The organism is Sporosarcina limicola (genome assembly GCF_014873855.1).
GTDB classification, from domain to species: Bacteria; Bacillota; Bacilli; order Bacillales_A; family Planococcaceae; genus Sporosarcina; species Sporosarcina limicola.
Genome location: NZ_JADBEL010000016.1, coordinates 1 through 57,671, shown reverse-complemented (window position 1 = coordinate 57,671; position 57,671 = coordinate 1). Strand labels below are relative to the sequence as shown.

General features: G+C 42.9%; 59 protein-coding genes (1 of these 59 running past the window's edge). 53 read left to right on the top strand and 6 right to left on the bottom strand.

Annotated elements, in window-relative coordinates; translation table 11 throughout:
* Positions 1-1,131 carry the 3' portion of a CTP synthase gene (locus H4683_RS13880; protein WP_192599420.1) on the top strand. The gene continues 468 nt to the left of window position 1, outside the view, so the window shows 1,131 of its 1,599 coding nt (coding positions 469-1,599); the start codon falls outside the window, past its left edge; it ends in the stop codon at positions 1,129-1,131.
* Between the two features lie 437 nt (positions 1,132-1,568).
* Here H4683_RS13880 and H4683_RS13875 read toward each other — a convergent pair whose 3' ends face one another.
* Positions 1,569-2,087 carry a DUF2529 family protein gene (locus H4683_RS13875; RefSeq protein ID WP_225942094.1) on the bottom strand — a complete coding sequence of 173 codons (519 nt, stop codon included), beginning with the start codon at positions 2,085-2,087 and terminating at the stop codon, positions 1,569-1,571.
* A 143-nt stretch (positions 2,088-2,230) separates the two neighbouring features.
* Between H4683_RS13875 and H4683_RS13870 the strand changes: the two genes are divergently transcribed.
* From H4683_RS13870 to H4683_RS13665, 42 genes are all read left to right on the top strand, one after another.
* Positions 2,231-2,590, top strand: a complete 360-nt coding sequence (locus H4683_RS13870; RefSeq protein WP_192599419.1) for a response regulator — start codon at positions 2,231-2,233, stop codon at positions 2,588-2,590.
* Positions 2,591-2,699: 109 nt separating this feature from the next.
* Entirely contained in the window at positions 2,700-3,557 is an 858-nt protein-coding gene (locus H4683_RS13865) for a class II fructose-bisphosphate aldolase (RefSeq protein WP_192599418.1), read from the top strand.
* Positions 3,558-3,633: 76 nt separating this feature from the next.
* Entirely contained in the window at positions 3,634-4,281 is a 648-nt protein-coding gene (fsa, locus tag H4683_RS13860; RefSeq protein ID WP_192599417.1) for a fructose-6-phosphate aldolase, read from the top strand.
* Between the two features lie 19 nt (positions 4,282-4,300).
* Complete coding sequence (locus H4683_RS13855) at positions 4,301-5,578, top strand: UDP-N-acetylglucosamine 1-carboxyvinyltransferase (RefSeq protein WP_192599416.1); 1,278 nt, start codon at positions 4,301-4,303, stop codon at positions 5,576-5,578.
* Positions 5,579-5,731: 153 nt separating this feature from the next.
* On the top strand, positions 5,732-6,697 hold the full coding sequence (gene glpX, locus H4683_RS13850; protein WP_192599415.1) for a class II fructose-bisphosphatase: 966 nt from the start codon (positions 5,732-5,734) through the stop codon (positions 6,695-6,697).
* A 127-nt stretch (positions 6,698-6,824) separates the two neighbouring features.
* Positions 6,825-8,114, top strand: a complete 1,290-nt coding sequence (gene rho / locus H4683_RS13845; protein WP_192599414.1) for a transcription termination factor Rho — start codon at positions 6,825-6,827, stop codon at positions 8,112-8,114.
* 200 nt (positions 8,115-8,314) lie between these two features.
* Positions 8,315-8,536 carry a 50S ribosomal protein L31 gene (gene rpmE / locus H4683_RS13840; protein WP_192599413.1) on the top strand — a complete coding sequence of 74 codons (222 nt, stop codon included), beginning with the start codon at positions 8,315-8,317 and terminating at the stop codon, positions 8,534-8,536.
* A 182-nt stretch (positions 8,537-8,718) separates the two neighbouring features.
* On the top strand, positions 8,719-9,315 hold the full coding sequence (locus H4683_RS13835; protein WP_192599412.1) for a thymidine kinase: 597 nt from the start codon (positions 8,719-8,721) through the stop codon (positions 9,313-9,315).
* Positions 9,316-9,462: 147 nt separating this feature from the next.
* Positions 9,463-10,539 (top strand): peptide chain release factor 1, encoded by a 1,077-nt coding sequence (prfA, locus tag H4683_RS13830; RefSeq protein WP_192599411.1) that lies wholly within the window; start codon positions 9,463-9,465, stop codon positions 10,537-10,539.
* Entirely contained in the window at positions 10,469-11,386 is a 918-nt protein-coding gene (prmC, locus tag H4683_RS13825) for a peptide chain release factor N(5)-glutamine methyltransferase (RefSeq protein ID WP_225942093.1), read from the top strand. The genes prfA and prmC overlap by 71 nt, the downstream gene beginning before the upstream one ends.
* A 44-nt stretch (positions 11,387-11,430) precedes the next feature.
* Positions 11,431-11,991 carry a stage II sporulation protein R gene (locus H4683_RS13820; RefSeq protein WP_192599410.1) on the top strand — a complete coding sequence of 187 codons (561 nt, stop codon included), beginning with the start codon at positions 11,431-11,433 and terminating at the stop codon, positions 11,989-11,991.
* Between the two features lie 60 nt (positions 11,992-12,051).
* A complete protein-coding gene (locus H4683_RS13815; protein ID WP_192599409.1) occupies positions 12,052-13,080 on the top strand; it encodes an L-threonylcarbamoyladenylate synthase in 1,029 nt (342 codons plus the stop codon).
* Between the two features lie 72 nt (positions 13,081-13,152).
* A complete protein-coding gene (locus H4683_RS13810) occupies positions 13,153-13,653 on the top strand; it encodes a manganese efflux pump MntP (protein ID WP_225942098.1) in 501 nt (166 codons plus the stop codon).
* A gap of 58 nt (positions 13,654-13,711) precedes the next feature.
* Positions 13,712-14,158: a low molecular weight protein arginine phosphatase gene (locus H4683_RS13805; RefSeq protein WP_192599407.1), complete on the top strand. Its 447-nt coding sequence runs from the start codon at positions 13,712-13,714 to the stop codon at positions 14,156-14,158.
* Complete coding sequence (locus H4683_RS13800; RefSeq protein WP_192599406.1) at positions 14,155-15,450, top strand: methyl-accepting chemotaxis protein; 1,296 nt, start codon at positions 14,155-14,157, stop codon at positions 15,448-15,450. The genes H4683_RS13805 and H4683_RS13800 overlap by 4 nt, the downstream gene beginning before the upstream one ends.
* Positions 15,451-15,643: 193 nt before the next feature.
* Positions 15,644-16,081 carry a ribose 5-phosphate isomerase B gene (gene rpiB, locus H4683_RS13795; protein WP_192599405.1) on the top strand — a complete coding sequence of 146 codons (438 nt, stop codon included), beginning with the start codon at positions 15,644-15,646 and terminating at the stop codon, positions 16,079-16,081.
* A gap of 20 nt (positions 16,082-16,101) precedes the next feature.
* Positions 16,102-16,650: a TIGR01440 family protein gene (locus tag H4683_RS13790; protein ID WP_192599404.1), complete on the top strand. Its 549-nt coding sequence runs from the start codon at positions 16,102-16,104 to the stop codon at positions 16,648-16,650.
* A 260-nt stretch (positions 16,651-16,910) separates the two neighbouring features.
* Positions 16,911-18,164 carry a serine hydroxymethyltransferase gene (gene glyA / locus H4683_RS13785; protein WP_275403085.1) on the top strand — a complete coding sequence of 418 codons (1,254 nt, stop codon included), beginning with the start codon at positions 16,911-16,913 and terminating at the stop codon, positions 18,162-18,164.
* A 242-nt stretch (positions 18,165-18,406) separates the two neighbouring features.
* Positions 18,407-19,036 carry a uracil phosphoribosyltransferase gene (upp, locus tag H4683_RS13780; protein ID WP_192599403.1) on the top strand — a complete coding sequence of 210 codons (630 nt, stop codon included), beginning with the start codon at positions 18,407-18,409 and terminating at the stop codon, positions 19,034-19,036.
* A 19-nt stretch (positions 19,037-19,055) separates the two neighbouring features.
* Positions 19,056-20,177, top strand: coding sequence for a non-hydrolyzing UDP-N-acetylglucosamine 2-epimerase (gene wecB, locus H4683_RS13775; protein ID WP_192599402.1), 1,122 nt, complete (start codon positions 19,056-19,058; stop codon positions 20,175-20,177).
* Between the two features lie 488 nt (positions 20,178-20,665).
* Entirely contained in the window at positions 20,666-20,905 is a 240-nt protein-coding gene (locus H4683_RS13770) for a hypothetical protein (protein ID WP_192599401.1), read from the top strand.
* Positions 20,906-21,027: 122 nt separating this feature from the next.
* Positions 21,028-21,399 (top strand): ATP synthase subunit I, encoded by a 372-nt coding sequence (locus H4683_RS13765; protein WP_192599400.1) that lies wholly within the window; start codon positions 21,028-21,030, stop codon positions 21,397-21,399.
* A gap of 30 nt (positions 21,400-21,429) precedes the next feature.
* Positions 21,430-22,155: a F0F1 ATP synthase subunit A gene (gene atpB / locus H4683_RS13760; RefSeq protein WP_192599399.1), complete on the top strand. Its 726-nt coding sequence runs from the start codon at positions 21,430-21,432 to the stop codon at positions 22,153-22,155.
* Positions 22,156-22,221: 66 nt separating this feature from the next.
* Positions 22,222-22,446 carry a F0F1 ATP synthase subunit C gene (gene atpE, locus H4683_RS13755; protein WP_192599398.1) on the top strand — a complete coding sequence of 75 codons (225 nt, stop codon included), beginning with the start codon at positions 22,222-22,224 and terminating at the stop codon, positions 22,444-22,446.
* 173 nt (positions 22,447-22,619) lie between these two features.
* Positions 22,620-23,159 carry a F0F1 ATP synthase subunit B gene (gene atpF / locus H4683_RS13750; protein WP_192599397.1) on the top strand — a complete coding sequence of 180 codons (540 nt, stop codon included), beginning with the start codon at positions 22,620-22,622 and terminating at the stop codon, positions 23,157-23,159.
* Positions 23,156-23,695 carry a F0F1 ATP synthase subunit delta gene (locus tag H4683_RS13745; RefSeq protein WP_192599396.1) on the top strand — a complete coding sequence of 180 codons (540 nt, stop codon included), beginning with the start codon at positions 23,156-23,158 and terminating at the stop codon, positions 23,693-23,695. The genes atpF and H4683_RS13745 overlap by 4 nt, the downstream gene beginning before the upstream one ends.
* 25 nt (positions 23,696-23,720) lie before the next feature.
* Positions 23,721-25,229 carry a F0F1 ATP synthase subunit alpha gene (gene atpA, locus H4683_RS13740; protein WP_192599395.1) on the top strand — a complete coding sequence of 503 codons (1,509 nt, stop codon included), beginning with the start codon at positions 23,721-23,723 and terminating at the stop codon, positions 25,227-25,229.
* A gap of 63 nt (positions 25,230-25,292) precedes the next feature.
* Positions 25,293-26,150: an ATP synthase F1 subunit gamma gene (atpG, locus tag H4683_RS13735; protein WP_192599458.1), complete on the top strand. Its 858-nt coding sequence runs from the start codon at positions 25,293-25,295 to the stop codon at positions 26,148-26,150.
* Positions 26,151-26,194: 44 nt separating this feature from the next.
* Positions 26,195-27,610: a F0F1 ATP synthase subunit beta gene (gene atpD / locus H4683_RS13730; protein WP_192599394.1), complete on the top strand. Its 1,416-nt coding sequence runs from the start codon at positions 26,195-26,197 to the stop codon at positions 27,608-27,610.
* Between the two features lie 275 nt (positions 27,611-27,885).
* Positions 27,886-28,290, top strand: coding sequence for a F0F1 ATP synthase subunit epsilon (locus H4683_RS13725; RefSeq protein ID WP_192599393.1), 405 nt, complete (start codon positions 27,886-27,888; stop codon positions 28,288-28,290).
* Positions 28,291-28,434: 144 nt separating this feature from the next.
* Positions 28,435-28,671: a DUF1146 family protein gene (locus H4683_RS13720; RefSeq protein WP_338062472.1), complete on the top strand. Its 237-nt coding sequence runs from the start codon at positions 28,435-28,437 to the stop codon at positions 28,669-28,671.
* 413 nt (positions 28,672-29,084) lie between these two features.
* Positions 29,085-30,383 carry a UDP-N-acetylglucosamine 1-carboxyvinyltransferase gene (gene murA / locus H4683_RS13715; protein WP_192599392.1) on the top strand — a complete coding sequence of 433 codons (1,299 nt, stop codon included), beginning with the start codon at positions 29,085-29,087 and terminating at the stop codon, positions 30,381-30,383.
* Positions 30,384-30,492: 109 nt separating this feature from the next.
* A complete protein-coding gene (spoIID, locus tag H4683_RS13710; RefSeq protein ID WP_192599391.1) occupies positions 30,493-31,467 on the top strand; it encodes a stage II sporulation protein D in 975 nt (324 codons plus the stop codon).
* Positions 31,468-31,477: 10 nt separating this feature from the next.
* On the top strand, positions 31,478-32,140 hold the full coding sequence (locus H4683_RS13705) for a M23 family metallopeptidase (protein ID WP_192599390.1): 663 nt from the start codon (positions 31,478-31,480) through the stop codon (positions 32,138-32,140).
* 232 nt (positions 32,141-32,372) lie between these two features.
* Positions 32,373-32,648 carry a sporulation transcriptional regulator SpoIIID gene (locus H4683_RS13700; protein ID WP_192599456.1) on the top strand — a complete coding sequence of 92 codons (276 nt, stop codon included), beginning with the start codon at positions 32,373-32,375 and terminating at the stop codon, positions 32,646-32,648.
* A 177-nt stretch (positions 32,649-32,825) separates the two neighbouring features.
* Complete coding sequence (mreB, locus tag H4683_RS13695; protein ID WP_192599389.1) at positions 32,826-33,824, top strand: rod shape-determining protein; 999 nt, start codon at positions 32,826-32,828, stop codon at positions 33,822-33,824.
* Positions 33,825-33,856: 32 nt separating this feature from the next.
* Positions 33,857-34,693, top strand: a complete 837-nt coding sequence (locus tag H4683_RS13690; RefSeq protein ID WP_192599388.1) for a flagellar hook-basal body protein — start codon at positions 33,857-33,859, stop codon at positions 34,691-34,693.
* Between the two features lie 30 nt (positions 34,694-34,723).
* Complete coding sequence (locus H4683_RS13685; RefSeq protein WP_192599387.1) at positions 34,724-35,560, top strand: flagellar hook-basal body protein; 837 nt, start codon at positions 34,724-34,726, stop codon at positions 35,558-35,560.
* A 79-nt stretch (positions 35,561-35,639) separates the two neighbouring features.
* Positions 35,640-35,981: a DNA-directed RNA polymerase subunit beta gene (locus H4683_RS13680; protein ID WP_225942091.1), complete on the top strand. Its 342-nt coding sequence runs from the start codon at positions 35,640-35,642 to the stop codon at positions 35,979-35,981.
* Positions 35,982-36,048: 67 nt separating this feature from the next.
* A complete protein-coding gene (fabZ, locus tag H4683_RS13675; RefSeq protein WP_192599386.1) occupies positions 36,049-36,492 on the top strand; it encodes a 3-hydroxyacyl-ACP dehydratase FabZ in 444 nt (147 codons plus the stop codon).
* Positions 36,493-36,587: 95 nt separating this feature from the next.
* Positions 36,588-36,974, top strand: a complete 387-nt coding sequence (locus H4683_RS13670) for a hypothetical protein (RefSeq protein WP_192599385.1) — start codon at positions 36,588-36,590, stop codon at positions 36,972-36,974.
* A gap of 95 nt (positions 36,975-37,069) precedes the next feature.
* Entirely contained in the window at positions 37,070-37,408 is a 339-nt protein-coding gene (locus tag H4683_RS13665; RefSeq protein ID WP_192599384.1) for a hypothetical protein, read from the top strand.
* A gap of 359 nt (positions 37,409-37,767) precedes the next feature.
* On the opposite strand, the gene H4683_RS13660 is transcribed toward H4683_RS13665, so the two are convergent.
* Positions 37,768-38,202: a YwpF family protein gene (locus H4683_RS13660; RefSeq protein ID WP_192599383.1), complete on the bottom strand. Its 435-nt coding sequence runs from the start codon at positions 38,200-38,202 to the stop codon at positions 37,768-37,770.
* Between the two features lie 274 nt (positions 38,203-38,476).
* Here H4683_RS13660 and H4683_RS13655 point away from each other — a divergent pair, with 274 nt between their 5' ends.
* Positions 38,477-38,920: a single-stranded DNA-binding protein gene (locus tag H4683_RS13655; protein ID WP_192599382.1), complete on the top strand. Its 444-nt coding sequence runs from the start codon at positions 38,477-38,479 to the stop codon at positions 38,918-38,920.
* Between the two features lie 461 nt (positions 38,921-39,381).
* Entirely contained in the window at positions 39,382-39,543 is a 162-nt protein-coding gene (locus H4683_RS13650; RefSeq protein WP_192599381.1) for a hypothetical protein, read from the top strand.
* A gap of 79 nt (positions 39,544-39,622) precedes the next feature.
* On the opposite strand, the gene H4683_RS13645 is transcribed toward H4683_RS13650, so the two are convergent.
* The 3 genes from H4683_RS13645 to H4683_RS13635 form a co-directional block, all read right to left on the bottom strand.
* Positions 39,623-42,364, bottom strand: a complete 2,742-nt coding sequence (locus tag H4683_RS13645) for a DEAD/DEAH box helicase (RefSeq protein WP_192599380.1) — start codon at positions 42,362-42,364, stop codon at positions 39,623-39,625.
* Positions 42,361-43,941, bottom strand: coding sequence for a hypothetical protein (locus H4683_RS13640; protein ID WP_192599379.1), 1,581 nt, complete (start codon positions 43,939-43,941; stop codon positions 42,361-42,363). Before H4683_RS13640 ends, H4683_RS13645 begins: the two co-directional genes overlap by 4 nt.
* A gap of 78 nt (positions 43,942-44,019) precedes the next feature.
* Positions 44,020-44,457: a helix-turn-helix domain-containing protein gene (locus H4683_RS13635; protein WP_192599378.1), complete on the bottom strand. Its 438-nt coding sequence runs from the start codon at positions 44,455-44,457 to the stop codon at positions 44,020-44,022.
* Positions 44,458-44,645: 188 nt separating this feature from the next.
* On the opposite strand from H4683_RS13635, the gene H4683_RS13630 reads away from it, so the two are divergent.
* From H4683_RS13630 to H4683_RS13600, 7 genes are all read left to right on the top strand, one after another.
* Entirely contained in the window at positions 44,646-45,008 is a 363-nt protein-coding gene (locus H4683_RS13630; protein WP_192599377.1) for a hypothetical protein, read from the top strand.
* Positions 45,009-45,220: 212 nt separating this feature from the next.
* Positions 45,221-45,673: a transcriptional regulator gene (locus tag H4683_RS13625; protein WP_192599376.1), complete on the top strand. Its 453-nt coding sequence runs from the start codon at positions 45,221-45,223 to the stop codon at positions 45,671-45,673.
* Positions 45,674-46,469: 796 nt separating this feature from the next.
* Positions 46,470-47,165: a hypothetical protein gene (locus H4683_RS13620; RefSeq protein ID WP_192599375.1), complete on the top strand. Its 696-nt coding sequence runs from the start codon at positions 46,470-46,472 to the stop codon at positions 47,163-47,165.
* A complete protein-coding gene (locus H4683_RS13615; protein ID WP_192599374.1) occupies positions 47,158-48,456 on the top strand; it encodes an HlyD family secretion protein in 1,299 nt (432 codons plus the stop codon). Before H4683_RS13620 ends, H4683_RS13615 begins: the two co-directional genes overlap by 8 nt.
* Positions 48,457-48,681: 225 nt before the next feature.
* Entirely contained in the window at positions 48,682-53,739 is a 5,058-nt protein-coding gene (locus tag H4683_RS13610; RefSeq protein WP_192599373.1) for a S8 family serine peptidase, read from the top strand.
* Between the two features lie 201 nt (positions 53,740-53,940).
* Entirely contained in the window at positions 53,941-54,558 is a 618-nt protein-coding gene (locus H4683_RS13605; RefSeq protein WP_192599372.1) for a 3'-5' exonuclease, read from the top strand.
* 99 nt (positions 54,559-54,657) lie between these two features.
* Positions 54,658-55,953: a polysaccharide deacetylase family protein gene (locus H4683_RS13600; RefSeq protein ID WP_192599371.1), complete on the top strand. Its 1,296-nt coding sequence runs from the start codon at positions 54,658-54,660 to the stop codon at positions 55,951-55,953.
* A 19-nt stretch (positions 55,954-55,972) separates the two neighbouring features.
* On the opposite strand, the gene H4683_RS13595 is transcribed toward H4683_RS13600, so the two are convergent.
* Positions 55,973-56,488 (bottom strand): hypothetical protein, encoded by a 516-nt coding sequence (locus H4683_RS13595; RefSeq protein ID WP_192599370.1) that lies wholly within the window; start codon positions 56,486-56,488, stop codon positions 55,973-55,975.
* A 115-nt stretch (positions 56,489-56,603) separates the two neighbouring features.
* Here H4683_RS13595 and H4683_RS13590 point away from each other — a divergent pair, with 115 nt between their 5' ends.
* Positions 56,604-57,569 carry a nuclease-related domain-containing protein gene (locus tag H4683_RS13590; protein WP_192599369.1) on the top strand — a complete coding sequence of 322 codons (966 nt, stop codon included), beginning with the start codon at positions 56,604-56,606 and terminating at the stop codon, positions 57,567-57,569.
* Positions 57,570-57,671 lie beyond the last annotated feature (102 nt).

Sequence of the window (57,671 nt, the reverse complement as noted above, 5' to 3'; positions counted from 1 at the left end):
GCAATCCGTCAGATGAAAACGGATCTTGGGAAAAATGATGTCATGTACATTCATAACACACTCGTTCCTTATCTACAGGCGGCAGGCGAACTTAAAACGAAGCCGACACAACATAGTGTAAAAGAGTTACGAAGTATTGGCATTCAGCCAAATATGATTGTCGTACGTAGTGAATATCCGGTTCCACAAGAAATGAAAGATAAAATCGCGTTATTCTGTAACATCAAACCTGAAGAAGTAATCGAAGCACTCGATGCTGAGACATTATACGAAGTTCCGCTTAGATTGCATGAGCAGCATATGGACAAACTCGTTTGTGACTTCCTTGAAATTGAAACAAAAGAGCCGGATTTGACGGAAATCAAAGAATTGGTATCTCGTGTGAAATCCCTTTCGAAAAAAGTGAAAATCGCACTTGTTGGTAAATACGTTGAGCTACAGGATGCTTACATTTCAGCGGTCGAAGCGCTTCGTCATGCAGGCTATGGCTTTGATGCAGACATTGAAGTGAATTGGATCAACTCGGAAGATGTAACACCGGAAAATGCGGCTGAATTACTTGGGGACGCTGACGGGATCCTTGTACCGGGCGGCTTTGGAGATCGCGGCATCGATGGGAAAATTGAGGCCATCACCTATGCACGCAAGAACAACGTACCATTCTTCGGAATCAGCCTTGGCATGCAGTTGGCCGCAGTCGAATTCGCTCGTAATGTTCTGGGAATTGAAAATGCACATTCAGCAGAGTTCGATGCAGATACGAAAGACAAAATCATTGATAATCACCCTGACAATGATGGCAGTGGCAATCCAGATGAGTTCTTCCGACTTGGCGCGTATCCATGTAAATTAAAAGAAGGAACAAAAGCACGTGCGGCATATGGTGAGGAATTGGTTAATGAACGCCATCGTCATCGCTATGAATTCAACAACGCCTACCGTGAACAATTTGAGGCAGCAGGTTTTATCCTCTCGGGACTAAGCCCAGACGACCAGCTTGTCGAAATCATGGAATTGAAAGACCATCCGTTTTTCATCGGCGTCCAGTTCCATCCGGAATTTGCATCACGCCCGACACGTCCACAACCGCTAATTCGCGAATTTATCAGGGCGGCGCTTGCAGGGAAATGAAGAAAGAAGCACTATATAAGTTGAATTTAAGTTTTACACTTTTGTTGATTCTACATATGCTTGTTTGACGCGTTTGTTTCAACTATTCAAGTATAAATGGGCCGATGATCTTTCGTTCAACTTATATAGATAGTATAAAAGCTGCACAAAAGTGGAATTCTCCATTTCTGTGTAGCTTTTTTCAAAGGATAAGTATAAGTTTTTGAACTCGCCACAATCCATTAAATCGGGAATATTTTACTGTAAAAGCGACCAATTCCACTCCCAAAGCGACCAATCTTCAAATTAAGCGACCAATTCCACTCCCAAAGCGACCAATCTTCAAATCAAACGACCAATCCCGCTCCCAAAGCGACCAATCTTCAAATTAAGCGACCAATTCCGCTCCCAAAACGACCAATCTTCAAATTAAGCGACCAATTCCACTCCCAAAGCACTCAATTTTCATCAGACAGCATTTCATCATACGCCAACTTTACAGCCTCGTACACAAATAAAGCGGCCATTGTGTGTGGTTGTACAATGCGTTCGCCATTATCGCCAGGTAGTAACCCTTTTATAAGGGCAGTCGGGATATAGGTATAGGCAAGGTTAGCAAGTTCATTAGCTTCGTTCGTTTTATCTGCAGAGAGTGCAGCAAACGGGATGAATCGGTCAGCAAGTAATCGCGCTAGTCCGAGTGCACGTGGATCCGTTGAGGAGCGTGTGAGTAGCCAGACACGGTCAGCTTTTTCAACTTCCATATCTTCCATGTAGCGAATGCCCCCACTAAAAGGTTCTATGCTACAAAGTGCTGTAACAGTGACGGCTTCCATTTCATCAAATCCTGCAAAAATGACACGGCCTTCTCCGATGGTCGCTTGTGCTAGAAGACGGGCTGTTTCTTCAATCGACTCTTCATTGTTTGTTGCAATCCGTTGGAAAAGTCCACCGATTTGTGTCGTCAATATTTTCATAATTACCACCTCTAGCCAAGTATAAGAATTAATCATAGGGAAAGCAAAAAGTTATTCATTCGAAAAAAGAAGGAAATAACAATGATTTGTCAAATAAGTATTAGTATACAACTTAGTGAGATATAAGGAAGAAGGGGTGCGTATTGAAAAGTTTGTTAATCGTAGACGATCAAACAGGCATCCGACTTCTTCTTGACGAAGTGTTTCGCCAAGAAGGGTTTAAGACGCGGCTTGCCGCGAATGGAATGGAAGCACTTCAAGCATTAGAAGAAGAAGTCCCGGGCTGTGTACTTCTCGATATGAAGATGCCTGGAATCGACGGAATCGAAGTGTTGAAAAGATTGAAAAGCGGTTGGCCAGAAGTTCCGGTAATCATGATGACTGCTTATGGAGAAATCGAACTGATTGACGATGCGTTGGAAATTGGCGCGGTAAAATATTTTACAAAACCATTCGATATTTATGAGGTCCGTGATGCAGTCATCGCGATGTTTGAAAACTGACAAAGCAGACAGTGGTAAACACTGTCTGTTTTTGATATGATAATAGAGGTAAATAAAAGATAAACGCATACACAAAGTTTTCATTTCGATATCCAAAGGAGGAATTCGCATGGGACTCGTTTCTATGAAAGAAATGATGATTAAAGGAAAAAAAGAAGGCTATGCTATTGGTCAGTTCAATTTGAATAACCTTGAATATATACAAGCGATTTTGCAGGCAGCACAGGAAGAACAATCACCTGTGATTCTTGGCGTTTCAGAAGGCGCGGCACGTTATATGGGCGGTTTCACAACGGTCGTCAATATGGTAAAAGGATTGATGCATGACTACCAGACAACAGTTCCTGTTGCAATTCATCTTGATCATGGTTCAAGTTTCGAAAAATGCAAAGAAGCGATTGACGCAGGCTTTACTTCCGTTATGATTGACGCTTCATCGAAACCACTTGTGGAAAATATTGAAATTACGAAAAAAGTTGTGGCATATGCACATGAACGTGGTATTTCCGTAGAAGCGGAGCTAGGTGTCGTCGGTGGTCAAGAAGATGATATAATTGCTGAAGGCGTTATTTATGCGAACCCTGCGGAATGTAATGAACTTGTCGAAAAGACATCAATTGACTGCCTTGCACCTGCACTGGGATCGGTACATGGTCCTTATAAAGGCGAACCGAACCTCGGCTTCAAAGAGATGGAAGAGATTTCAAGCCAATCTGATTTGCCTCTTGTTCTGCACGGTGGTACAGGGATTCCAACAAAAGATATTCAACGAGCCATTTCACTTGGAACAGCGAAAATTAATGTGAATACAGAAAACCAAATTGAAGGAACAAAAACAGTACGTGAAATACTTGCGGCTGATTCCGAAGTGTATGATCCAAGGAAATTCTTGGCTCCAATGCGTGAAACCATTAAAAAAACGGTCATTGGTAAAATGCGCGAATTCGGTAGCTCGCAAAAAGCATAATTGAGATAGAATAAGGAGAAGCATCTTTTTGATGATGCATTCTCCTTCTTTTCCATTATATAAGGAGGAATAATAAATGAAATTTTTCATTGATACGGCAAACTTCGAAGAAATTAAGGAAGCACATAGCTGGGGAATTTTGTCTGGAGTTACGACAAATCCATCACTCGTCGCAAAGGAAGACGTACCGTTTCATGATAGATTGCGTGAAATTTCTGCGCTTGTCCCTGGTTCTATTAGTGCGGAAGTCATCGCACTCGATGCGGAAGGAATGATCAAGGAAGGACGCGAACTTGCTAAAATTGCTCCAAACATCACGGTGAAATTACCAATGACACCAGAAGGTTTGAAAGCTTGTTCAGTGTTCTCTAAAGAGGGCATCAAAACGAATGTAACACTCATCTTCAGCGCAAACCAAGCACTCCTAGCCGCGCGTGCAGGCGCTACTTACGTATCCCCATTCCTCGGACGACTTGATGATATCGGGCAAGACGGTATGTCACTTATTGGAACAATCGCGGATATTTTCACAATCCATGAACTTAAAACAGAGATTATCGCCGCCTCCATTCGTAGTCCGCAGCATATTACGGATGCGGCACTTCATGGGGCGCATATTGCAACAACACCATTCAACGTGTTGAAACAACTGTTTAACCATCCGTTAACAGACAAAGGAATTGAAGCATTTCTTGCGGATTGGGAAACTAGAAAGAACAAGTGATGTATCAAAGGAGAATAGTATGGATGTTTATAAAATAACAGGTGGAAAACCATTAAAAGGGACAATTAAAGTAAGTGGAGCAAAAAATAGTGCAGTCGCCCTTATCCCGGCTTCTATACTAGCTGATTCTCCCGTAACGATTGAAGGACTTCCAGAAATTTCAGATGTCTTGACTCTTCAGGCGTTACTTGAAGATATCGGGGGTAAAGTCGATTTTAACGCTGGGAAAATGATTATCGATCCGACAGAAATGATTGCTATGCCTCTTCCAAACGGGAATGTTAAGAAACTACGTGCTTCCTACTATATGATGGGTGCAATCCTTGGACGGTTTAAAAACGCAGTTATTGGACTTCCAGGCGGATGCCACCTAGGGCCAAGGCCGATTGATCAACATATAAAAGGTTTTGAGGCGCTTGGTGCAAAAGTGACGAACGAACATGGAGCCATCTATTTGCGAGCGGAAGAACTGCGTGGCGCGAAAATCTACTTAGACGTTGCGAGTGTTGGTGCAACAATCAATATTATGTTGGCGGCGGTACTTGCAAAAGGGAGAACGACAATCGAAAATGCAGCAAAAGAGCCTGAAATCATCGATGTCGCCACGTTGCTATCTAATATGGGTGCTGAAATCAAAGGGGCAGGAACGAATGTCATTCGAATCGAAGGTGTGGATAAATTGCATGGAACAAAGCATACAATTATTCCAGATAGAATCGAAGCGGGTACGTTCATGATTATGGCGGCTGTTGCGGGCGACGGCATTACAATCGATAATGTCATTCCATTCCATGTCGAGGCACTTACGGCGAAACTGCGGGAAATGGGCATCGACATCGTCGAAGGGGAAGAGCAGATCTTCATTCCAAAGTCAAGAAATCTACAAGCTGTCGATGTGAAAACACTTGTCTATCCAGGTTTTCCGACGGATCTTCAGCAACCATTTTCCGTTTTGCTTACACAAGCAACCGGTTCTTCAGTCATTACAGATACGATTTATCCGGCTAGATTCAAACAGATTGACGAACTTCGTAGGATGAATGCTGATGCACGAGTCGAAGGACGTTCTGCAATCCTAGCTGGATCGACACCACTTCAGGCGGCTACAGTGCGTGCATCGGATTTACGTGCAGGGGCAGCACTGGTCATTGCGGGGCTTATTGCTGACGGAGTGACAGAAGTTCAGGAAATCCAACATATTGAGCGGGGCTATAGTTCACTCATCGAAAAACTTCGTGGAATTGGTGCTGATATTCAAAAAGTGACAATTCCGGAAGAGGCTGTAGTCAATGAATAACCAAAAGTATTGGTTATGACTGGGATATAGAGTTCAAAAAGGGTGGAAGTCTGTATATACCTGTACAAGTCCAGACTTTTTGAACAGCCCCTATGATATAATTGTAAAAGTAGCAAATCCTACGGGCTTACTCGTAAAACGGGAGGAACACAAATGGAACGAAGTTTATCAATGGAATTAGTTCGTGTCACAGAGGCGGCAGCTGTATCGGCTTCACGTTGGATGGGACGCGGATTAAAAAATGAAGCGGACGACGCTGCAACAACAGCGATGCGTACCGTATTTGACACAATCCCGATGCAAGGAATTGTTGTAATTGGTGAAGGGGAAATGGACGAGGCACCTATGCTCTACATCGGCGAAGCGCTTGGAACGGGCTATGGCCCGGAAGTGGATGTTGCGGTCGACCCTCTTGAAGGAACGAATATCGTTGCGGCAGGGGGCTGGAATGCACTAGCAGTCATTGCGATCGCAGATAAAGGCAATCTTCTAAATGCACCGGATATGTATATGGACAAAATTGCGGTCGGTCCAGAAGCGGTCGGAAAAATCGATATCGATGCGTCTGTGACAGATAACCTTTATGCTGTCGCCAAAGCTAAAAACAAAGATATCGGAGACGTCGTTGCGACCGTATTGAATAGGGAGCGCCATTCTGCAATCATCGAAGAAATTCGCGCTGCTGGTGCACGTATCAAACTTATAAATGATGGAGACGTGGCGGCAGCCATTAATACTGCATTCGACGAAACAGGCGTCGATATTCTGTTTGGACTTGGTGGAGCACCGGAAGGCGTTATTGCTGCGGTCGGATTGAAATGTCTTGGCGGCGAAATCCAAGGTCGTCTTGTCCCTTCCAATGAAGCGGAAGCCGAGCGATGCAAAAAAATGGGCATCGATGTAAGCAAGGTGCTCTATATGGATGACCTCGTAAAAGGTGACGATGCGATTTTTGCTGCAACTGGCGTAACGGATGGAGAACTACTCCGAGGCGTACAATTCAAAGACGGTTTTAGTGAGACACATTCACTTGTTATGCGTTCAAAGTCGGGAACAATCCGGTTTGTGGAAGGCCGACATAGCATGAAGAAAAAACCTCTGCTCGTTATGCAAGATTGAATGACCTCATCGCCCGGCGGCTGTAAGTCGGGCATCTTCCCTTGCACAGGAACTACTTGTAAACCCTTATCGAATGATGAGAAAACCTCTGTAAAAAACCCATTAACGTAAAGAGTGGTGCCAAGAAATGACGATAATGACATTGTCGGCGCTGGAAAATATGACACTAAAAGAGTTATATGCCCTCGCGAAACAGTACAAAATTGCCTACTATGGAAAACTAACAAAAAGAGAATTAATCTTTGCAATCCTGAAAATAAGGGCCGAACAGGAAGGTTTTTTCTTCTTGGAAGGCGTACTTGAAATCATCCAATCGGAAGGATACGGCTTCCTTCGCCCAATCAATTATTCTCCGAGTTCGGAAGATATCTATATTTCCGCCTCGCAAATCCGTCGCTTCGACCTCCGAAACGGGGACAAAGTGTCAGGCAAAGTTCGGCCTCCCAAAGAGTCGGAACGTTATTATGGACTCCTTCAGGTAGAAGCGGTCAATGGAGAAGATCCAGAAGTCGCACGTGAACGTGTCCACTTCCCAGCGCTCACACCGCTTTATCCAGATCGTCATATCAAGCTTGAAACGATAACAGATCCATCGAAACTATCAGCACGTATTATGGATCTCGTCTCGCCAGTCGGTTTCGGGCAGCGTGGTTTAGTTGTCGCACCCCCAAAAGCAGGGAAAACAATGTTGCTTAAGGAAATTGCGAACGCTATTTCCATTAATCATCCGGAAGCGGAATTGATTGTTCTCCTTATTGATGAAAGACCGGAAGAAGTGACGGATATCGAACGTTCAGTTAAAGCTGACGTTGTTAGTTCGACATTCGATGAAGTACCGGAGAATCATGTCAAAGTGGCTGAACTTGTCTTAGAAAGAGCGATGCGACTTGTGGAACACAAACGGGATGTTATCATCCTTATGGACTCCATCACACGACTTGCCCGTGCTTACAATCTTGTCATTCCACCGAGTGGACGTACACTGTCAGGTGGGATCGACCCGGCTGCATTCCATCGTCCGAAACGGTTCTTTGGTGCGGCACGTAATCTTGAAGAAGGCGGTAGTCTCACGATTCTTGCGACTGCATTGATAGATACGGGTTCCCGGATGGACGAAGTCATTTATGAAGAGTTCAAAGGAACAGGAAACATGGAACTTCATCTTGACAGAAGTCTGGCTGAGCGTCGAATCTTTCCTGCACTTGATATCCGTCGTTCAGGAACACGGAAAGAAGAGTTGCTTATCCCAACTGACCAACTGGATAGATTATGGGCAATCAGGAAAACGTTTTCCAGTGCGCATGATTTTACAGAACGTTTCATGAAAAAACTGGGCCAGACAAAAACGAATGAAGAGTTCTTTAATAAGCTCAATGAGGAAATGAAAGCCCATCGTAATGGCAAGGGATTGTTATAAGGGATTGGGGTTAATTTCGCCAAATAGACAATAAAAATAGTTGCATGGGAAAAGCAAATTTGTTATAATACTTTAAGTATGGTAACTGCCATCTGCTGCATATACGGTTGATAAATACGGACCGTGTAAGGCATCAGTCTTGCAATACCCCTATAATATAACTCTGTTCCAGATGGTCCAGGGCGAGAGGAGAGAGATTGATGAAAGCAGGAATTCATCCAGCTTATAAATTAGCAACTGTTATTTGTTCATGTGGAAACACGTTTGAAACAGGTTCTGTAAAAGGGGACATCCGAATTGAGCTTTGCTCAGAATGTCACCCATTCTACACTGGACGTCAGAAATTTGCTGCAGCGGACGGCCGCGTCGACCGCTTCAACAAAAAATATGGCCTTAAAGAAGAACTTAGCGACCAAGCATAAGGCTTTCGCAATACCCGTCAGGTGCATATGCGCCTAACGGGTATTTCTTTTTGTAATCTGTATAAAATAGCAGTGCACGAAAAAAAGACGTTAATTTCGGTGCGGCTTCGGGTATGATAGAAATTCCAATGAACATAGAGAGAATCTATATATGATCATAATTGGGCGAAAGGGGAATTGGCATGTACGTAACAATGCAAGGCGGCTGGATTGAAGTTATTTGCGGTAGTATGTTTTCAGGGAAATCGGAGGAATTGATACGTCGAATACGCCGGGCCCAATTTGCGAAACAAAAAATCGCAGTATTCAAACCAGAAATCGATGACCGTTATAGTGAAGAGGCGGTCGTTAGCCATAATGGAACAACGATCATCGCCAATCCAATCGCTAGTTCAACTCACATTAAAGAATTCATTTCAGATAACTATGATGTCATCGCAATCGACGAAGCTCAATTTTTTGATGAAGGAATTGTCGATGCAGCAATGGAATTAGCAGACCGGGGATTCCGCGTCATCGTCGCCGGACTTGACCAGGATTTCCGCGGGGAACCATTCGGACCGATGCCTCAGCTAATGGCAGTTGCTGAACATGTCACAAAGCTACAAGCCGTCTGTACAGTATGCGGCTCCCCATCAAGCAGGACGCAACGACTCATCAACGGCACACCAGCAGGCTATAACGATCCAATCATCCTTGTTGGAGCCTCAGAGGCATACGAACCAAGATGCCGCCAGCATCACGAAGTACCAAAAGGCATATCAGCCGTAAAAGAATAAAGTTGAATGGCCCGTCCGAAGAATCTGGACGGGTTTTATCGCGATGACACGTTGTCAACTCGCCATCCGCGGAGAAAAAACTGTATTTAACCAGCCGTATCCCGTACAATGAACGTACAAAACAGTCCTGAAAATGAGGTGTACACTATGTTTGAAAGGCTTCAAGTCGTCGAAGACCGATACGACCATTTAAATGAATTGCTAAGTGACCCTGATGTCGTGAGCGATATTACCAAACTTCGCGACTATTCGAAAGAGCAATCTAACCTACAAGATACGGTTGAAACGTATCGTGAATACAAAAATGGTCGTTTACACTATGACAATGCAAAAGAAATGTTGAACGACCCGCTTGACGATGACATGAAAGAACTCGTGAAAATGGAAATGTCCGAGCTTGAAGAACAAATCGAAACACTGGAAGTACGGCTGAAATTATTGCTCGTACCGAAAGATCCGAACGACAATAAAAACGTTATCATGGAAATTCGAGGTGCGGCAGGAGGTGATGAGGCGGCGTTATTCGCTGGAAGTTTGTTCCGCATGTATAGCCGTTACGCGGAAACGAATAACTGGAAAGTCGAAGTAATGGATTCATCCCCAACCGAACTCGGCGGTTTCAAGGAAATCATTTTCCTTATCAATGGCAAGGGGGCCTACTCCAAGTTGAAATTCGAAAATGGCGCGCATCGTGTGCAACGTGTGCCAGAAACGGAATCAGGCGGACGGACCCATACATCGACCGCGACCGTCGCATGTCTTCCGGAAGCAGAAGAAGTCGAAATCATCATCCATGAAAAAGATATCCGGACCGATACATTCTGTTCATCAGGTCCAGGTGGTCAATCTGTTAATACAACAATGTCTGCCGTTCGTTTGTTCCACTTACCAACAGGTATCACAGTTTCATGTCAGGATGAAAAATCGCAAATCAAAAACAAAGAAAAAGCGATGAAAGTACTAAGGGCCCGTATTTCCGATAAAATCACCCGGGAAGCACAAGCTAAATACGATGAAAAACGGAAATCAGCAGTCGGTACAGGTGATCGTTCTGAACGGATTCGCACATATAATTTTCCGCAAAACCGGGTAACTGACCACCGTATTGGCCTAACCATCCAGAAACTCGACCAGATCATCGAAGGGAAAATGGATGAAGTCATTGACGCACTCATCCTGGAAGAACAAGCCTATCGACTCGAAAGCCTCGATCGCAATGATTGAAAAAATCTATGAAGCTCTCCAGCGGGCTTCTTCTTTATTAGAAGAAAAAGGACTCGAAGCGAATATGGCGCCTATCTTGATGGAATTCATCACAAACAAAAATCGTGCCTCTTTACTCGCCGATTTACGTGAACCGCTTACTGACGAACAACGTAAAGCCTTTTGGAATAAAACGGGCGAACTACTTGAAGGAAAGCCTGTCCAATATGTCATCGGCATCGAATACTTTTACGGATATCCATTCAAGGTTGATGAAAATGTCCTCATTCCTCGTCCAGAAACAGAAGAACTCGTCTATGGTGCAATTGAACGTAGTCGAAACCTTTTTCACAATAAAGCAATTCGAGTGGCAGATATCGGAACAGGTAGTGGTGCTATCGCGGTTTCATTCAAAAAAGAATGGCCTGAAGCAAACGTCACAGCGACGGATATAAGTAAAGATGCGCTCTGTGTTGCGATGCAAAATGCAGAGACTAATGAAGCCGATATCCATTTTCGGCAAGGGGATCTAGCTGCGCCGATTGCGAACGAAAAATGGGACGTCATTCTTTCAAATCCACCGTATATTGCGCATGAAGAAGCGGTACAGATGTCGGCGACTGTTCTTGATCATGAACCACATAGTGCTTTATTCGCAGATGAAGACGGGCTTTTCTTTTATAGAAAACTTGCAGAAACGCTACCACTACTTATGAACAGACCATCACTAATAGGAGTCGAAATCGGTTACCTACAGGGTCAGGCTGTGCATAAACTATTCCAAGAAGCATTTCCTCAGGCGACTGTTGAAACGGTAAAAGATATAAATGGTAAAGACAGAATGATATATTGCAAGATTTATGAATAACTTTCCCCTACTCTGGTAACAATGCAGAGTAGGAGGGGATAGTAATGCTACCAGACTACGAGATAAAGAGGACTAAAACACGATTTGAAAAAGTGGTACCCTATATCGAACTAATTATCATGCTAATTATCATTCAGTCTATTATTATGCTATTCACAGCGGGGCCAGCTCAAGAAGATGCGATTCGTTTTCGACTTCTTGCCCATTCAGATGCCCCTGTCGATCAACAAATCAAAATGGAAATTCAGCGCAAGATTCAGCCTCTCATCGAAAAAGCAGTCAATACATCCCAGTCGAAAAAGGAACTTGGGGATAACTTAGCTGTACTTGAAAGCACAATCCTTGATGTGGCAAGTTCAATGTCGAATGGTAGAACGGTCTCCCTTGAACGAAAGGAAGCCTTATTTCCGCCTAAACGCTCCGGGCTTTTCATTCACCCGCAAGCGACTTACGACGCGTATATTTTGACAATTGGTAGCGGACGTGGAGATAACTGGTGGTGTGCAGTATTCCCGAAAATCTGTTATCCGGATGATGAAGAAGAGGGCAAGGAAGAAAAAGTGACATTCTTCATTTGGGAGTGGATAAAAGGGTTATTTGAATAGGCTTATCCACATTTTTTGTGGATAAATATGAAATTCTGTGTATAAGAAGGGATTTAACCTATGGAAACGCAACTAATTTTAGTGGATAACATTATGGATAACGAAAAAAAATATAAACAGGCTGTGGATATTTTAAAGAATGGTGGTGTCGTCGCTTTTCCTACGGAGACGGTCTATGGCCTCGGTGCACTTGCGACGGATGAACAAGCCGTCCAAAAAATCTTTGAAGCTAAAGGAAGACCGTCTGACAATCCGCTAATCGTACATATTGGCAAGAAAGAGGATGTCACAAAATACGCGACAGGCATAACAGAAGAAGGACAAGAGCTGATTGACGCATTCTGGCCAGGGCCGTTAACACTTGTCTTTGAAAAGATTCCAGGTATCATCGCACCAAATGTTACACCTGGTGTTGAAACGGTTGGTCTTCGCATGCCGAATCATCTCGTTGCTCTCGAACTTCTTCGTGCACTCGACGGACCCCTCGCTGCCCCGAGCGCCAATCGTAGCGGGAAACCAAGTCCCACGGAGGCTTCTCATGTCCACGATGATTTGAAAGGACTCATACCTCTTATTCTAGATTGTGGAAAAACAGGTATCGGGGTGGAATCCACGGTACTTGATATGACTACGAATCCGCCGACCATATTGCGGCCAGGGGGTACGACACGGGAGATGATTGAAAAGATTGTCGGTCCGGTAAATGCGGCAGGTGCGGATATAAGTGAAAAAGCACCCCGATCTCCAGGTATGAAGTATATGCATTATGCGCCAATTGCTCCTCTCTTCGTCATCGAACCCGATGCAGAGGCAATCCGCGAAGCCGTCAGGGTATTCCATTCCGAAGGGAAGCGTGTCGCGATAATCGGTCCGGATAATTTGGATATCATAGATGCGGACTGGTACTTCGCTATTGGACCACGTGATAACAATGAAGTGATGGCGGCCAACCTTTACCGAGCGCTCCGGCAATGTGATCTGACTAAGGCGGACATCATTCTAGCGGTCGAAACAGACTTGACGGGCGTCGGTGTCGCAGTCATGAACCGGTTAATGAAAGCGGCAGACGGCAAGCGTTACACCGACTGAAATGAAAACGAATGACCTCTCCGGGAAACGCATAAGATGGACTGATGCGTTTCTTGGGAGGTTGTTAATTTGATGGAGTTGTTCGCCGCAGGTATTACATCAATTGATGTAATAGTCGTCTATGCATTCATGAATATAAGAAAAGGAAAACTTATTCTGGCACTCTGGACTTCATTTCTCAATATGACATTGCCTTTTCTAGGATTCATCACAGGAGAATTGTCTACCCATTTATTTACTGCATGGAGCGGACTGTTATCAGGGGTGTTACTCGCATTGATAGGTATACATATGTTGCTGCAAGATAGCGATACAAATTCAGCGTCGAAACAGCTACATCCATTCCTCATTGCACTTGCGGTAAGCCTCGACAATTTTTCAGTAAGTGTCTCATTTGGAATGCTCCAGTTGGATAAAACCCTTTTCATCGCAGCCTCAGGATTATTTACCCTCGTACTTTCTTATTCGGCGCTCCTATTTAAAAGTCGGCTTGGCTTAAAAGCTGGAAATACTATTAGACGATTTGCTGGTCTTGCTTTGATAACTATGGGTGTAATGTCATGTTTTCGTTGAATTTCACTATTTCTTTATTCGTAAAACTCAGTTATTCTGTATATGGAAGGTGGAAGCGATGAATATATATTTTGTTTGTACAGGGAATACTTGCAGGAGTCCTATTGCTGAGGCAATCCTGCGCTCAAAAATGCTAGACAATGTAACAGTACGCTCAGCAGGCATTCATGCGCAGAATGGGCGACCGATTTCTTCAAATGCGCAAACACTTATTCAAGAAGTGGACATGCCGCATACACCTATATCTAGAGCCGTTTCAAGCGAGGATTTGGAGTGGGCTGACCTCATTTTAACAATGACAGGAGCGCATAGATCTATTCTCCTCGACATGTACCCCAAGGTGGGAATGAAAACGTTCACGTTGAAAGAATTTGTACGACCAGACTCAAAGGGTGATGTGCTTGATCCTTTCGGTGGGAACCTCAAAACGTATCGCCGGACATTTGATGAGTTACAAGAGCTAATCGAGGTGCTTGAACAGAAATTGGTGGAGGGAAAAGAATGATAGGGAATAGAACCAAGAAATTCGGATTACAAATAAAACTCGTGTTGTTTGTTACGATACTCGCTATTGTCACGTACACGACGAGTGCAGTGATTATTAATATTTTACAGCCACAGTTTTTCCCGAACTTCAATCCAATCTGGTTTGCGGTGATAACGTATACAATGGGGATATTTTGGTCAGGGGTACTGGCGGCAGTATTCGGGATAATATTGGTGAGACCCTTACAAAACTTGGAGCAAGCGGCTATTAAAGTTGCGAATGGGGAAATCGGTGCAGATATTGAGCTTCCGAATTCATCCGATGAAATTCGCTCAGTGGCGGAAGCGTTTCAACATATGGTCCTCAATCTGCGTACAATTGTAGGTCAAATCGAGACCAACTTTGAAAAAACTGCAAGCACAGTCGATAAATTGTCGGCTGAAACAGGGGAAGCTTCGAGACAAGCGGATGCAGTTGCATCAACGATTATGCAGATTTCTTCAGGTGCAGAAGAATCAGCAATCTCCATTCAACAAACAGCGGAAGCAATCGAAGATATCCGATTACTTGCAGTTGAAGTGAGTAAACGGTCTGAAGATTCTTCCCATCGTTCAGAAGAGATGCTTGGGGAACTCGTCCGTACCACAGAGGTATTTCGCACACTTGTTGAAGGCATTCGGAATATGTCGATGCAAAGTGAACTGTCACTCGGTACGATTAGACAGCTTGATAATAATGCACAGAAAATCGGGGAAATCGTTCAATTTGTAGGGAACATTGCAGCTCAGACCAATTTACTCGCACTAAATGCTTCCATTGAGGCAGCGCGTGCGGGTGAACATGGTAAAGGATTCGCCATCGTTGCAGAAGAGGTCCGTATTCTGGCGGATGAAAGTGCGAGGGCAGTACAAGGTATTTCAGGACTCGTTGCGACAATCCAGAAAGATGTATCTAAAGTAGTAAAAGAAATGGAACAACAAGTGAAAACCGCGGCAGTTGAAGCGGAGCGTGCGAATGAGACTAGTGAAAACGTCGAAGCGATGGCGTCCAAGGTGAATGATATGGCAGAATCTGTTGTTGAAATTAAAAAATTTGTCGAACATCAGTTGACGAATATTGAAACAACAGCACAGCAATCACAGGAAGTCGCAGCAATCGCTGAGGAGACTTCTGCAGGCTCTGAAGAAGTTAGGGCGGCAACAGAGGAACAAGTACAATCCATTGACCAGGTGGATGCGATGGCTGTCGAATTGAAGAAGCAATCTGAAGAGCTCTATGATGTGATAAGTCAATTTGATAGAACAAAATAATTCGTGTATTTAAGTTGGAATTACACATACTTGTTTGACACGTTTGTTTAAACTATTCAAGTATAAATGGGCCGGCGATCTTTCGTTCAACTTATGCAATAATAATTTCAGCCCCAATTTAACAGTGGGCTGTGTTTTTTTATCGGGAAAATGGTAGAATGAGTTGTGAGTAAATTATGAAAAGAGGGGCGCAATGAGAATCGCGATTTCTTCAGATCATGGCGGCAATAATCTTCGTCGTGAAATCATTCGGTTATTAGTGGAGATGGAGGTGGAATTTGTTGATTTAGGGCCGGATACAGACGAATCTGTCGATTATCCGGACTATGCGGCGCCTGTAGCAAATGGTGTTGCGTCGGGCAACTTCGACCGTGGTATTCTGATTTGTGGCACAGGAATTGGGATGTCAATCGCTGCGAATAAAGTAAAAGGAATCAGATGTGCACTTGTCCATGATGTTTTCAGCGCGAAAGCAACAAGACAACATAATGATTCGAACATGCTTGCAATGGGTGAACGTGTCATTGGTTTTGGCCACGCAAGAGAAATCGTTGCGACTTGGATAAAAACACCGTTCGAAGGTGGGCGTCACGAGTGCAGAATTGAAAAATTAATGGAACTTGAGGACTGAAAAAGGCAGGTGGAAAAATAGTGGATGCTTTGAATTTATGGAAGCTTCAACTTGAACAACTGTTATCCGAAATGGCCGAACAGGCCATTCCTGTCCCAGGAACGGTGTTCGTCGTCGGCTGTTCGACTTCTGAAATTGTCGGTAAACGAATCGGTACTGCAGGCGTTTTCGAAGTCGGGGAAGCATTATATGGCCCCTTGAAAGCTTTTGCAGAAAAATATAAACTGTATCTCGCATTTCAAGGCTGCGAACATATAAACAGGGCACTGACGATTGAGCGTCATGCAGCACAAAAATTTAATCTGGATCCTGTTTCGGTTATTCCTGCGATCCATGCGGGAGGCTCCATGTCCACATATGCGTACCGGCATATGGAAGAACCAGTCGTCGTAGAATCAATCCGTGCAGATGCTGGTATTGACATCGGACAAACATTGATTGGCATGCATTTGAAACCAGTTGCAGTTCCAATTAGAACGTCGATTCGAACAATAGGTGACGCAGTTGTCACGATTGCTACAACACGACCGAAGTTAATTGGTGGTAAACGGGCGCTTTATAAAGAATAATTAGCTTTTCGACATCAAAAATCGAGTTGTCGAAAATTAATTTAACCTTATTCAGCAGAAGTCTCCCACTTCAATAAGTGGTGAGATTTTGCAAAGTTCGTAGCAAAATCAGTGGGGGTTTCAAACCCCTGCTGAATAAAGTTAAAGCCTTCGGCGAATGCCGCGGATTTTAAAAAGAGTGAATTGAGCAAGCTTAATTCAAAATCCAGGCGCAAATACGCCGAGGCGTATTTGATAAACAGAAAAGGGGAAATGACAACATGGATTTGAACAACGTAAAACGTGAAGATGAAGCAGTATATGGAGCGATTATGGCGGAGAAAAATCGTCAAAATGCGAATATCGAACTTATCGCATCAGAAAACTTCGTTACAGAAGCAGTTATGGAAGCGCAAGGATCTTATTTGACAAACAAATATGCAGAAGGCTATCCTGGTAAACGTTATTATGGTGGATGCGAACACGTAGACGTTGTTGAAGACATCGCACGTGACCGCGTGAAAGAAATTTTCGGTGCCGCTTATGCAAACGTTCAACCGCATTCTGGTGCACAAGCGAACATGGCTGTCTATTTCATGGCTCTCAAACCGGGCGACACAGTTCTCGGCATGAACCTTTCCCACGGTGGACACTTGACACACGGTAGCCCAGTGAACTTCTCTGGCGAATTGTACAACTTCGTTGATTACGGCGTCGGCAAGGAAGACGAAAGAATCGACTACGAAGATGTTCGTCAAAAAGCACTCGAACATAAACCGAAAATGATTGTCGCGGGCGCAAGCGCTTATCCACGCGAAATCGATTTTGCTAAATTCCGCGAAATTGCAGATGAAGTCGGCGCTTATCTATTTGTAGACATGGCACATATCGCAGGGCTTGTTGCAGTTGGCGAACACCCGAATCCAGTTCCACATGCACATTTTGTCACGTCGACAACACATAAAACATTGCGCGGACCACGTGGTGGAATCATCCTTGTCAACGAGGAGTTCGCTGCGGAATTCGGTCGTAAACTTGACAAATCAATCTTCCCAGGAATCCAAGGCGGACCTCTTATGCACGTAATCGCTGCCAAAGCAGTTGCATTCGGCGAAGCATTGAAACCTGAATTCAAAACGTATATCCAACAAGTGAAGAAAAATGCTCACGCACTAGCTGAAGCATTCGTCGCTGAAGGAATCGATATCGTTTCTGGCGGTACGGATAACCACCTTCTCCTTGTAAATCTCCGGTCACTCGGAATTACAGGGAAAATTGCAGAGCATGTATTGGATGAAGTCGGCATCACTGTAAACAAAAACACAATTCCATTCGATACAGAAAGCCCATTCGTCACATCAGGAGTACGCATCGGTACACCAGCTGTCACAACACGTGGCTTCAAAGAAGAGGAAATGAAAGAAATCGCATCAATCATGGCAAAACTTCTTAAAAATCACGAAGATGAAGAAGTGAAAAAAGAAGTACAACAAAGAGTCGCAGCACTAACGGACAAGTATCCTTTATATGCATAACTAAAAAAGATAAGCCACTATCCTCGGATAGTGGCTTATCTTTTTTCAAGCGACCAATCCCACGCGCAAGCGACCAATCCCACGCGCAAGCGACCAATCCCACGCGCAAGCGACCAATCCCACGCACAATTAACAAACTTATCAAATTGCAATAGCAACCGCCAAAGTATAGTTTCAAATATGCCGAAACTCATCCACTTCTGTTATAATAAACAGGACATTCCCAAAAGGAGCGATAGCACATGACAAAAGTACATGTTTTTGATCATCCATTAATCCAACACAAACTGACGTACATACGTGACATCAACACAGGAACAAAAGAATTCAGAGAACTCGTCGATGAAGTGGCAACACTCATGGCATATGAAATCACGCGGGACCTCCCACTGAAAGAAGTGGAAGTTGAAACACCTGTTTGTAAAGCGACATCGAAAATACTTGCCGGAAAGAAACTCGGCATCGTACCAATCCTACGCGCAGGTATTGGTATGGTAGATGGCATCCTCAATCTAATCCCAGCGGCGAAAGTGGGCCATATAGGCCTATATCGTGACCCAGAAACATTATTGCCAATTGAATATTATGTAAAACTCCCTTCTGACGTTTCAGAACGCGACTTCATCCTGGTCGATCCAATGCTTGCTACAGGCGGATCCGCAATTGAAGCTGTCAATTCATTAAAAAAACGAGGAGCTAAAAACATTAAATTTATGTGTTTGATTGCAGCTCCAGAAGGCGTCAAGGCGTTGACAGAAGCACATCCAGATGTGGATGTTTACATCGCAGCACTCGATGAAAAACTCGATGAAAAAGGCTATATTGTCCCAGGACTAGGGGATGCGGGCGACAGACTATTCGGTACAAAATGATGTGGAAGGCGGGAATAATTTGAAGAAAAGATGGAAAGTGATGACAATCTTTGGTACGCGGCCGGAAGCCATTAAAATGGCGCCACTCGTATTGGAATTACAAAAGCATCCGGACGACATCGAATCGATTGTTACGGTGACAGCGCAACATCGCCAAATGCTCGATCAAGTACTTCAAACATTCGACATCACACCCGACTATGATCTTAATATAATGAAAGAGCGCCAGACACTGATAGATGTCGCAACGCGTGGACTTGAAGGACTCGATCGAATTTTGAAAGAAGCCCAACCCGATATCGTGCTCGTACATGGAGATACGTCAACGACATTCATCGGTAGTCTTGCTGCGTTCTACAATCGAATTTCGGTTGGACATGTGGAAGCAGGACTCCGCACTTGGGACAAATATTCTCCATATCCCGAAGAAATGAATCGTCAGTTGACTGGCATTATCGCGGATCTTCATTTCTCACCAACGGAAAAATCGGCTCGCAATCTAATAGATGAAGGGAAACCGGAAAATCGTATTTATATCACAGGAAATACAGCGATTGACGCCCTTCAGACAACAGTACGTGAACACTATTCACATCCCGTTCTCGATAAAGTCGGAACGGACAAACTCGTATTATTGACTGCGCATCGCCGCGAAAACCTAGGCGAGCCGATGCGTAATATGTTCCGTGCCGTCAATCGTCTACTTGCAAAACATGAGGATATTCAAGTGATTTATCCTGTTCACATGAACCCGGCCGTCCGCGAAGTAGCTGACGAACTTCTCGGAGATAACAATCGTGTCCATCTAATCGAACCACTTGAAGTTATCGATTTCCACAACTTTGCGGCCCGCTCCCATATCATTTTAACCGATTCAGGCGGTATCCAAGAAGAAGCACCGTCACTCGGCAAGCCAGTCATCGTCCTACGAAACACTACAGAACGACCAGAAGGAATCGAGGCAGGAACATTAAAACTTGCCGGCACGGATGAAGATACTATCTTCAATTTAACGGATACACTCCTCACCGACAACGAAGAATACAATAGAATGGCGCATGCCTCAAATCCTTACGGAGATGGACATGCTTCCGAACGAATTGTCGAAGCGTTAAAAGGATATCTCTCTTCATTAAAATAAAATTAGAAAAAACGGCCGGTTCATCCCGGTCGTTTTTTCTGCATTTTCATAGTACAGGACTCGGGACATTGTAAATAGTTTTTTGTAGTCTGGAATCATCAATCAATAATCACCTTTGTTGGTATCAAAGTGTTTCCGGGGGAAATAGCATAGAATTTCAGCAAAAAGCTACAATAAACTATTTTAGTTATAGTGAGACTCAAACCCTTTAAAGTATTGACTTTTGGTTTCCTGGTTACCATCCAAATTCGCTTTGTCCCGAGTCCTGTAGTAGGGATCAGGATTCCGGACCGTCTTGGTATCAGCCAGAACCATTTTGAAATCCCTTTAAATTCAGACCGATAATCCAAAAATGACACAGCAATCACACAATAACTTCTTAATATTGTCGATTGTTTGACAAAAAGAACAGTTTGTGAAGAAAATCGCGGGAATCAATTGACATCAAATTTCGCCTATTGTATGCTTACAAAGGATGAGAATGTTGGGTGCTGCAGACATATGAAATAATACAAGATTATGAATGGCAAAGGTTTCCTATCGAGCTCATCATTATCTACGTCGAAAGTGAAAAAAAACGTAGTGTTGTATTGCATGAGAGGAAACATATAAACCCACCCTATCTCACTCTATTCAATGCTATTTTCGTATCTTTAGGCTCCATCCTTTTTGGAGCCGTTGCCTACAGAAAAGAGGAAGCGTCTGGCTACTATAGCCTAGGCAAGTAACTGACCTGGATGGCGAAACAGGAACACCCCGCAATACCCAGTGATTTGTTTGCAACTAAACGTACGATTAGCGACAAAACTCCATAAGAAGCCGAAAATACGAATCAGGAGAATCACCTATCATGGAATCATTGCAAGAAATACATAGAAGGCAAAAGAAAGTTCTCTTTTTTTTGCTCGCATTGTTCATTCTTGGTTGGGGATTTACCGACTTTAAACAGATTTGCGCAGGATTAATCCTCGGATCTCTATTTGGATTGTATAATTTCTGGATTCTTGTCCGTAGAATGGAAAGATTTGACCGTGCAATTACGGCTGGTAAAGGGAGAGCATCACTTGGGACGGCGATGCGTTTCGCATCTGGTGTAGCTGCGGCCGCAATAGCAATATCGTTGCCGGAAAAATTTGATTTGATCAGTACGGTGATTGGTCTAATGATTCCATATATCCTATTATTAACTGATAGGATACTATTTCACACAAAGCACCATTAAATCCGACTGTGAAAGGGAGGTGAATGAAACTTGAACCATGAAAATCCGTTGGTCGTGGCTTTTAGAGACACAGCTTTCGAAATGACTTTCAACCTATCGAACATATTGATGCTTTTTGTAACCTCACTTATTGTCTTTCTCATCGCATTTTTCGCTACACGAAATTTGAAGGTGAAACCGACTGGGTTGCAAAACATCATGGAATGGATTATGGACTTTGTAAAAGGTATCATTAAAAACAACATGGACTGGAAAACGGGTGGTCAATTCCATATACTTGGAATAACACTACTCATGTTTATTTTCGTAGCAAACGTCCTTGGGCTTCCATTCTCTATTACTTGGGATCATGTACTTTGGTGGAAATCACCAACAGCCGATCCAGTCATCACAATGACGCTCGCAGTAATGGTTGTTGTTTTAACACATTTCTACAGTATTAAACTTCTTGGTTTTAAGGCGTATGGGAAGAGTTACATAAAACCAATTCCGTTTTTAGCGCCATTAAAAGTTATAGAAGAGTTTGCAAATACGTTGACACTCGGTCTCCGTCTTTACGGTAACATTTATGCGGGTGAGATTTTGATAGGTCTTCTCGCGTCACTTGGAGCTACCGGTGCGTTAGGATTCGCAGGCGCATTACTACCAGCACTTGCTTGGCAAGGTTTCTCGATCTTCATCGGAGGAATCCAAGCATTCATCTTCGTTATGTTAACGATGGTCTACATGGCACATAAAATCAACACAGACCATTAAACATATACTGCTCGTTTTAACGGGTGAAATAACAAAAAACTCGAAAATACAGGAGGAAATTATACTATGGTAGGTTCAGTAGGTTTATTAGCAGCAGCAATCGCAATTGGTCTTGGTGCACTAGGTGCAGGTATTGGTAACGGTATGATTGTATCTAAAACAGTTGAAGGAATCGCTCGTCAACCAGAATTACGAGGCGTACTTCAAACAACAATGTTCATCGGGGTTGCACTAGTTGAGGCCCTTCCGATCATTGCTACAGTTGTTGCGTTCATCGTTATGAACAAATAATAAAGAAAAAGGTAAGAAGACTAGGACTTTATTTCTTCTTTATTAAATGGCGAAGTGAGCAATACGAAAACCTTCGCCATTCCTTTATGTCAATGAAGCTAATTAGTTAGAAAACAATGAGTACTTTTCATAATTAAAGAGACATTTAAGCTCTTGAAGGGAGTGAAACAATCGTGTTTTTGGATACCTTCGTCCTATTGTCTGCAAATGCTGATAAAGGATTTTTTGATAGGCTAAACACCGGCGACATTATCGCCCAGCTCGGGTTTTTCCTAATTCTCATGTTACTTCTTAAAAAGTTTGCATGGGGACCACTTATGGGCATGATGGATCAACGTGCCGAATTGATTGCAAATGAAATTGATTCAGCTGAAAAAAGCCGATTGGAATCACACAAGCTTCTTGAAGAACAACGTAGTTTGTTGAAAGAAGCGCGTGAAGATTCACAGTCGATCGTTGAAAATGCACGTAAACAAGGTGAAGCACAACGTCAAGAACTTATGACAGCTGCTCGCGCTGAAGTGGGCCGTATGAAAGAAGCGGCGACACTCGAAATTGCTACAGAAAAAGAAAAAGCTGTTGCTGCGGTTCGTGAAGAATTCGTATCACTCTCCATCCTTGCTGCATCTAAAGTTCTTGGGAAAGAGATTTCTGAAGAAGATAACCGTGCATTGATTGAAGAGACAATTCTGAAGGCAGGCGAAGGGCGATGAGCCAATCGATTGCGGCAAAACGGTACGCACTTGCATTGTTTGAACTAGCACAGAAAAATGGACAAACTGGACCAATCCAAGAAGATTTACTTGAATTAAAGAAAGTTTTCCAAACGAATAAAGAGCTTAGCCAATTACTTGATTCACCAAGATTAAAAGCGGCGAAAAAGAAAGAGCTTCTTGCAGAGTTATTCAAAGGTGCTAATCAGCTCATATTGAATACATTGTATGTAATGCTCGACAAAAAACGCTTGGATGAGGTTGTAAACCTTGTTGACGAATTTACCGCATATTCGAATGATGCTGCGGGCGTCGCTGAAGCGAAAGTGTATTCTACAGTTCCATTGACGGCTGATGAAAGCCAAGCTATCTCTTCTGCGTTCGCGCAAAAAGTTGGTAAAAAAGTATTGCGTATAGAAAATATCATCGATCCGAGCCTACTCGGGGGCATTCGTCTCCAAATTGGTAATATAATCTACGACAGCAGCCTAAGCGCTAAGCTTGAGCGACTGAAACGGGATCTCATCGGTTCATAAATCAGAAATTTGAGGGGTGACATGCATGAGCATCAAAGCTGAGGAAATCAGTGTTCTCATAAAACAGCAGATTGAAAATTACCAATCTGAGATGAAAGTGAGCGAGGTAGGTACAGTTATCCAAATTGGTGACGGTATCGCACGTGCTCATGGCCTCGACAACGTCATGGCTGGGGAACTTCTTGAGTTCTCTACTGGCGTCATGGGTCTGGCTCAAAACTTGGAAGCGAACAATGTTGGTATCGTTATCCTAGGGCCTTACACAGACATCAAAGAAGGCGATGAAGTACGTCGAACAGGCCGTATTATGGAAGTTCCTGTTGGTGAAGCATTAATTGGACGCGTTGTTAATCCACTTGGCCAACCAGTTGATGGATTAGGTCCGATCGCAACGACAAAAACTCGTCCAATTGAAAGCCCGGCACAAGGGGTTATGGCGCGTAAATCCGTTCATGAACCACTTCAAACCGGCATTAAAGCGATTGACGCACTTGTACCAATCGGCCGTGGACAGCGTGAGTTGATTATCGGTGACCGTCAAACAGGTAAAACGACAGTCGCGATCGATACAATCTTAAACCAAGCTGACCAAGATATGATTTGTATTTATGTTGCAATCGGACAAAAAGAATCAACAGTTCGTGGTGTTGTTGAAACACTTCGTAAAAACGGCGCACTTGATTACACAATCGTTGTTACGGCTTCTGCTTCACAACCATCGCCACTATTATACCTTGCGCCTTATGCAGGAATAACGATGGCTGAGGAATTCATGTTCCAAGGTAAGCACGTTCTAATTGTTTATGATGACCTATCTAAACAAGCAGCGGCATACCGTGAACTTTCCTTGCTTCTTCGTCGTCCTCCTGGCCGTGAAGCTTATCCTGGTGACGTTTTCTATCTTCACTCTCGTTTACTTGAACGTGCCGCGAAGTTGAACGATACACTTGGAGCAGGTTCTATCACAGCATTACCATTCGTTGAAACACAAGCTGGGGATATCTCTGCTTATATTCCAACGAACGTAATTTCTATCACTGATGGACAAATATTCCTTCAATCTGACCTATTCTTCTCGGGTGTACGTCCAGCGATTAACGCCGGTCTTTCCGTTTCCCGTGTTGGTGGTTCAGCGCAAATCAAAGCAATGAAAAAAGTTGCGGGTACACTACGTCTAGACCTTGCGGCATACCGTGAGCTTGAAGCATTCTCACAATTTGGATCAAACCTGGATTCTGCAACGCAAGCAAAATTGGACCGCGGAGCGCGTACAGTTGAAATCTTGAAGCAAGACTTGAATAAACCATTTAAAGTTGAACAGCAAGTAATGGTTCTTTACGCATTGACACGTGGATTCCTAGACGATATCGCAGTCAAAGACATTCTACGTTTCGAAAGCGAACTTTTAAGCTGGCTCGAATCTAACCACACTAGCGTTTTAGATCATATTCGTACGACGAAAGACCTTCCGGCTGATGAATTGATGGCAGAAGCACTCAATACATTCAAGAAGACATTCGCACGTTCAGAATAACTTTTGTTTGACGAAGAACGTCCAAACGATTGTAAAAAAACAATAAGGTGGTGAGAATTGCCAATGGCATCTTTACGCGACATAGAAAACCGTATTAAATCGACGAAAAAGACCAGTCAGATTACGAAAGCAATGCAAATGGTCTCTGCTTCTAAATTGAGCCGTGCCGAGCTGAATGCAAAAGCGTTCATCCCGTACATGGAGAAAATCCAGGAAGTTGTAGGTTCAATCGCAGCTGGAACAAGTGACTTAAGTCATCCGATGATGGTAACTAGACCCGTCAAAAAGACAGGTTATATCGTTATCACATCAGACCGTGGACTTGTAGGGGGTTATAACGCTAACATCCTACGTATCGCAAAACGTGCAATTGAAGTGCGTCACTCTTCGAAAGAAGAAGTAAGCATCATTGCAATCGGTCAAAAAGGCCACGACTTTTTCGAACGACTTGGTTTCAACATAGTTGAAAGTAAGATTGGTCTAACTGACCACCCTACTTTTGGTGAAATTAGAGATATCGCGAATCGTGCTGTTGGCATGTTCACAGAAGGCGAGTATGACGAAGTGTACTTGTACTACAACCACTTCGTCTCCGCCATCGCAAGTGAAGTGACGGAAAAGAAATTTCTTCCACTCACGGACATCACATCGACTTCCGCTACAACTTCTTATGAGTTTGAGCCTTCAGGTGAAGCAATACTTGAAGTGCTTCTTCCGCAATACGCGGAAAGTCTTATATACGGAGCTGTAATCGACGGAAAAGCGAGTGAACATGCTTCCAGTATGACAGCGATGAAAACTGCTACAGATAATGCTGCAGATTTAATAGATTCTTTAACACTTTCATTCAACCGTGCACGACAAGCTGCGATCACTCAGCAAATTACCGAAATCGTCGGCGGCGTTGCAGCTCTTGAGTAAGAGTGAAAAATGTACGGCAAAGAGTAAGACAGGAGGGGAAAAGTATGAATAAAGGACATGTTCTTCAAGTTATGGGACCGGTCGTTGACGTCAAGTTCGAAGATGGTCAACTTCCAGCAATCTATAATGCATTGAAGGTCCAAATTGAACGTCCAAACGCTGAGCCTGAAACGTTGACACTTGAAGTCGCGTTACACCTCGGAGATGATTCTGTACGTACAATTGCAATGTCTTCAACAGATGGTCTGCAACGAGGTTCCGTAGTTGACGATATGGGTTCAGCGATTACTGTTCCAGTTGGTGACATTACACTTGGACGCGTATTTAACGTACTTGGAGAAATTATCGACCTTGGTGAGGAAGTTCCGGCATCAGAACGTCGTGACCCAATTCACCGTTTAGCTCCAGTATTTGAAAACCTTTCAACTGAAGTTGAAATTCTTGAAACAGGTATTAAAGTTGTTGACCTACTAGCACCTTATATTAAAGGTGGTAAAATCGGCCTCTTCGGTGGTGCGGGTGTAGGGAAAACAGTTCTTATTCAAGAATTGATCAATAACATCGCTCAGGAACACGGTGGTATTTCCGTATTCGCAGGCGTTGGAGAACGTACACGTGAAGGAAATGACTTGTTCTACGAAATGACAGATTCCGGTGTTATCACGAAAACGGCAATGGTATTCGGTCAAATGAACGAACCGCCTGGTGCGCGTATGCGTGTTGCACTTACAGGTTTAACAATGGCAGAATACTTCCGTGACGAACAAGGTGCGGACGTTCTTCTGTTCATCGATAACATCTTCCGCTTTACACAAGCGGGATCTGAAGTTTCGGCATTACTTGGCCGTATGCCATCAGCAGTTGGTTACCAACCTACACTGGCAACGGAAATGGGTATGCTTCAGGAACGTATCACATCTACAAACCTTGGTTCAGTTACGTCTATCCAAGCAATCTATGTACCAGCGGATGACTACACTGACCCAGCTCCTGCAACAACGTTCGCTCACCTTGATGCAACGACGAACCTTGAGCGTAAACTTTCTGAAATGGGTATCTACCCAGCTGTTGACCCGCTCGCATCGACTTCCCGTGCACTAAGCCCGGAAATCGTTGGTGAAGAGCATTACGCAATTGCACGTCAAGTGCAGCAGACACTTCAGCGTTACCGTGAACTTCAAGATATCATCGCAATCCTTGGTATGGATGAGCTTGGTGAAGAAGATAAGCAGTTAGTTGGACGCGCACGTCGTATCCAGAACTTCCTATCACAAAACTTCCACGTTGCTGAACAGTTTACAGGACAAAAAGGATCTTACGTACAAGTAACTGAAACTGTTAAAGGTTTCAGTGACATCCTTAAAGGTACGTATGACCATCTACCAGAAGATGCATTCCGACTTGTCGGTCGCATCGAGGAAGTTATTGCAAAAGCGAAAAGTATGGGTGTAGAAGTTTAACTTAATTCAGCAGGATTCAAATCCCTGCCGAATCAAGTTAAAGCCTCTGGCGGATGCCACAGATTTTTTTAGGGGAGTAATATCGAGCAAGCTCCGGTCTGCGTGATGCAGGTTTGGTTAGCTGGGAGGAATTGAATTTCCTTCCTCCTTGTTGTCGCAAGGACGCGACGCCTTGTTGTCGCAAGGATGCGACGACCTTAGGCTAACTTCCTTACTTGATCTGGGCGCAAATACGTCGAGGCGTATTTGATTAGAAGGGACCAGGAGGGGAAAAAATGAAGACAATGAAAGTCAATATCGTCACTCCCGACGGCCCTGTTTGTGAAACTGATGCGAACATGATCATCGCAGTCACCGAAACTGGTGAAATGGGTATTCTTCCCGGCCACATCGCGATGGTCGCACCACTTCGGATCGGTGCACTTCGCCTGAAGAAGGACGACTCGACAGAACATATAGCTGTACACGGTGGTTTTCTTGAAATCCGTCCGGATGTTGTCACTGTTTTAGCACAAAGTGCAGAAATGGCTTCCACAATCGATATCGCTCGTGCGAAAAAAGCGGCAAAACGTGCGGAAGAGGCACTTCAGGCAAAAGAGGAGAACCTTGATTTTAAATTGGTGGAACTTGAACTGAAACGTGCCATCAACCGAATCGACGTATATGAAACAAGAGCTTAATTTTTTGTGGATAATGATGGCGGACAGAGGGAAGCGTTTCTTCTGTCCGCTTTTTTACCGCAACATGATAAGTGCTTCCTATGTAACGGAAAACGCCCACTTGATTTGAATTTTCACTGTATGACATTGAAAGGGGATTGTCCCGTGAGTGGTATTATTGGATTTCAACCGTTGTTGGCAATCGTTTCACATATTTTTTTCATCGCTATCTCATTTTATGCATTACAAGCAATCATGCCAGAAAAAATCATTAAAAAGAACCGTGTTATGCAGGCTCAACTTTTATTCATTTTACTTAGCATAGCCATCGGATGGGCCGTATCGAATTTCTTTTTAGAGATATCCTATTGGTCAGGAAAGCTTCCATATATGTTCACATGAATTTTTTGATTAATTATAGAACTAAGACTTTTAAGGAATATCCACGACGGAATGAGATATGAATTGATTTGTTCCATGTTATCGCTGCGTATACGAAAATAATCTAGGATTGCATGACTACTGACCTACATCGTGTATGGGGCGATGGCATGAAAAAGTCATCTCAATTGATGAAAAAGTTTTGCTGTGAGACACACTCGAAGCACTCACTCTATATGACACAAAACATCAAAAGTACTCATAATATAGACTACATGGTAGCTAATAGGCAAAGTAATCCAAGTGCTGCTTGTTTATTTCGTGTGGACATTGTACAATGGTATATGTTTTTATATGAAGTTTATAACAATAAGAAATTAGGATAGATGAAAGCATCTTGTATAGATACAACTTAGGAGTCGGAGGGACTAGTTTTGGATAAAATCATTATAAACGGTGGACGTGTATTGAAAGGGAATGTTCGGGTTGAGGGTGCTAAAAATGCCGTGTTGCCGATACTCGCAGCCGCATTACTAGCATCTGAAGGAGTAAACGTCATACGTGACGTTCCCAATCTTTCGGATGTTGGAACGATTAATGAAGTGTTAAAGAGTTTGAATGCGAAAGTGGACTATTTCCCTAAATTAAATGAAGTGATTATTGATTCTTCGGATACGCTTTCAAATGAAGCACAATTTGAATATGTAAGGAAAATGCGGGCGTCTATTCTTGTTATGGGACCTCTCTTAGCACGTAATGGTTTTGCACGTGTTGCTCTTCCAGGGGGATGTGCAATTGGATCACGTCCAATTGATCAACATTTAAAAGGCTTTGAAGCGATGGGTGCGGAAATCACATTTGGTCATGGACATGTTGAAGCGAAAGCGGAGAATGGCCTAAAGGGAGCAAAAATCTACTTGGATTTCCCAAGCGTCGGTGCAACAGAAAACATAATGACTGCAGCTGCCCTGGCAACAGGCACGACAATAATTGAGAATGCGGCGAAAGAGCCGGAAATTGTAGACCTAGCTAATTTTATCAATGAAATGGGCGGTAAAGTGGTAGGAGCAGGTACAGATACAATCCGAATTGAAGGTATGCTGAAATTAGTAGGTACAATGCATCATATTATCCCTGATCGCATTGAGACAGGTACCTTTATGGTAGCGGCAGCAATTACAGGCGGCAATGTCATTATTGAAAATGCAGTTCCCGAGCATAATGCTGCACTTATCTCTAAACTAGGTGAAATGGGCGTCGTTATCACAGAGCAGGAGGAAGGGATCCGTGTTACTGCGGAACTTCCATTAAAATCCGTTGACCTAAAAACGATGCCACATCCTGGCTTCCCAACAGATATGCAATCTCAAATGATGGCACTAATGCTGACTTCGGTGGGAACGAGTGTGCTGACTGAAACGGTCTTTGAAAATCGTTTCATGCACGTCGAAGAATTTCGCCGGATGAATGCGGCCATTAAAATCGAAGGCAGATCAGTGATTATGACGGGACCATCTGAGCTGCAAGGTGCTGAAGTAGCTGCTACGGATTTACGTGCAGCGGCGGCTCTCATCATTGCTGGACTAGTTGCGGAAGGTGTCACACGTGTAACGGAATTGTCTCATCTGGACCGCGGATATGTTAATTTCCATGGAAAACTAGCGGCACTTGGAGCGGATATTGTCCGGGTCTCACCCGAAACACAAATTGGGAAAACTGTACAACTTGTCTGACTAAAAATCCATAGCCGATAAAAAAAGACCTGTAGAGAATTTACTACGGTCTTTTTTGTGTTTTGTTAAAAAGCATGAATAAACTTGATGGTAGTTCATATAATCGACTATGGACAAACTATTGACTGTTTTATTCATCCTACTCTTATTTCTCATACCCTTTTTATTGAAACAAGCGCCGGAAATGGAAGTTGAAAAAAAAGCAAAAGAAGTAAAGGAAGAACTTTGCCCTGTCGATATTACGGTTTCCGGCGTAGACAAGCCAATACCACTTGAGGAATACATCGTTGGGGTCGTCGCGGCGGAAATGCCAGTTACATTTCATGTGGAAGCGTTGAAGGCCCAGTCGGTTGCTGCTCGTACATATTCACTTAGGGCGACGGATAGCGGGAAGAAGCCTATTGCTGCCAATGTTTCCGCTCAAGTTTTTGTCACTGAAGCAGAGCGGAAAAAACGTTGGGGGAAAGAATTCGAGAACAACGAGCGAAAAGTTCGTGCAGCGGTGAAAGCGACTGAAGGAGATGTATTAGTATTTGGGGAAGAAATAATATCGGCGATGTTCTTTTCTACTTCTAATGGTCAGACTGAAACGGCGCAGAACTTCAGCGGCAATGATGTTCCCTATCTACAGAGCGTTGAAAGTCCTGGGGAGGAGGACGTCGCGCCGAAATTCGAACAAAAGTCAGAAATGAAACTTGCTGAATGGAACAAAGTACTCGGTGTCGAATGGGACGCCGGTCGATTCGGATCATTGCAACTCATACGTAATCCGACAGGCCGTGTCCAGAAGGCCGTAACAACCGGTTTTGAGGTGAGTGGTCGGGAAATGCGAGAATTGTTAGGACTTGCATCAACAGATTTTGATATTGCATTTGACGTAACTAACAAGATTGTCCATGTGACAACAACGGGATATGGTCATGGGGTCGGTATGAGCCAGTATGGAGCAGAGGCGTACGCACAGAAAGGATGGACGGCAGAAAGTATTCTTCTACATTATTACAGCGGCACAAAAATAAAAAAGTTCACTCTACTCGATTCAAAATGTTTAAAAACGTCCTCACTTGCAGACAATAGCGAGTGAGGTGATGACAATGCGAGAAGAAAAACCGAAATCCCCTTCTCAGAAGAACAAGAGTGCAAAGACAAAAAGTTGGTTTTGGCCTGTAGTCTATTCGGGTATCGCGATCGTCTTCGTCGGCATGATTTGGGGTTATAATGCATTGCTGAAGGAAGATTCCCCAGGCTTGGCGGACATCGCAGGAAAGAATCCTAAAGATTCTGCAATTGTAGAAACAAATGCAGCAAAGGAGATGCTCAAATATCCGTTTAAAGAAACGCTCCTAGATGATGTGGCCGTTCTACAAGAATATTATGATGTCAAAGCGGATGAAACGATGCGTGAAAATGCCCTACTCGTTTTCGACCAGACGTATGAAGCGAATACAGGATTGTCAATTTCGGTAGAGGGTCAACCCTTCGAAATCGTCGCATCACTGAGTGGCACAGTCGAGAATATTATCACCGATCCATTTAAGGGAAGTGAAATTGTGCTGACACATGCAGACGGACTAAAAACAATCTATCGTTCCGTTACAGGAATACTCGTTAAAAAAGATGAAGAAGTACTCCAAGGACAACCAATTGCGACTTCTACAGAAAATGAATGGAACCCGACAGCGGGCATCCATCTCCATTTTGAAGTCCAAAAAAATGGCGTAACCGTTAACCCGCGTTCATATTTAGGATTCCAATAAGTAATTCCAAAGTTTATAAAAATGAGTTAAGTAATTCTAAAGTTTCCAGTAATAACACAAGCCATTCTCTGGTTACAGGGGGTGGCTTTTTTTTTGGAGGGACGACTAAAATCCCCCAATGGAGCGACCAATTCGCAAATCAATTGATACTGACTACATTCAAACACGCATAACCTATCAGTCGACCGCATAGAATAAAGGAAACTCGGAGTTGACAGGAAAGGAAGAGGGCGTGCACGAGCAAATACGGAGGCGATGCGTACACCTCGGGAAAATGTTACTAGAAACGGGGCTTACCGTAAGGGCACTGGCAAAAGTGACAGGTTATTCGAAAAGCACGGTCCACAAAGATCTAACGGAACGATTGCCAAACGTCGATGTGGCACTGTCTGAAGAAGTTGCCAAAATACTTGCCTATCACAAGTCGGTAAGACATCTACGGGGTGGAGAGGCAACAAGAATCAAATGGATAAATGAAACTAAAAAAGTGGGTAGCGTGGAGGTGTGACAACGGTGTCGCAACTTACATTGCGGCCCGTTTTTTAATAAACATAAATAAAAACAACTTTCAAGAAATTACTTTAAAGTATGTTCAATAGTAAATAACTATGGTAAAATCAGTAATTAGGAAGATATACATAAGTGGGAATAACCGATGATGTAGGTGGAAGGGGAAAAGGAAGAAATGTTTGCAAAAGATATCGGGATCGACCTCGGTACAGCCAACGTCCTGATTTATGTGAAAGGGAAGGGCATCGTAATCAATGAACCATCAGTCGTAGCGATTGATAGACACTCGAATAAAGTTCTAGCTGTCGGAGAAGAAGCCAGACAAATGCTCGGAAGAACACCCGGCAATATTATAGCAATCAGACCTATGAAAGACGGTGCCATCGCTGACTTCGATGTGACAGAAGCAATGTTGCGTCATTTTATCAATAAATTGAATGTTAAAGGATTTTTTTCGAAACCCCGAATTCTCATTTGTTGCCCGGCGAACATTACAAGCGTCGAACAGAAAGCAATCCGGCAAGCAGCTGAAAAGTCAGGAGGTAAAAAAATATATCTCGAAGAGGAGCCGAAAGTTGCAGCAATCGGTGCGGGAATGGATATCTTCCAACCGAGTGGCAACATGGTTATCGATATCGGTGGTGGTACCACGGACGTTGCAGTTCTATCAATGGGGGATATTGTCACTTCACAGTCCATCAATGCGGCTGGCGACGCCTTTGATAACGATATCACCCAATATATTAAACGAGAATATAAATTACTGATTGGGGAACGAACCGCGGAAAACATTAAATTCAACATAGGCACGGTTTTCCCAGGGGGACGTAAAGAACAAATGGACATAAGAGGACGAGACATAATGACAGGACTACCACGAACAATCACAGTCCATTCTGATGAAATCGGGAAAGTATTGAAAGAATCGATTTATATGATTGTCCATGCCGCAAAAAGTGTTCTGGAAAAAACACCACCTGAACTATCGGCTGACATCATCGATCGTGGTATATTCCTGACAGGGGGTGGGGCTTTGCTACACGGCATTGACCACTTGCTTGCTGAAGAGTTGAAAGTGCCTGTGTTCATCTCAGATAATCCGCTCAAATGTGTCGTAATCGGGACAGGTGTTTTATTAGACAGTATGGATAAACTGTCCAGTAAGTATTTATGAAAATAACAATAATTGAATAGGGAGGCATAAATATGTTCCGTGGATTTTATACAGCAGGATCAGGAATGATTGCACAACAACGAAAAACAGAAATGTTGGCAAACAACTTGGCGAATGCCAAAACACCAGGCTTTAAGGCAGAGAATTCGACCATCCGTTCATTTCCGGAAATGTACATGTCAAGTATTGAAACCGCACGCATACCAACAAAAAACGGTTTCCAGATGAAGGGCTTATCGCCTGCAGGATCGCTATCAACAGGTGTCTATATGCAAGAAACAATACCATCATTCGTACAAGGCCAATTGCAAGAAACAGGATTGACAACTGACGTAGCACTGATTGATGGGTATCTACCGACAAATGAAACGGGTACAAAAGGCGCAGTTTTCTTTAGATTAAAAAATGAAGATGGGCGCGAAATTTATACGAAAAACGGTAACTTTACAATTGACCCAAGCGGCTATTTAACGAATCCTACAGGACATTACGTTCTTAATAACAAGGGATCGCGCATCGCTTTGCAAAATGATGACATCCATATAACGGAGGAAGGCGTCATCATGTCAGACGATAAAGCAGTTGCAACACTTGGTATTGCATTTGCACAACGTCCTGATGCACTTATGAAGCAAGGGACCGGCATGTTTGTGACTGAAGATGGCGAAAATCTTCCAGGTGCAGCAGGTACTCAAGGTGTCACGTACTCGATGCAACAAAGATATCTAGAAAGTTCAAACGTAGATGCTGCGAGCACGATGACAGATATGTTGACGGCGTATCGTGCATTCGAAGCCAATCAGAAAATCCTTCAAGCCTATGATCGTAGCATGGAAAAAGCAGTAACAGAAGTTGGGCGTGTCAATTAACGATAAGCCATTCGAAAGGGGACGAAATACATGATTCGTACGATGACAACTGCAACAAACACGTTAAATCAATTGCAGCATAACCTCGATATTATCGGGAATAACCTCGCGAACTCTGCAACACATGGCTATAAAGCCAACGAGGCAAAATTCCATGAACTATTATATCAGCAATTCAATAACGACAAGGCGGATACAGCACCACGTCAATCCCCACTTGGCATCCGCTATGGAGCGGGCGCTGCCCTAGGACAAACGCAAATGAACTGGAAAGTCGGATCATTACAACAAACGGGACGTCAACTTGATTTTGCGCTGACGACACCGAAACAATACTTCAATGTCATCAGACCAGGTGACGGTGGAGAACAAACAGTTTATACGAGGCAAGGAAATTTCTACGTATCAGCTATCGCAAATGGACAGGCGATGTTAGTGAACGGTGATGGTTATCCAGTCGCTAACAGTTCAGGCCTTCCAATCACGTTTTCCGATGATATCGAAAGTTATTCGGTCAAAGCGGGTGGTGCCCTCGAATTAAAGCATAATAATGGTAGAATGGAAACAGTTAACTTAGGAGTCACAGTGATGAAACGTCCGAATCTCATGACGCGCCTATCTGGAACGTACTTAGGTCTTCCTGAAAACCTAGCGGATCTAGGTGTCACTAAACAAAATGTCTTGACGGACCTAAAGGGTGCAGCGAGAAACGAGATTGGAATGGAAAATAACACACTTGAAGGATCCAATGTCGATTATCAGAAAGAAATGACGGACCTTATCAGTGTTCAACGCTCTTATCAGTTCAATGCGCGGACAGTGACACTAGCGGATCAAATGCTTGGCCTGATAAACAGCATACGATGATAGAGAAGTGAAAGGTGCTATCTAGCCCCGTGGCACCTTTTGCAACTAGAGACTAGAGAACTAGGGAGTACTGGATATAATGGATGATAAATTGAACAATTCAAAACAGGAAGAATCGAAAAAAAGGCGGAGCACGATGCCAGCAACTCCAGCCTCACGTAGAGAGCGCAAGCATCGCAAGTATCGCAATCAGCGCAATGTTCAGGTTGAGGAAGAAACACTCAAAAAGACACTTTGGGTGCAAATCCGCATACTTCCAATTTGGCTTCGAATCTTACTGGTCCTATCGTTACTCACAGGAGTGGCGGTCATTGGGGCTATGATTGGCTATAGTTACATTGGCAACGGAGAGCCTGGAGATGTGCTGAAAAAAGAAACATGGACACATATATTCGATATCATCAAAGGGAAGGAGTCATGAGGACTCTTTCAATTTGGCTTGCAAAAAAGTACATATCGATTACAAAATAATATTCAGGAGGAATGGCATGCTAACAGCAGAACAGATACAAGCGATTTTACCACATCGTTACCCGTTTCTCATGGTAGATAGAATCCTCGAATTGGAAGAGGGAAAACGTGCAGTTGGCATAAAAAATGTAACCATCAATGAAGAGTTTTTCAATGGGCATTTCCCCGGCTATCCGGTCATGCCAGGAGTTCTTATCGTGGAAGCGCTTGCACAAGTTGGTGCTGTTGCGCTGTTGCTGAAAGAAGAGAACAAAGGACGACTAGGCTTTTTCGCAGGTATCGATAATTGTCGTTTCAAACGGCAAGTAACACCAGGTGATACGCTACGCCTTGAAGTAGAAATCATAAGACTCCGGGGAACAATAGCCAAAGGGAAAGCTGTTGCAACAGTTGATGGAGAAATCGCATGTGAAACAGAAATTACGTTAGCACTCGGTCCCGTCATTTCAAAAGAGGACTAAATTTGCGAACGACTTAAAATTTCGTTACAATGGTCAGCATAGTGCTATTTCCTAAATCCGAAAAGTACTTCTAAAGTGGGAGGTTTCAAATTAGTATGTTTAAAGTTCTATCTCCAAATATAAAAAGCAGTATTACAAGGTCAATTACACAGACCTTCGAGCAGTATATGAATGACATTGGATGGTCAGAAGAAGGGTTTAGCATTGATAATTATATGCTTAGCTGGCGCGAGTACATCACAACAAAAGCTCTCTGGTATTCAAAAGTTCCGGAAGAAATGAAGCATGATCCAAAATTCCATGAAAATCTTGCCCAGCGCATTAATGAAGTCATTGCCCGTGTACTGAGTGAACCACCATCCGAAAACCAAATTGCGGCAATTGAAATGATGCAAGAACAACTTAACATACATCATCAGTATGATTGTAAAGCTGAAGCAGTATACGTTGAGACATTACTTAAAAATCAATTGGAATCATAAAAAAATTCATGGATAGTTCCCTCTTTTTTGAACAACCTACAAAGTATCATACGGATTTGTATGGTAGATGGCTTGTGGAAGGGAGGGAACTATTCATGTTCAAAAAAGCGATACCGCTCGCTCTTATGTCGGGATTTATGCTCACAGCTTGTGCAAACAATGGTACTGTCCCGAAGAACAACGAAACTCCAATGGAAGACCGTACAAGGGACTGGACGCCTCGAGTGAATGATAAGCAGACAGGACCGAATTTAGACGGTCTCGATAACGGCCGGGATGTGAACGGTAATGGTGTAAATAACGGGGTCATCAATGATGGGAACACAACCACGCCACGTGATAATGTCATTATTGATGAAAACACGACTACTCCGAATGAGACAATTATCGAAGAAAATGTCAATCAGAATGGCAAAAATCGAAAGAACCGTTAACCACAAGCCGAAAAAACCGTCTCTGAAAATGAGACGGTTTTTTTGTTTATTTACTTAAGTAATTTGTGATAATCCCGCATTAATGAGTAGTAAGATTCCCTCTGCCTGAAGATTAAATTTATGGACAGGGTACCTTAAATCACTGAAGGTAATGATAAAATACATAATTTATATCCTGGTGCTTTCTGCTAGTCTTGGTAGCAACTGCATAGGTTGTCCTGTACTTCGAGAAACCCTCATTTCAAGGACATTAGGGAATCGAATGTTCGTGAAAAACTTCGACAGAACATAGTCGGAAATGCTGTAACTTCGTCTATGTGACTGGATCATACAAGCCTTTTAATCAAACAAATGGATATTCAATCATCCTTATCTTTCTTCAACCGCGGTCGAGAGCGCATATCAGATTCGAAACGATGCAAAAGTTGCTCTCCCTCAAGCCCTTCTCCTATTAATTCCTCCAAAAGCTGTTCTGCATATTGTGTTCGAACACGTTTCAATTGCCCTTTCAATAACACAGATAGATTGTCGCTGATTTGCGTCACTGCTTCGACAGCCACGCGAAATGAAGCAGGCTCGTTTTCTGGATATGAAATGACAACTTTCACTTCAAGTAATTCCTTATTCGCCATCCAATTTTCAAAAATCGAATAATGCTCCCGGTCGATAAACATTTCCAAAATCCACGTACGATGACTATTTTCTTGATTGATGATGATTCCGTCAATGAGCGGGAAATCCTGTACACAATTATCTTTCAAAATTCTGACAGATAACATTTTGAACGATTTCATCGAAGCCCACCCCATTCTTTTTCGTTTAATTATACCATAGGAAGAATGGCCGAATGAAAAAAAGAAAATATGCCAAAGTTGAATTATTACGAAATTACATCAATTCATTTAGAGCATAAGCCATAAGGTATTATGTAAAAATTTATCAATCAATAGCCTTACAAAATTAAACTTTACAGTCTTTAAACAGTATGAAAATTAAATTGTCGAACTTTGCTAATACTTACAAGATTTTAGTATGGTAAAGCCAATCAAACAGAAAGGAGGGATACAATTGAATCAGGTTGCACTTGTAGGACGTATTACGAAAGATCTGATCCTCAGAAGGGTTTCCGAGGGAAGGGTGCAAACAAGCTTTGTCCTAGCCGTAAATCGCAACTTCAAAAATCAGAAAGGAGAAGTAGATACGGACTTTGTTCTTTGTACGATGTGGGGTAAGCCCGCGGAAAATGCAGCAAAATATTGTGGCAAAGGATCTTTGATTGGCGTAGGTGGAAGAATTCAGTCTAGGTCATTTGAACGTGAAGATAAAAGCCGTGTCTATGTAACAGAGGTGATTGGTGAAGATATCCGTTTTATATCGACGAAACAACGTAGCCATGACAATTTATATGGTGAACATATCGAAACAACGGCATCACCATCAGTAGCGGAAAGTAGCGCAGAAGAACATTTTCATCTGCCGAATAAAGAAAAAGAAGGATTACCCATTTTTTAACTAGCACAAAGGAAGGAGAGAAACTACTCTCCTTCCCTGGTTACATGAGGGGTATTATAAAATTTTCTTCGTGCATAAAGGGCTGGTGAAGGCGTACCCAATAAGGAGGTGTTTGACCGGACAACAAACAGACCGGTGCCGTAATAATTAACTAAATATGGATAGGAAATGGATTCGAAGCTCAAGGCAACCGCTGAAGGCTGAATGTTATACGTGAGGAAAAGAACTTAATGGAAATAGGAACAAGGGCGGGGGTCCTCCTTTTTTCAGCTAAAAATGCGCTAGATGTATACAGGGACATCCGTGATGCGTAGACATATGGGTGAACGACAACGTTAATATCCGATGGGGTCGGATAATTATGACCATGAATAAAGACCGCAGTTGGAACCAGTGAATGTAGACCGTTATAGTTCTCTGGTTCCAGTCATGCGGAATAGACAGTAAGGGAAGTGTGGAAAATGACTACATTTGAAAAAGATATAAATCGAATGGAAGTGCAGATTGGTCAGCTCATTCGTATTGTAGCCAATCTGAATGATCGTCTCAATCGGTTTGAAGATACCGAGCGAAAGAAAAGAATGAAGGCTATGCATAAAATGTCAAATGCTGACCGCGCATGACCAATCTAACAAAAAGGAAAGAAAAAAATCCCCAGAGCTAATGTAACTCTGAGGTCTTCAAATACTTGAAATCAAGTATTTAACTAGTAAATGACAGCAGATTATCCAGTTCCGTGTCAGATAATTCAGATAACCACTGACTCGATTGGATAAGATCCGCAGATAGTGTAGCTTTCTCCTTCAACATCTTATCGATTTTTTCTTCAATTGTCCCAATGGTAACGAACTTATGGACGTGAACGAATCGTGTCTGGCCAATACGGTATGCTCGGTCGGTCGCCTGATTTTCAACTGCCGGATTCCACCAGCGATCAGCGTGCAGAACATGGTTTGCACCCGTTAAGTTCAAACCAGTACCTCCCGCTTTTAATGAAAGGATGAAAATCGGGAACTCTCCTTCCTGAAATGCTTCAACGAGACGATCACGTTGCCCTTTCGGCATGCTTCCTGTCAAGAATGGTACGTCAATGCCATGTAGTTCTGATAAACATTGACGAATTAGCTGACCCATGCCGATGTATTGTGTGAAGATGAGGCATTGTTCCTTATTCGCCGCAATATCTGCAGCCATTGATACGATTCGATCGAGCTTGTCGGATCTTGCTAGCATTTGTTCTGCCGGTGCATGCGGCTCTTTCAAAAACAGCGCAGGATGGTTACATAGTTGTTTTAATCTGCTAAGCATTTTCAAGATAAGCCCTTTCTTTTCAAAACCCGTCAATGTTTGCAACTTGAATTTTGTTTCTTCTAGAAAGCTTTCATATAATGCGGCTTGCTCAGTTGTTAAAGGACAGTATTCATTTTGTTCAAGTTTTTTCGGTAGATTCAGCTGTAAATCGGGATCACTCTTTGTACGACGCAGTAAGAATGGTCGAATTTTTGCTCGCAATTTCTGCTTGTCTGCTTCGGAATCATCACGTTCAATAGGAATAATGAAGTGATCTGTGAACTTCTTAAAACTTGCAAAATATCCTTTGTGGATGAAATCGAAAATCGCCCAAAGTTCAGATAACCGATTCTCAATTGGTGTTCCGGTTAGTGCGATGTGGTGCTTGCCATGAAGCTTCCGAATGATGCGTGACTGCTTTGTTTGCATGTTTTTAATGTTTTGGGCTTCATCAAGTGTAATGCTCGCAAATACGGTTTCCGCAAGCATATCCCCGTCCTGTGAAGCGGTACCGTACGTCGTTAGGATGACGTCGGGTTTCAGTTGGCCGATGAGTTCCTTGAAACCCTCGTCTTTAGTCCGCGTTGGTCCATAATGCGTATAGACGGAAAGGGACGGAGCAAACCGTTCAATCTCTTTTTGCCAATTTCCGAGAACACTCGTCGGGCAGACGATAAGTGAAGGGGAATCCGTTTCCACTCTTGCATGGATGTTCAGCAGATAGGCGATGAGTTGTACTGTCTTACCAAGGCCCATATCATCAGCCAGGCATGCACCGAAGTGATTTTCACGCATGAAGATGAGCCAGTTATAGCCATCCACCTGGTAAGGTCGGAGCTCTGCCTGCAAATCCGTAGGAATGCCAGCAGGGGGAAGTCCTTTTTTATCGGATAGCATCTCCATATAGCTTCGAAGAGATTTCTGCATGGTGAAAGCAAAAAGGGGATCATCTATTTCGTCGTCCATTTCCAGAGGAACAATCTCTTCAGGCATATCTTGGAAAAGAAGATCTTTAACTGTCCACTCTCCTGCGTCGGCTCGGTCCATTAGATTACGAATCTTCTTCAACCACAATGGATCGATATGAAACCACTCATCGCCAGAGCGGATATACTCTCGGTTTTCATCAACAAGTTTACGGAAAGCATTGGGGTCTATGTCATTGCCAGCAAGTGAAAAATTCCAATCGAATGATAATACTTCATCCAAACCGGTTGCGGATTTATACGATTGGATGCCGGCATTCGTCTGAATTCGCATTTTTGATTCTGTCACTGATTTTAGCCAAGACGGCAAGATAACGGGATAGCCGAAAGACTGTAACATTGGGAGGTCATCTTTGATAAATCCACGTACTTCGGGATCTGACATGGGTGTTGAAAGGAAACTTTCACCAGGGACGACATCGATTGAGCTGAGGAATGAAGCCATTTCGGATTGCCTCTTTACAATTTCACCTGCATACGGTTTCCACTTTGCTGGAAGTGCATCTTGGGCATCTGCGTGTATTCTTCGCGTAGCAGGCGTCCAATGGGCACCCCGTTCACCAACGATAACCGATTCAAGAAGCCATTCAGTGTCGGATTCAAATTCCGGTTCTGTTAGACGAAAAGCAACTCGAATTGGCATAGTTGAAACCGATTCGCCGGGCCATCCATAGTTCCGCAAATGGGGCAACAACGCAGAAAGTTGATCGGGATGGATGGTCGAATGGGTGAGCTTGTCGCGTACAGCATAGCTAATTATAGCGGCTGCATCTTCCGAAATACCTGTTTTCTCATTGTCAAAGCGGATAAAAGCTCCGTCAGCTTCCGCGTAATTCCATAATTCAGGATTCATCCAGGCATGAGCTGCCTCGTGAATGGAAGACAGATGCATCTCATCATCTTTGGAGAGCCCTTCAAATGAAACATAGGGGTGTATAATGGAAAAAGCTTGCATGAGCTGATCTGCACGTAAGTGGACTTCTTCACCCTCAGTGTTTGTATGGAGACCATACAAAGCTCGTTCATTGTTGAAAAACAAGAAAGAGACCAGTTCATCTGGATTTACAGTGTATCCCCTAGTATCCTTAGCGGAAATGGAAAATGTTCCTTCATCCTGAAATCGGATAGCTAATCGGAAAAGGCGGTTCAACGTGAATGTTCCGTTCATAAGTTCAGATTTCCTTTCTCCATTTCTTCCATCAATGCGCGGAGCCGACGGTTTTTTTCACGCACTGCATCAATGTACTGATTCCAAAAGTCGGTTTTCCCACTTTTTTTTGAACCGATTTTCATTTTCTTGAATAGTTTGACAGCACGTCGATAACTGTGCCGATTTTTTTCTTTTATAAAATGCATTGCATACGTGTGGAGAAGGGGCATGACAGCAGTCGGTTCTGTAGACAGTGCGACCTTTAGCCCTCCCTCTTCAGCTTCTTCATAAGAAACGCCATATCTATGCATAAGTGCCGCCCATTCAGTGAAACGTTCTCGTTCGACTAGAAAATCTGCATAGACGTCAACACCGGACTCACCGTAATACGCAAACATACTTTCACGGGCTTCCTCTGAAAAATCGGCCGCTTCAAGTAACCCATCGATATCACGCACGAAAAATGGACGATTTGCGAGAGGGACATCTTGTTTTAGATAATCACCGATAAAAGGTAACAGTGCTTTCATGATGATAGCGAGTGTTTCGGTTTCTTCATAACTTTCCGCAAGATGTGCGAGTGGGAGCCATGTAGCCACATTATCTGCTGATACATTGTCAACTAGTTTTGATAATTGGTCGTGTTTTCCTTGTAACAAGCTGAAAAATGCGATAAAAATATGGGCTTCCTCAGACTTTTCATTTGCAAGAATTGCTAATTCATCATTCCAAGCTGCGTCCATCGGGAAAAGATGTTGCCAAAAAAGACGATAGACACTAAATCTTTCGTCGAAGAGTTCGGAATTGTGAAGTGAAAATGTTCGGACGAGGTCTTTGATATGTTCATGGAAAGCATCTGCTTCAAATAGTTTTGGCTTCGCTCCAATGGCAGTAACGCTGTCACGAAGTTTATCTAGTTGTTCAACAAGCCAGTTTTGCACATACCATTTCCCGTGAAAAAAGGATTTTGTGTCGCCACCAAGATGTCCACTTACATAAGTCCATCCAGCATCCAATATATGCAATCGATAATAAAGTTCAAAAAGAGGTTTCCACTCCCATTCGAAGGGGGAAAGTGGAACCACTTTCTGATCAATCAATGATGATTCGTGGATGAACACCCCAGGATTTTCCGTCAAACTGATTGATCGAAGTGGTAGGGTTAAACGTGATAGCACGTTAATCCATGCTTTAGGCGTTCGTTCGGATATGGACAGCATCATTTTCTGTGCATCAGTTCGTCGCCATTCATGAAGCCAATCCGTCAATGAATGGAACTGGGAATAAAGATGAAAAACGACGGCTAAACGATGTGAACACCACGTATCTGAGCCACAAGTACAGTTTGTAGCAATCCGATCAAAAGACAGACGTACATGTTCAGATTCCACTCCAAGAAGAGTCACCAAGACAGCATCATCAGAGGTATCAAACCTGTAAGGGCCAACAGAGCCATTTCTGATTAGCGTCACAGCACGTCGTACCTCCAAAGCTTCGGTGTCAATCCCGGGTTGAAGGGCATGTTTAATAGTATTCATAAAAATATCTATTTCACTTTCGTGCAAGTAGGAAATACGTTCAACAGTCATTTGCATCGGATCACTCCCTCAGAAAAGCATTCCTTCTATTATAACGCTTTTAGACAGTGTCCGTAAATATTATTAATCTAATTCCTATTCTCGAGAATGTTTGTGAATCAAAGTTAAGAGCGATTTATTGGAATTAAGGAAGATTCTCCTGTCTTTTTCAGTTAAAGTGGAAGCCAGTGTGACAAATTCCCTTAGTTCGGCGCTGTCTTCAAATAATTGCCGATGTCGATCGATAAAACTATCCATATAACGTTCTTTCACTTCTAAAGCTTTAATTGGCTGCGACACTTCCGGATTTCTCACAGATTTTAATGGATCTCCGAGTACCATCGCAAGGAAATAATCATTAGGAATATCAAATGTTTCTTTCACGATAGGGAGTAGATCATTTGGGAAGCCCCGTTCATTTCTTTCATAGTTGGACAATGCAGCCGGTTCGATGTTCAGTTCAAGTGCAGCTTCTAGTTGTTTCATCCGTAAGTATTCTTCTCTATATTCTTTGAATTGTTTTCCAAAATGCATAATGGCATCCCTCTTTTTTCATAACCGTATAGAAATAAAAAGTTGTTTATATAGAAACCAACAAAATGTTATAAAAAATTAATAATATGTTGGTTTAAATGAAAAAAACGACTATTATTGTCAAAATAGTAGATATATTTAACTGTATTTAAGCAAATTATTTATGATAACGAGAGGAGGAGTGTGGATTGGAGGAGTTTGTTTTATATATACCTAAATTAGAGGAACAGTTTCATAAAAAGAAAGGTTTTCAAGAAAAAATTACAGAGGTGTCTTGCCAAGTAACCAAGCAGAGAAGTAATGCCATTTACGTTTTGGAGGAAAACAAACTTTATCTTAGCACAGTTTCTTTTGGAGCCATGCAATTCCAGTTTGTAGCGCTAGACTTTGACGATAACAAGATTACGTTTAAGAAGAAGAGGGATTCATCTGGGGATGTTCACCGTGGTTTATACGAATTGTTATCTTCGCTACAAATAGATTTTGCACCAGAAAATATGTCGTTTCTTATGGAGAGGCCCCAAAAGGAGAACCCTAAATCCGCAAACTAAATAGAATATATAAGTTGAACGAAAGATTTATACTTGAATAGTTGAAACAAACGCGTCAAACAAGCATATGTTGAATCAATAAAAATGTAAAACTTAAATTCAATTTATATAGATAAATAGGGTGTTAATAATTCGGATAACATCGTTCACAGAAAAGTCAGGTTTGTGATATAATGATGATAACCAGAGTATTAGATAATGGAGGGGGTAAGATGCTATCAATACAGCGCATAACACCATTTTACACGAGTCAAGAAGACTTTCGTCTTCGTCTAGTATTTGCCTATCAATATTTCTCTATTTTCAAAAGGGGAGAAGTGTTTCAATTCATCCCATCAGAAGGGAAAGAAATTATCATTAATATGAAGAGCTTGCAAGTCGAAAATTCAGGAGAAATATTTGTTTTCCAGCGGGGTAATCGGTTTATTCGATTTCCGCTCTATCAATTGCTTATCATCTCAGATCTTCCAATGTACTTGAGAACCATTATCGAAAGGGTAGTAAATACAAATGCAGGCACAAGCACAGAGGTGGAGATACCAGAAGCTATAGAAATCATCAGACAATTTGAAGCTGCTAATAGATTGCGAATGATCGATTATGCGCTCGAAACGAATAACATACTTTTGTTCAATGAATTAATGGAAGGACTGCAACAAAAATGAAAAGAGGCACATAACAAAACACCTGTCGTTAATCGTTTAACGGTGGGTGTTTTTAATTTGCTGAAATTATGTATTTCCCGCGCGCAAGCGACCAATCTAATGCCCCAAGCGACCAATCCCGCACGCAAACGACCAATCTAATGCCCCAAGCGACCAATCCCGCGCGCAAACGACCAATCTAATGCCCCAAGCGACCAATCCCGCGCGCAAGCGACCAATCTAATGCCCCAAGCGACCAATCCCGCGCGCAAGCGACCAATCTAATGCCTCAAGCGACCAATCCCGCGCGCAAGCGACCAATCTAATGCCCCAAGCGACTAATCCCGCGCGCAAGCGACCAATCTAATGCCCCAAGCGACCAATCCCGCGCGCAAACGACCAATCCAATGCCCCAAGCGACCAATCCCCTGCAATCAAGTTGCCTTACACTCCAGTGAAAAAGTGCAAACCAATCACGAAAATCGTAGAACCTGTCAAACCAAATAGAATATCCTGCCACGTTAATCCATAACTTTCGTTTTCATTCACACTAATCCGCTCCTTTGTCGATTTCCCGGGAAATAAGTTGCCTATCGTATCCCGAAGATTGGTCTTTTGTTTAAGGATATACAAAAAGCTTGTTTCTTAAACAATAATGAGTCTATTTCTACTACACTATATGAGGTATGTTATAAATTAACTCGCTATTTTTTTGTCTTTTAATATTGCAAATCTCACAGTCTTTGCTAAAGTAAATACTAATGGTTTAATAGACCACTATAAATTCACCCATGGATAATAGAAGGGGATGAACCTATTGTTTTTTGATTTTAAGTTTTGGCACTTTCTGACGAATACCCATCAATTGGCGAATCAACTTCAAACTTCGACGATGCGTGGCTTCAAAAAACGCATTCTTTTTGTCTTTTTTTTCGGAATACTTCTATTTTCTATCCGTGAAATTTGGGGAATGAACACAGAGTCAATCACAGCACTCCTTTCGTCGATGACGACTGCAGATTATGCAATTGCACGGTTCACATCGCTTGTAGGTGCACTCATTTGGTCGCTTGTTTATATGTCATTTCATTTCTTTGGCATTGCTTATCTTCTCAGCCTATTGACTGCAATTCCATTCAAAAAAGTATTGCCATTGCAATTGCTGATGACGGGCATCTTATTACTCGAAAAAGCAATTATCTTCTTCGTTTTTGTAATGAAAGGAGAGACGGCAAACGTATCATTTCTTTCATTCGGTCCGCTTGCAATTACGTACCTAGATAACTGGTACCTTGTCCTTTTTCTAAATCAATTGACTTTGACAACAGTACTTATAATCTTGCTTCAATATAGATTCATCCGCTCTTCAACAGATTCGGTTGAAAGGAAGGACATTCTCTGGCTATTACTTGGCATTCATATAGCAATGGCATTAATTACAGCAGCTATCGGGTTCATTCCAATAGAAAGATTATTTGACTTCATTGTTGGAGGAGGTGTCGGCATTGAATAAGGCACTGAATATCGCCATCGCCATTGTAATTAGTTTGTTTTTGACGGGGAATCTCTATCTTTTATTTTCGTCCAAAAGTGTTATTCCTAAATCAGTATATGTCGACCGTTACGAACGTATGACGAATGCTAACTATAGTGAAAAAATCGTTAAACAGGGATTTATTGCGCCAGAGGAAATTAATACCGTCTATATTGACGATGAAGATACAATAGATACTTGGCTTATTAAAGAGGGCGACCAGGTCAAGATGGGTGATAAAATCGCTTTGTTACAAATCAAACAGACGGAAGGGCAACGTGCTGTATGGGAAGCTGAACGTGAAGCATTTTTACAACAACAGTCTTCCTTGAAACGAACGATTGTCAATCTCAAATTTGAACGGCGAAAAGCGCAGTCAAAAAGCTCGTCAAATGTAAACCGTACCGATAACGCTACAAAAAACACAGATGATACAAAAGTGAAAGTCGGGTTAAACGTCAATGTTCAAGTGGATGTGAAACAAGAGGGAACATTTGCACAGGCAATTGCAGCTGCTGATCAGGAACTTGCAGATATTGAGCGTCAAATTACCGTTATTGAAATGCAATTGACAGAAAACCCATTGCATCCAGCACTTCTAAGCCCAGTTGAAGGTTTTGTATCTGAAGTGACACGTCGTGGTTCTAGACTAGCAGTAGATATTTTCAGTTCCCAACAAGTGATCGTTACTTATGCAAAGAATGACGAATGGAATAAGATTAAAATCGGCGATCCGGCAATCATTCAAATAAAAGGAATTACAAAAGTATTAAAAGGTACGGTTCAATCGGTTTCTCCTGTGCCAGCAGTCGAGAATAAATGGCTCGAAACATATAAATCACTAGACACCGCGAAAATTAAAAATTCGCTTGCTTATTATGAAGTCCGAATAGTACCGGATTCCAGTTTGGAAACGACACCTTTCGGAACAAACATAAGCGTGGATATCATCGTTAACAAAGCGATGGATACTCCTTCGGTGAAGGAAGAATGGCTCCATAATTTAAAAGAAGGAACTGCTGACATATGGTTTATCAATCCTAAAGGCCGTGCCGAAAAAGTTGAAATCGTGACATCTTTCTCTTGGGAAAAACGTGCAGTCGTAACGAAAGGTCTCCAACTCGGCAGTGTCGCCCTCTATGAACCTACGCTTTATGTGTATGATTATGCACCAGAAATTTTCCTGCCGTTCCCTGCGGACATACCAAAAAAGAGTGAATGGAAAACATTCGGCTGGAAAAACTATGCGAAATATTTGTTGGTCAAATAAAATTCGAAGCCCTGCATTTGCGGGGTTTTTTCTATGCTTAATCTGAATCTACAGGACTAGATTTCTATTGGTTGTATACTATTGTTCTAAATTATTTTCAGAATAATGAATGCCTTATGAAAAAAAGTTGGATGATTAATGGTCTATTTCCAAGTACCCTGCAATATGTTCTACCTACCGCACAATTTACACGAGTGCAAATAAAAAGCAAAGGGGAAATGGAAATTGAAGCAGAATAAATTCACTAAATTTTTCAGTGTAATCCTCGCTTTCACAATGGTCCTTTCATTACTGACGCCGATGGTGGCATCGACAAACGCAGAAGCGGCAAAGTCATTTAAGCAGAACAATCAGAATGAAAGCATCTTGCAGCAAAAAGCGGCCATCGCAGAACAACTGGATTTGTTAGACGGCGGTGCGAGACTCCATGAAGAACTACAAAATATCTCGGGTAATCAAGAGGTAGCGGTTATCGTACATTTATCCGAGAAATCTGTAGCGCTTGAACAGGGCTTGAAAGAGCTTGCTGGTCAAAAATTCACTGCTGCCGAAGAGACAAAAGTCAAGGCGAAAGTGAAAGCGCAACAAGCTATGTCAAAAAAAGAGATGACAGTAAAAAATATCGACTTTAAAGCAGGTTACACATTCGAAACAGTGTTAAATGGCTTTGCAGCAACTGTCAAAGCGGATGACATTAAGAAACTACTCGACATTTCAGGCGTTACATTGGTCGAACCTGACAAAACCGTATACGCATCGGAAGATTCAAAATCAAAGGCATCATCCGAACTGATTAAGAAGGATGACATCGAGGCGGCCATGAACACCAGCATTTCATTCCTCGGAATCGACAAGCTTTGGAAAGAAGGCTACGAAGGACAAGGCATCAAAGTAGCTGTCATTGATACCGGAATCGACAAAAATCACCCGGAATTCGCAGGTATTTATAAAGGCGGGAAAAACTTTGTCCCTCACACGGGCAACGATTATGCTCGTTCACGCGCGGACAATGATCCATCCGAGACATCCCCAAAGGACCGTCCAGCGAATCGCCCGGAATTCAATGAAAAAGGAAATGCATTCTATACTTCCCACGGCACTCATGTAGCAGGGACGATTGCGGCAATCGGTGCCAATAAATACGGCATCAAAGGAATCGCACCGAAAGTGGACCTCTACGCTTATCGGGTACTTGGAGCATATGGTAGTGGAGCGACTTCAGGCATCATCAAAGCAATTGATACGGCAGTCCAAGAAAAGATGGATGTCATTAACCTATCGCTCGGTGGTGGAGTTAACTCCGAAACAGATGGAGGATCATTTGCCATCAACAATGCCATGCTTGCAGGTACAATTTCAGTCATTGCAACAGGCAACTCAGGTCCAAAACGCGGAACGATGGGAACGCCATCGACAGCACGACTTGGAATTGCAGTCGGGAACACCACAAATCCTGAAACGAAATACAACGGGAAAGCAAACGTCACAGTAGGTAACTATAATCTTTCCAAACAACTGAACCTGATGGGAACGACTTTCGGTAAAAGTCTTGCAACACAACTCTCAGGCGAGTTCGATATCGTCGCAGTTCCCGGAGTAGGTAAAGCGACAGATTACACTGGCATTGATGTCCATGGCAAAGTTGCGCTCATCTCACGTGGGGATCTTACGTTTGCTGATAAGATCGCATTCGCCAAAGAGAACGGAGCAGCAGCGGCAATAATCCACAACTTCGCCAGCGGAACGAATGCGCCGGCTGAATCTGGGACATTTCTTGGCGACTCATTCGCCTTTATTCCGACATTCGATTTGTCGCAAACAGACGGCGATGCAATCCGCGCGGCACTTAAAAACAGTGGTGGCAAAATCTTATTTGGTGATTTTGCGTCAACAACGACACTGGGCGATGATGTCAACGACTCAAGTTCACGTGGTCCATCCACTCCGAACTCCGACATCAAACCTGATGTTGCCGCACCTGGAACCAATATCATATCAACGATGCCAATGTACAAAGCAGATTTCCCAGATGCAGTATATGATGAAGCATATGATCGAAAAACAGGGACTTCCATGGCAACACCGCATATCGCAGGAATCGCGGCACTCGTTAAACAAGCAAATCCCAATTGGAACGCGTTTGACGTGAAGGTCGCACTTTCTAACACAGCAAAAATTCTCGAACCAACAAAATACGACGTCTTCTCACAGGGAGCCGGACGTGTAGATGCATACTCGGCTGCACACCCGAATGCTCTGGCTTATGCCATCGACACGGCAAATAACGACGGGACTCAAGTGAAAAATCTCAAAGGGACGGTCACATTCGGTCCTCAATCACTGGCAGAAGATCTCTCTGTCACAAAACAGATTCTTGTAAAAGACCTAAAAGGTAAAGGTGGGAAATTCGATGTATCTGTTACTGTCACAAAAGGATATTCTGATGCAAAACTGACAATTGACAAACCATCCTTCACATTGGCTGGGGAACAATTGTTGAATGTCACATTGACGGCATCGAAGAAAGCAACAGTGAACATCGGGGATGAACTTCTTGGCTATATTCACATCGAAGGTGCGAGCAATGAGATTTCATTGCCATTCGCAGCCGATTTTGGCGGAGCGGCGGCAGCCCAAATCAAAGACTTCACCATTACGGAAACAGACCTCTCCTTCAATGGCGACGGTGTGAAAGATGAAGCGTTGATTACATTTACGGTGACTGATGATTTAGAGAGGAACTTCCTTGAAATCTGGAATATTATGGATCCAGAAGGCGGGGAATTCGCTGATGGCTATATTGGCTACTTGCATGCAGGTACATCGCTTGGCAAAGGAACATACACATTGGCTGTGAAAGGTCAGTACCGTCCTTGGACAAACGGTGCTCAACCGACAACCATTCCTGATGGGCTCTACACATTCGATTTTAATGGAAAACCAGTTTCCGGCAATCCACCCATCATCGGAGACTATGTTGGCCCAATCGTTGTGAAATCAAAAGCAGGTACAATCGAAGGAACAATTGTAGGAAAGACAGCAACAGGTAAAATCATTGACAAATATGTTGACTACCAGGAAGAACTTGTGAAATACGGGATGGATTATGACATCAATACGAAATTGAAGGCAACATTCGAAGTGTCAGAAAACAGTGTTGTAAAATCATCAGGAGCCGTGAAACTTGCGCAAGACGGATCCTTTTCATTTGACGTAGGCACGTTGAATCTCGCAACGGATACTGTCAAAGTGAAATATGTCGACGCTGCAGGCAATGCGGCGGAACATATGCTAGTTGGTGATGGGCATACCGTTCAGTATTCTGTTAATAAAGACAATCTTGCACTGCAAATCGGTGACGCAGAACAACTAACAGTAACTGAAACGACAACAAAATCGGACGGAACGAAACAAGAAAAAGACGTCACGGCAGAAGTTGTATTCCAAAGTACCGATGAAACAATTGCTACAGTCAAAAAGGGTAAGGTCACAGCAGTCGGTGCAGGGGAAACCAAAGTAACAGCTAGCTACAAGGACTTCACGCAGATTATCACAGTAAAAGTGACGAAAGTTGGCCAAGATGTCATCACTTATTCTATGAATAAAACGAGCTTAACCCTCGGAATTGGCCAGCAAGAACAACTCATCATTACTGAAACAACGATGAAACCCGATGGACAAATTGTGAATAAAGATGTGACAGCAAAAGGAAAGTATAGCGTCGTTAACACCCAAGTTGCGACAGCTCAAAAAGGCCTCGTCACAGCAAAGACGGTCGGTAAAACGCAAATACGCGTCACGATTCCAAACGGAGAGACAATGTTTGTTGACCTTGAAGTAATAACTGCTCCGCAAGACATCGTCTCCTATTCAGTGAATAAAACGAGCTTAACCCTCGGCGTTGGTCAGCAAGAACAACTCATCGTTACTGAAACAACGATGAAACCCGATGGACAAATTGTGAATAAAGATGTGACAGCAAAAGGAAAGTATAGCGTCGTTAATAACCAAGTTGCGACAGCTCAAAAAGGTCTCATCACAGCAAAGGCGGTCGGTAAAACGCAAGTACGCGTCACGAGTCCAAACGGAGAAACAGTATTTGTCTACCTTGAAGTAATAGAAATTCCAAAAGACGTCGTAACGTATTCCATCGACAAAGAAAGGCTAGCACTTAAAGTCGGTGAACAAGAGCAACTAACCGTCACCGAAATAACAACAAAACCAAGCGGCCAAATCAGTAAAAAAGACATCACAGCGACAACAAATTTCAGAGTCGTCAATAATGACATCGCATCAGTTCAAAAAGGCCTCGTCACAGCAAAAGCAGTGGGTAAAACACAAGCGCGTGTCAATATTTCAGGACAAGACGCAACCCTTGTCTACATTGAAGTGACAGAAATTCTAAAAGACGTCGTAACGTATTCCATCGACAAAGAAAGGCTAGCACTTAAAGTCGGTGAACAAGAGCAACTAACCGTCACCGAAATAACAACAAAACCAAACGGCCAAATCAGTAAAAAAGACATCACAGCGACAACAAATTTTAGAGTCGTCAATAATGACATCGCGTCAGTTCAAAAAGGCCTCGTCACAGCAAAAGCAGTGGGTAAAACACAAGCACGTGTCAATATTTCAGGACAAGACGCAACCCTTGTCTACATTGAAGTGACAGAAATTCCAAAAGACGTCGTAACGTATTCTATCGACAAAGAAAGGCTTGCACTCAAAGTCGGTGACCAAGAGCAACTAACTGTAACTGAAATAACAACAAAACCAGACGGTCAAATCAGTAAAAAAGACATCACGGCGACAACAAATTTCAGAGTCGTCAATAATGACATCGCGTCAGTTCAAAAAGGTCTTGTCACAGCAAAAGCAGCGGGTAAAACACAAGCACGTGTCAATATTTCAGGACAAGACGCAACCCTTGTCTACATTGAAGTGACAGAAATTCCAAAAGACGTCGTAACGTATTCCATCGACAAAGAAAGCCTTACACTTAAAGTCGGTGACCAAGAGCAACTAACCGTAACTGAAATAACAACAAAACCAGACGGCCAAATCAGTAAAAAAGACATCACAGCAGATTCCGAATTCAAACTTGCGCACAACAAAGTCGTCAAACTGAAAAAAGGGCTAGTCTCAGCGGTAGGACCTGGCAAAACATTCATTACAATAACACACCAGGAATTCACAGCCACAGTTTATGTAACAGTTGTAGCAACAGAAACAAAGGAAGAAGGGGAAATACAGCCACAAGTAGACACATATATCACAGATTAAATGAACAACAAAAAGCATCCTTGATATCATTGTAAATGGTGCAGATAGTGTTATCGACTAAATGATAAGGGAATTCCCGATTCTTCCATTTCGGGAATTTCCTATTTTTCCATTCAGCAGAGGGGTATGCCTTGTAGTTAAGGGTATACAATAGTATATATAGTATATATAGGGGAACTTATTCAAAAAGGAAGTGCATCGATGACAGACTTGAATGTGAAAGTACGTAATTTGCTCAACCAAACATTGCAGCCACAAAACGTGGGAGCCAGAGCAGCAACCAGGGAAAAGAAGTATAAAACATCATCCGAACCGGTAAAAGACTACGTGGTACTCGATTTTGAAACAACCGGATTTCGGGCTGGAGCGGATCGGATTATTCAAATTGGTGCCATTAAATTTGTCAATCACGAACAGACAGACCTGTTCAATACATTTGTCAATCCGAAATGCCATATACAAGCATCCATCACACGACTCACGGGTATTACAAATGAGATGGTCGAAACGGCACCTAGTATTGAAGACAAAATCGAAGAATTACTTAACTTTATCGATGATTTTCCAATCATTGCTCACAACGCTTCATTCGATATGGGATTTCTTTATGCACTCGACAACATTGAAGACATCAGTATTCCACAATATACCGTCATCGATACAGTCCAACTTGCACGGAAAATAATTACCGAAACACCGAACCATAAACTGACAACACTAACCAAATTTCTTCAACTCGAACATGATGCCCACGATGCGATTGGCGACTGTATCGCGACAGCTGCGATTTACCAATATTGCATGCAGAGACATCTTTAAATTTCCCGCGCATAAACGGCTATGTTATCTATAGTGATTGGCGGCTTTTTGTTATAATGAGGACATCGGATTTACAGAATGGAAATGGGGCGATTTACAATGAAAAAAAGTGTCTTCACAATCTGTTTTGCATTACTCATCAGCATCATTTCCAGCATGCTGACAACCGAAGCAACGGAAGCAACGGAAGCAACGGAAGCAACGGAAGCAACGGAAGCAACGGAAACAACGGAAACAACGGAAGCAACCGAAGCAATGGAAACAACCGAAACAACCGAAACACCGGAAACAACGGAAGCACCGGAAGCAACAGGGGAAACTCAGGATCGTTTTGTTGGACTCCACGATCGTCTACTTCCAATTAAAGACGTACGTGTTATTGACGGCGATACAAAAGTACCTCTAGTGGAAATCGCCAAATCGCTTTACATCCCACACGAAGAAACGGATGGCATCACGTATATCCGAAAACGTGGTACTGAAATCACATATAATCACGAAACGAAAGTAACAACACAAGACGGCACTGAAATTGACTGGTCCCCAATCGTCGATATTGAAGGGACACTCTTCATCAGTGTGAAATTCATCGCACGCGAAATTGGATTCGAAATAGAATACATCAAAGAATTAAAAACGCTTCGCATCTACAATAATGACTACGACCATATGAACGTTGCCGATTACATCAAGCACATCCAAAAGTCGTTGGATAAAAAACAAATACCCAGCAAAACACATAAACCACATAAACCAGTTCCCGCTAGGAAAGCGATTGTCTACTTGACATTCGATGATGGACCTAATAAATTCACAACCGCCAACAATGCCACACTAAAAAAGTATAATGTCCAAGGAACATTCTTCTTCCTCGGAAAACATATGAAAAACAACGAAAAAATCGTATCCACGGTTGCAGAAGATGGCCACTACATCGGCACACATAGCATGACGCATAACCACAAGAAAGTATATAAATCATCGCAATCATTTATTGATGAAATGAACGAAGGAACAATGCTCATAAAAAAAATGACCGGCAACGATGCCAAATTGCTTCGCGTCCCATATGGCAGCGCGCCACACATCACGCCCGCCATGCTAAAACAGCTCAACAAATTCGGCTATAAAATGTGGGACTGGGACGTTGACTCCAATGATTGGAAATACACGGATAAACAAGCCAGTCAAATTGTCAAAAACGTCCGTTCAGGCGTCGAAAAAGCATACAAATACGGTGACCGCAATATCATCATACTAATGCACGATCGAAGCCAAACAGCCAAAGCCCTCCCGCAAATTATCGAGTGGCTCCAAAAAGAAGGCTACACCATCCAAACATACGAACCTAAAAATCATATCATCCAAAACTTCTTACACGATGGATCACTCTAAACTAAAAAAAACCGCCCATCTAGGGCGTTTTTTTTTGCACTCCCATCGAAGCGACTGATCCCACCACCGAAGCGACTGATTCACCCATTGAAGAGACCAATTCCCCCATCGGAGCGACCAATTCCTCCATCGAAGCGACTGATCCCACCACCGAAGCGACCAATCTTTCCATCGAAGCGACTGATTCCCCCAACGAAGCGACCAATTCCCCCATCGAAGCGACTGATCCCACCACCGAAGCGACCAATCTCTCCATCGAAGCGACTGATTCCCCCATCGAAGCGACTGATCCCACCACCGAAGCGACCAATCTCTCCATCGAAGCGACTGATTCCCCCATCGAAGCGACTGATCCCACCACCGAAGCGACCAATCTCTCCATCGAAGCGACTGATTCCCCCATCGAAGCGACCAATCCCCATCGAAGCGACCAATCCCCATCGAAGCGACCAATTCCCCCATCGAAGCGACTGATTCCTCCATCGAAGCGACCAATCTCCCCCAAAGAAATCAATTTTTCAATCGCAAAATTCAAATTTACCCCCATTTCAGCCATACACAATTCGGGTTTGCCAAAAACTATATTAACTTCTTCATTACTCTGATAACCTATCTACGAGGTGATAAAAATTATCTACAAACAACGATCCATGCCCAAGAAAATAACCGGCTATTATGCCCTGATTCGACGTCTACATCCAAGGCACGAAAAATCATCAAGAATCATTGAAGATTACAAAAACAGAAAAGCTGGATTCGGTGGTGAAAAACACTTTGACAAACAAATGCTTGAATTCCGACCGCCGTACCCACACGCAATCTTGCATGATGTCTGCTTAAAACACGATGGAATCTATTTTCAAATGGATTCTATCCTTATCACACCCGAATCCATCAACATTTTTGAAGTTAAAAACATCGCTGGTAAAATCATCGTCACAGCCGACCCTACACAATTCATTAAAGTGTTGCCGTCAGGAGAGAGGAAAGTAATCAAGAATCCCATCATCGAACTCGACCGAAAAAAGTTCCATCTAACAAACTGGCTGAAACAGCGAAATATCGATATGCCAATTATCGGAATGGTTGTTTTCGCATATTATAACGAACTTTCTGTAGAAGTAATCCCGGAAACTGAAATCATGTTTGCCTATGAAGTTCCAAGTTATCTCAGAAAACTAGTCATCAAAAATAAAAATCTCGACAAACACAAAATCCGTAAATTAGCAATTGAACTAAAAAACAACCACCTAGAATACAATCCATTCCCGATGATAAAAAATCTAGACATCGCTCAAATCGATATTCTATCAGGTGTCATCTGTAACGTTTGTGGACATTACAACATGCTTTGGGTCAAGAAAAAGTGGAATTGTCCAAGATGTGGCCATACGGAAACAAGATGGCAAACCGACATCCTATCCGACTGGCTCTGCCTGATTGATAACAAAATAAGTAACCAACAATTCAGAAGTTTCGCCCTCCTGCCCAACCAACAGGTTGCCAAAAGACTCCTCAATCACCCGAATCTTTCGCCAAAAGGCAAGGGGAGAGGGAGCTACTATGTAATGAATCCTAAAATAATCATAGAGAATGAAACGCTTCATGACATTTGAAGCGTTTTTTTGTTGTGTGCCCGGCATGGGTAATCGCTAGGTGGTGAAAGTCCACTACAGGCTTGGCAGTAGGAACTGTTAGCAGAAGGCAAGGGTGTCCTC

Coding starts and splice junctions, on each gene's coding strand:
- H4683_RS13645 (WP_192599380.1), bottom strand. CDS start 42,364: ATGAACGGAACATTCACGTTGAACCGCCTTTTCCGATTAGCTATCCGA.
- H4683_RS13635 (WP_192599378.1), bottom strand. CDS start 44,457: ATGCATTTTGGAAAACAATTCAAAGAATATAGAGAAGAATACTTACGG.
- H4683_RS13725 (WP_192599393.1), top strand. CDS start 27,886: ATGAAGACAATGAAAGTCAATATCGTCACTCCCGACGGCCCTGTTTGT.
- rpmE (WP_192599413.1), top strand. CDS start 8,315: ATGAAAGCAGGAATTCATCCAGCTTATAAATTAGCAACTGTTATTTGT.
- glyA (WP_275403085.1), top strand. CDS start 16,911: ATGGATTTGAACAACGTAAAACGTGAAGATGAAGCAGTATATGGAGCG.
- H4683_RS13640 (WP_192599379.1), bottom strand. CDS start 43,941: ATGCAAATGACTGTTGAACGTATTTCCTACTTGCACGAAAGTGAAATA.
- fsa (WP_192599417.1), top strand. CDS start 3,634: ATGAAATTTTTCATTGATACGGCAAACTTCGAAGAAATTAAGGAAGCA.
- H4683_RS13800 (WP_192599406.1), top strand. CDS start 14,155: ATGATAGGGAATAGAACCAAGAAATTCGGATTACAAATAAAACTCGTG.
- H4683_RS13820 (WP_192599410.1), top strand. CDS start 11,431: ATGCTACCAGACTACGAGATAAAGAGGACTAAAACACGATTTGAAAAA.
- H4683_RS13665 (WP_192599384.1), top strand. CDS start 37,070: ATGTTCAAAAAAGCGATACCGCTCGCTCTTATGTCGGGATTTATGCTC.
- H4683_RS13705 (WP_192599390.1), top strand. CDS start 31,478: ATGCGAGAAGAAAAACCGAAATCCCCTTCTCAGAAGAACAAGAGTGCA.
- H4683_RS13765 (WP_192599400.1), top strand. CDS start 21,028: ATGGAATCATTGCAAGAAATACATAGAAGGCAAAAGAAAGTTCTCTTT.
- H4683_RS13685 (WP_192599387.1), top strand. CDS start 34,724: ATGATTCGTACGATGACAACTGCAACAAACACGTTAAATCAATTGCAG.
- prmC (WP_225942093.1), top strand. CDS start 10,469: ATGAAGTCATTGACGCACTCATCCTGGAAGAACAAGCCTATCGACTCG.
- H4683_RS13680 (WP_225942091.1), top strand. CDS start 35,640: ATGGATGATAAATTGAACAATTCAAAACAGGAAGAATCGAAAAAAAGG.
- H4683_RS13625 (WP_192599376.1), top strand. CDS start 45,221: ATGCTATCAATACAGCGCATAACACCATTTTACACGAGTCAAGAAGAC.
- upp (WP_192599403.1), top strand. CDS start 18,407: ATGACAAAAGTACATGTTTTTGATCATCCATTAATCCAACACAAACTG.
- H4683_RS13590 (WP_192599369.1), top strand. CDS start 56,604: ATGCCCAAGAAAATAACCGGCTATTATGCCCTGATTCGACGTCTACAT.
- fabZ (WP_192599386.1), top strand. CDS start 36,049: ATGCTAACAGCAGAACAGATACAAGCGATTTTACCACATCGTTACCCG.
- mreB (WP_192599389.1), top strand. CDS start 32,826: ATGTTTGCAAAAGATATCGGGATCGACCTCGGTACAGCCAACGTCCTG.
- H4683_RS13650 (WP_192599381.1), top strand. CDS start 39,382: ATGACTACATTTGAAAAAGATATAAATCGAATGGAAGTGCAGATTGGT.
- atpG (WP_192599458.1), top strand. CDS start 25,293: ATGGCATCTTTACGCGACATAGAAAACCGTATTAAATCGACGAAAAAG.
- H4683_RS13875 (WP_225942094.1), bottom strand. CDS start 2,087: ATGAAAATATTGACGACACAAATCGGTGGACTTTTCCAACGGATTGCA.
- H4683_RS13690 (WP_192599388.1), top strand. CDS start 33,857: ATGTTCCGTGGATTTTATACAGCAGGATCAGGAATGATTGCACAACAA.
- spoIID (WP_192599391.1), top strand. CDS start 30,493: ATGGACAAACTATTGACTGTTTTATTCATCCTACTCTTATTTCTCATA.
- rho (WP_192599414.1), top strand. CDS start 6,825: ATGACGATAATGACATTGTCGGCGCTGGAAAATATGACACTAAAAGAG.
- H4683_RS13805 (WP_192599407.1), top strand. CDS start 13,712: ATGAATATATATTTTGTTTGTACAGGGAATACTTGCAGGAGTCCTATT.
- H4683_RS13865 (WP_192599418.1), top strand. CDS start 2,700: ATGGGACTCGTTTCTATGAAAGAAATGATGATTAAAGGAAAAAAAGAA.
- H4683_RS13660 (WP_192599383.1), bottom strand. CDS start 38,202: ATGAAATCGTTCAAAATGTTATCTGTCAGAATTTTGAAAGATAATTGT.
- atpE (WP_192599398.1), top strand. CDS start 22,222: ATGGTAGGTTCAGTAGGTTTATTAGCAGCAGCAATCGCAATTGGTCTT.
- H4683_RS13855 (WP_192599416.1), top strand. CDS start 4,301: ATGGATGTTTATAAAATAACAGGTGGAAAACCATTAAAAGGGACAATT.
- H4683_RS13745 (WP_192599396.1), top strand. CDS start 23,156: ATGAGCCAATCGATTGCGGCAAAACGGTACGCACTTGCATTGTTTGAA.
- glpX (WP_192599415.1), top strand. CDS start 5,732: ATGGAACGAAGTTTATCAATGGAATTAGTTCGTGTCACAGAGGCGGCA.
- atpA (WP_192599395.1), top strand. CDS start 23,721: ATGAGCATCAAAGCTGAGGAAATCAGTGTTCTCATAAAACAGCAGATT.
- H4683_RS13835 (WP_192599412.1), top strand. CDS start 8,719: ATGTACGTAACAATGCAAGGCGGCTGGATTGAAGTTATTTGCGGTAGT.
- H4683_RS13815 (WP_192599409.1), top strand. CDS start 12,052: ATGGAAACGCAACTAATTTTAGTGGATAACATTATGGATAACGAAAAA.
- rpiB (WP_192599405.1), top strand. CDS start 15,644: ATGAGAATCGCGATTTCTTCAGATCATGGCGGCAATAATCTTCGTCGT.
- atpD (WP_192599394.1), top strand. CDS start 26,195: ATGAATAAAGGACATGTTCTTCAAGTTATGGGACCGGTCGTTGACGTC.
- prfA (WP_192599411.1), top strand. CDS start 9,463: ATGTTTGAAAGGCTTCAAGTCGTCGAAGACCGATACGACCATTTAAAT.
- H4683_RS13600 (WP_192599371.1), top strand. CDS start 54,658: ATGAAAAAAAGTGTCTTCACAATCTGTTTTGCATTACTCATCAGCATC.
- H4683_RS13605 (WP_192599372.1), top strand. CDS start 53,941: ATGACAGACTTGAATGTGAAAGTACGTAATTTGCTCAACCAAACATTG.
- H4683_RS13810 (WP_225942098.1), top strand. CDS start 13,153: ATGGAGTTGTTCGCCGCAGGTATTACATCAATTGATGTAATAGTCGTC.
- H4683_RS13670 (WP_192599385.1), top strand. CDS start 36,588: ATGTTTAAAGTTCTATCTCCAAATATAAAAAGCAGTATTACAAGGTCA.